The 55470-nt window shown below is 74.2% G+C and carries 54 protein-coding genes, 1 pseudogene and 1 riboswitch (2 of these 56 only partly in view); of the genes and pseudogenes, 24 read left to right on the top strand and 31 right to left on the bottom strand.

All coding sequences use genetic code 11. The annotated features are described in order from the left end of the window. The 13 genes and pseudogenes from cobJ to ACH4TG_RS03625 form a co-directional block, all read right to left on the bottom strand. On the bottom strand, positions 1 to 225 hold the 5' end (the start) of the coding sequence (cobJ, locus tag ACH4TG_RS03565) for a precorrin-3B C(17)-methyltransferase (protein WP_398240306.1). 1491 nt of this gene lie to the left of the window's left edge; only the first 225 of its 1716 coding nucleotides appear in the window; the start codon lies at positions 223 to 225; its stop codon lies beyond the left edge, outside the window. A gap of 521 nt (positions 226 to 746) precedes the next feature. Next, positions 747 to 1958, bottom strand: a pseudogene (cbiE, locus tag ACH4TG_RS03570) (precorrin-6y C5,15-methyltransferase (decarboxylating) subunit CbiE); the annotation flags it as partial. 4 nt (positions 1959 to 1962) lie between these two features. Further along, entirely contained in the window at positions 1963 to 2838 is an 876-nt protein-coding gene (cobM, locus tag ACH4TG_RS03575; protein WP_398240308.1) for a precorrin-4 C(11)-methyltransferase, read from the bottom strand. Next, positions 2835 to 3593 carry a precorrin-2 C(20)-methyltransferase gene (cobI, locus tag ACH4TG_RS03580; RefSeq protein WP_398240310.1) on the bottom strand — a complete coding sequence of 253 codons (759 nt, stop codon included), beginning with the start codon at positions 3591 to 3593 and terminating at the stop codon, positions 2835 to 2837. Before cobI ends, cobM begins: the two co-directional genes overlap by 4 nt. Continuing rightward, the gene (locus tag ACH4TG_RS03585) at positions 3578 to 5047 is read right to left on the bottom strand and encodes a cobyrinate a,c-diamide synthase (RefSeq protein ID WP_398240312.1); all 1470 of its coding nucleotides are present in this window, start codon (positions 5045 to 5047) and stop codon (positions 3578 to 3580) included. Before ACH4TG_RS03585 ends, cobI begins: the two co-directional genes overlap by 16 nt. Then, positions 5044 to 5640: a cob(I)yrinic acid a,c-diamide adenosyltransferase gene (gene cobO, locus ACH4TG_RS03590; RefSeq protein WP_398240314.1), complete on the bottom strand. Its 597-nt coding sequence runs from the start codon at positions 5638 to 5640 to the stop codon at positions 5044 to 5046. The genes ACH4TG_RS03585 and cobO overlap by 4 nt, the downstream gene beginning before the upstream one ends. Continuing rightward, complete coding sequence (locus tag ACH4TG_RS03595) at positions 5640 to 7673, bottom strand: putative cobaltochelatase (protein WP_398240315.1); 2034 nt, start codon at positions 7671 to 7673, stop codon at positions 5640 to 5642. The genes cobO and ACH4TG_RS03595 overlap by 1 nt, the downstream gene beginning before the upstream one ends. A 73-nt stretch (positions 7674 to 7746) precedes the next feature. Continuing rightward, the gene (gene cobN / locus ACH4TG_RS03600; RefSeq protein ID WP_398240317.1) at positions 7747 to 11445 is read right to left on the bottom strand and encodes a cobaltochelatase subunit CobN; all 3699 of its coding nucleotides are present in this window, start codon (positions 11443 to 11445) and stop codon (positions 7747 to 7749) included. Beyond that, entirely contained in the window at positions 11442 to 12968 is a 1527-nt protein-coding gene (locus tag ACH4TG_RS03605) for a cobyric acid synthase (protein ID WP_398240319.1), read from the bottom strand. Before ACH4TG_RS03605 ends, cobN begins: the two co-directional genes overlap by 4 nt. Continuing rightward, a complete protein-coding gene (locus tag ACH4TG_RS03610; protein WP_398240321.1) occupies positions 12965 to 13939 on the bottom strand; it encodes a cobalamin biosynthesis protein in 975 nt (324 codons plus the stop codon). The genes ACH4TG_RS03605 and ACH4TG_RS03610 overlap by 4 nt, the downstream gene beginning before the upstream one ends. A 174-nt stretch (positions 13940 to 14113) precedes the next feature. Beyond that, positions 14114 to 14311: riboswitch (cobalamin riboswitch) on the bottom strand. A gap of 123 nt (positions 14312 to 14434) precedes the next feature. Next, a complete protein-coding gene (locus ACH4TG_RS03615; RefSeq protein WP_398240323.1) occupies positions 14435 to 14644 on the bottom strand; it encodes a hypothetical protein in 210 nt (69 codons plus the stop codon). Positions 14645 to 14675: 31 nt separating this feature from the next. Continuing rightward, on the bottom strand, positions 14676 to 15875 hold the full coding sequence (locus tag ACH4TG_RS03620; RefSeq protein WP_398240324.1) for an anion permease: 1200 nt from the start codon (positions 15873 to 15875) through the stop codon (positions 14676 to 14678). A 125-nt stretch (positions 15876 to 16000) separates the two neighbouring features. After that, positions 16001 to 17392 carry an NAD(P)/FAD-dependent oxidoreductase gene (locus ACH4TG_RS03625; protein ID WP_398240326.1) on the bottom strand — a complete coding sequence of 464 codons (1392 nt, stop codon included), beginning with the start codon at positions 17390 to 17392 and terminating at the stop codon, positions 16001 to 16003. A 106-nt stretch (positions 17393 to 17498) separates the two neighbouring features. Between ACH4TG_RS03625 and ACH4TG_RS03630 the strand changes: the two genes are divergently transcribed. The 3 genes from ACH4TG_RS03630 to ACH4TG_RS03640 all read left to right on the top strand — a co-directional run bounded on the left by ACH4TG_RS03630 (position 17499) and on the right by ACH4TG_RS03640 (position 20817). Beyond that, positions 17499 to 18161: a class II aldolase/adducin family protein gene (locus tag ACH4TG_RS03630; protein ID WP_398240328.1), complete on the top strand. Its 663-nt coding sequence runs from the start codon at positions 17499 to 17501 to the stop codon at positions 18159 to 18161. Between the two features lie 104 nt (positions 18162 to 18265). Further along, entirely contained in the window at positions 18266 to 19381 is a 1116-nt protein-coding gene (locus tag ACH4TG_RS03635; RefSeq protein ID WP_398240330.1) for an alpha/beta hydrolase, read from the top strand. 65 nt (positions 19382 to 19446) lie between these two features. Further along, a complete protein-coding gene (locus tag ACH4TG_RS03640) occupies positions 19447 to 20817 on the top strand; it encodes a hypothetical protein (RefSeq protein WP_398240332.1) in 1371 nt (456 codons plus the stop codon). 121 nt (positions 20818 to 20938) lie between these two features. Here the strand turns inward: ACH4TG_RS03640 and ACH4TG_RS03645 are convergent, their stop codons facing one another. After that, entirely contained in the window at positions 20939 to 21349 is a 411-nt protein-coding gene (locus tag ACH4TG_RS03645; RefSeq protein WP_398240334.1) for a VOC family protein, read from the bottom strand. Between the two features lie 199 nt (positions 21350 to 21548). Between ACH4TG_RS03645 and ACH4TG_RS03650 the strand changes: the two genes are divergently transcribed. Continuing rightward, positions 21549 to 23147 (top strand): ABC-F family ATP-binding cassette domain-containing protein, encoded by a 1599-nt coding sequence (locus tag ACH4TG_RS03650; RefSeq protein WP_398240336.1) that lies wholly within the window; start codon positions 21549 to 21551, stop codon positions 23145 to 23147. 44 nt (positions 23148 to 23191) lie between these two features. Here ACH4TG_RS03650 and ACH4TG_RS03655 read toward each other — a convergent pair whose 3' ends face one another. Continuing rightward, positions 23192 to 23419 (bottom strand): hypothetical protein, encoded by a 228-nt coding sequence (locus tag ACH4TG_RS03655; protein ID WP_398240338.1) that lies wholly within the window; start codon positions 23417 to 23419, stop codon positions 23192 to 23194. 102 nt (positions 23420 to 23521) lie between these two features. Here ACH4TG_RS03655 and ACH4TG_RS03660 point away from each other — a divergent pair, with 102 nt between their 5' ends. Both ACH4TG_RS03660 and ACH4TG_RS03665 read left to right on the top strand, forming a co-directional pair. Further along, complete coding sequence (locus ACH4TG_RS03660; RefSeq protein ID WP_398240340.1) at positions 23522 to 23743, top strand: helix-turn-helix domain-containing protein; 222 nt, start codon at positions 23522 to 23524, stop codon at positions 23741 to 23743. A 73-nt stretch (positions 23744 to 23816) separates the two neighbouring features. Continuing rightward, positions 23817 to 24620: an enoyl-CoA hydratase/isomerase family protein gene (locus tag ACH4TG_RS03665; RefSeq protein WP_398240342.1), complete on the top strand. Its 804-nt coding sequence runs from the start codon at positions 23817 to 23819 to the stop codon at positions 24618 to 24620. A gap of 147 nt (positions 24621 to 24767) precedes the next feature. On the opposite strand, the gene ACH4TG_RS03670 is transcribed toward ACH4TG_RS03665, so the two are convergent. Continuing rightward, positions 24768 to 25790 carry a hypothetical protein gene (locus ACH4TG_RS03670; RefSeq protein ID WP_398240344.1) on the bottom strand — a complete coding sequence of 341 codons (1023 nt, stop codon included), beginning with the start codon at positions 25788 to 25790 and terminating at the stop codon, positions 24768 to 24770. Positions 25791 to 25840: 50 nt separating this feature from the next. On the opposite strand from ACH4TG_RS03670, the gene ACH4TG_RS03675 reads away from it, so the two are divergent. The 5 genes from ACH4TG_RS03675 (at position 25841) to amaP (ending at position 28273) form a co-directional block, all read left to right on the top strand. Further along, on the top strand, positions 25841 to 26344 hold the full coding sequence (locus ACH4TG_RS03675; RefSeq protein WP_398240346.1) for an Asp23/Gls24 family envelope stress response protein: 504 nt from the start codon (positions 25841 to 25843) through the stop codon (positions 26342 to 26344). 61 nt (positions 26345 to 26405) lie between these two features. Then, positions 26406 to 26600 carry a hypothetical protein gene (locus tag ACH4TG_RS03680; RefSeq protein ID WP_398240348.1) on the top strand — a complete coding sequence of 65 codons (195 nt, stop codon included), beginning with the start codon at positions 26406 to 26408 and terminating at the stop codon, positions 26598 to 26600. Next, positions 26600 to 26980, top strand: coding sequence for an Asp23/Gls24 family envelope stress response protein (locus tag ACH4TG_RS03685; protein ID WP_398240350.1), 381 nt, complete (start codon positions 26600 to 26602; stop codon positions 26978 to 26980). Before ACH4TG_RS03680 ends, ACH4TG_RS03685 begins: the two co-directional genes overlap by 1 nt. Further along, entirely contained in the window at positions 26977 to 27669 is a 693-nt protein-coding gene (locus ACH4TG_RS03690; RefSeq protein ID WP_398240352.1) for a DUF6286 domain-containing protein, read from the top strand. The genes ACH4TG_RS03685 and ACH4TG_RS03690 overlap by 4 nt, the downstream gene beginning before the upstream one ends. Before the next feature lie 7 nt (positions 27670 to 27676). Then, positions 27677 to 28273, top strand: coding sequence for an alkaline shock response membrane anchor protein AmaP (amaP, locus tag ACH4TG_RS03695; RefSeq protein WP_398240354.1), 597 nt, complete (start codon positions 27677 to 27679; stop codon positions 28271 to 28273). Positions 28274 to 28357: 84 nt separating this feature from the next. On the opposite strand, the gene ACH4TG_RS03700 is transcribed toward amaP, so the two are convergent. From ACH4TG_RS03700 to ACH4TG_RS03720, 5 genes are all read right to left on the bottom strand, one after another. Further along, complete coding sequence (locus ACH4TG_RS03700; protein WP_398240356.1) at positions 28358 to 29119, bottom strand: SDR family oxidoreductase; 762 nt, start codon at positions 29117 to 29119, stop codon at positions 28358 to 28360. A gap of 3 nt (positions 29120 to 29122) precedes the next feature. Further along, on the bottom strand, positions 29123 to 30916 hold the full coding sequence (locus ACH4TG_RS03705; protein ID WP_398240358.1) for a glycoside hydrolase family 15 protein: 1794 nt from the start codon (positions 30914 to 30916) through the stop codon (positions 29123 to 29125). A 57-nt stretch (positions 30917 to 30973) separates the two neighbouring features. Continuing rightward, the gene (locus ACH4TG_RS03710; RefSeq protein ID WP_398240360.1) at positions 30974 to 31852 is read right to left on the bottom strand and encodes an SURF1 family protein; all 879 of its coding nucleotides are present in this window, start codon (positions 31850 to 31852) and stop codon (positions 30974 to 30976) included. A gap of 200 nt (positions 31853 to 32052) precedes the next feature. Further along, positions 32053 to 32304 (bottom strand): hypothetical protein, encoded by a 252-nt coding sequence (locus ACH4TG_RS03715; protein WP_398240361.1) that lies wholly within the window; start codon positions 32302 to 32304, stop codon positions 32053 to 32055. A gap of 159 nt (positions 32305 to 32463) precedes the next feature. Continuing rightward, positions 32464 to 33498, bottom strand: a complete 1035-nt coding sequence (locus ACH4TG_RS03720) for a DEDDh family exonuclease (protein WP_398240363.1) — start codon at positions 33496 to 33498, stop codon at positions 32464 to 32466. A 108-nt stretch (positions 33499 to 33606) separates the two neighbouring features. On the opposite strand from ACH4TG_RS03720, the gene ACH4TG_RS03725 reads away from it, so the two are divergent. From ACH4TG_RS03725 to ACH4TG_RS03735, 3 genes are read left to right on the top strand one after another with little or no spacing between them, the layout of a single operon-like run. Further along, complete coding sequence (locus tag ACH4TG_RS03725) at positions 33607 to 34593, top strand: sterol desaturase family protein (RefSeq protein WP_398240365.1); 987 nt, start codon at positions 33607 to 33609, stop codon at positions 34591 to 34593. Further along, positions 34590 to 35285: a lysoplasmalogenase gene (locus tag ACH4TG_RS03730; RefSeq protein ID WP_398240367.1), complete on the top strand. Its 696-nt coding sequence runs from the start codon at positions 34590 to 34592 to the stop codon at positions 35283 to 35285. The genes ACH4TG_RS03725 and ACH4TG_RS03730 overlap by 4 nt, the downstream gene beginning before the upstream one ends. A gap of 17 nt (positions 35286 to 35302) precedes the next feature. Next, positions 35303 to 36358, top strand: a complete 1056-nt coding sequence (locus tag ACH4TG_RS03735; RefSeq protein WP_398240369.1) for a zinc-dependent alcohol dehydrogenase family protein — start codon at positions 35303 to 35305, stop codon at positions 36356 to 36358. Between the two features lie 106 nt (positions 36359 to 36464). On the opposite strand, the gene ACH4TG_RS03740 is transcribed toward ACH4TG_RS03735, so the two are convergent. Then, the gene (locus ACH4TG_RS03740) at positions 36465 to 36701 is read right to left on the bottom strand and encodes a hypothetical protein (RefSeq protein ID WP_398240371.1); all 237 of its coding nucleotides are present in this window, start codon (positions 36699 to 36701) and stop codon (positions 36465 to 36467) included. 258 nt (positions 36702 to 36959) lie between these two features. Between ACH4TG_RS03740 and moaA the strand changes: the two genes are divergently transcribed. Continuing rightward, positions 36960 to 37949 (top strand): GTP 3',8-cyclase MoaA, encoded by a 990-nt coding sequence (gene moaA / locus ACH4TG_RS03745; RefSeq protein ID WP_398240372.1) that lies wholly within the window; start codon positions 36960 to 36962, stop codon positions 37947 to 37949. Here the strand turns inward: moaA and ACH4TG_RS03750 are convergent. After that, entirely contained in the window at positions 37932 to 38255 is a 324-nt protein-coding gene (locus ACH4TG_RS03750) for a hypothetical protein (RefSeq protein WP_398240374.1), read from the bottom strand. The genes moaA and ACH4TG_RS03750 overlap by 18 nt on opposite strands. 188 nt (positions 38256 to 38443) lie before the next feature. Continuing rightward, positions 38444 to 38926 (bottom strand): DUF3099 domain-containing protein, encoded by a 483-nt coding sequence (locus tag ACH4TG_RS03755; RefSeq protein WP_398240376.1) that lies wholly within the window; start codon positions 38924 to 38926, stop codon positions 38444 to 38446. Between the two features lie 211 nt (positions 38927 to 39137). Between ACH4TG_RS03755 and ACH4TG_RS03760 the strand changes: the two genes are divergently transcribed. Continuing rightward, positions 39138 to 39422 carry a GlsB/YeaQ/YmgE family stress response membrane protein gene (locus tag ACH4TG_RS03760; protein ID WP_398240378.1) on the top strand — a complete coding sequence of 95 codons (285 nt, stop codon included), beginning with the start codon at positions 39138 to 39140 and terminating at the stop codon, positions 39420 to 39422. A 57-nt stretch (positions 39423 to 39479) separates the two neighbouring features. On the opposite strand, the gene ACH4TG_RS03765 is transcribed toward ACH4TG_RS03760, so the two are convergent. From ACH4TG_RS03765 to ACH4TG_RS03775, 3 genes are read right to left on the bottom strand one after another with little or no spacing between them, the layout of a single operon-like run. Next, a complete protein-coding gene (locus tag ACH4TG_RS03765) occupies positions 39480 to 40034 on the bottom strand; it encodes an RNA 2'-phosphotransferase (protein WP_398240379.1) in 555 nt (184 codons plus the stop codon). 43 nt (positions 40035 to 40077) lie between these two features. Further along, entirely contained in the window at positions 40078 to 41469 is a 1392-nt protein-coding gene (locus ACH4TG_RS03770; RefSeq protein WP_398240381.1) for a metallopeptidase TldD-related protein, read from the bottom strand. Further along, on the bottom strand, positions 41466 to 42989 hold the full coding sequence (locus ACH4TG_RS03775; RefSeq protein ID WP_398240383.1) for a TldD/PmbA family protein: 1524 nt from the start codon (positions 42987 to 42989) through the stop codon (positions 41466 to 41468). The genes ACH4TG_RS03770 and ACH4TG_RS03775 overlap by 4 nt, the downstream gene beginning before the upstream one ends. A gap of 252 nt (positions 42990 to 43241) precedes the next feature. Here ACH4TG_RS03775 and ACH4TG_RS03780 point away from each other — a divergent pair, with 252 nt between their 5' ends. The 3 genes from ACH4TG_RS03780 (at position 43242) to fabI (ending at position 45768) form a co-directional block, all read left to right on the top strand. Beyond that, a complete protein-coding gene (locus ACH4TG_RS03780; RefSeq protein WP_398240385.1) occupies positions 43242 to 44132 on the top strand; it encodes a lytic polysaccharide monooxygenase in 891 nt (296 codons plus the stop codon). Positions 44133 to 44254: 122 nt separating this feature from the next. Continuing rightward, entirely contained in the window at positions 44255 to 44974 is a 720-nt protein-coding gene (gene fabG / locus ACH4TG_RS03785; RefSeq protein ID WP_398240387.1) for a 3-oxoacyl-[acyl-carrier-protein] reductase, read from the top strand. Positions 44975 to 44979: 5 nt separating this feature from the next. Further along, positions 44980 to 45768: an enoyl-ACP reductase FabI gene (gene fabI / locus ACH4TG_RS03790; RefSeq protein ID WP_398240389.1), complete on the top strand. Its 789-nt coding sequence runs from the start codon at positions 44980 to 44982 to the stop codon at positions 45766 to 45768. Positions 45769 to 45821: 53 nt separating this feature from the next. Here the strand turns inward: fabI and ACH4TG_RS03795 are convergent, their stop codons facing one another. Next, a complete protein-coding gene (locus tag ACH4TG_RS03795) occupies positions 45822 to 46508 on the bottom strand; it encodes a FadR/GntR family transcriptional regulator (protein ID WP_398240391.1) in 687 nt (228 codons plus the stop codon). Positions 46509 to 46530: 22 nt separating this feature from the next. Here ACH4TG_RS03795 and ACH4TG_RS03800 point away from each other — a divergent pair, with 22 nt between their 5' ends. The 4 genes from ACH4TG_RS03800 (at position 46531) to ACH4TG_RS03815 (ending at position 49147) form a co-directional block, all read left to right on the top strand. Continuing rightward, entirely contained in the window at positions 46531 to 47937 is a 1407-nt protein-coding gene (locus ACH4TG_RS03800) for a CynX/NimT family MFS transporter (RefSeq protein ID WP_398240392.1), read from the top strand. A gap of 42 nt (positions 47938 to 47979) precedes the next feature. Beyond that, positions 47980 to 48102, top strand: coding sequence for an SGM_5486 family transporter-associated protein (locus ACH4TG_RS03805; RefSeq protein WP_262413603.1), 123 nt, complete (start codon positions 47980 to 47982; stop codon positions 48100 to 48102). A gap of 213 nt (positions 48103 to 48315) precedes the next feature. Continuing rightward, entirely contained in the window at positions 48316 to 48564 is a 249-nt protein-coding gene (locus ACH4TG_RS03810; protein ID WP_398240394.1) for a hypothetical protein, read from the top strand. A 64-nt stretch (positions 48565 to 48628) separates the two neighbouring features. Beyond that, positions 48629 to 49147 (top strand): SixA phosphatase family protein, encoded by a 519-nt coding sequence (locus ACH4TG_RS03815; RefSeq protein ID WP_398240395.1) that lies wholly within the window; start codon positions 48629 to 48631, stop codon positions 49145 to 49147. 45 nt (positions 49148 to 49192) lie between these two features. Here ACH4TG_RS03815 and serB read toward each other — a convergent pair whose 3' ends face one another. Further along, positions 49193 to 50458: a phosphoserine phosphatase SerB gene (gene serB, locus ACH4TG_RS03820; RefSeq protein WP_398240499.1), complete on the bottom strand. Its 1266-nt coding sequence runs from the start codon at positions 50456 to 50458 to the stop codon at positions 49193 to 49195. A 325-nt stretch (positions 50459 to 50783) separates the two neighbouring features. Here serB and ACH4TG_RS03825 point away from each other — a divergent pair, with 325 nt between their 5' ends. Then, the gene (locus ACH4TG_RS03825; protein ID WP_398240397.1) at positions 50784 to 53438 is read left to right on the top strand and encodes an FHA domain-containing protein; all 2655 of its coding nucleotides are present in this window, start codon (positions 50784 to 50786) and stop codon (positions 53436 to 53438) included. A gap of 127 nt (positions 53439 to 53565) precedes the next feature. On the opposite strand, the gene ACH4TG_RS03830 is transcribed toward ACH4TG_RS03825, so the two are convergent. Next, positions 53566 to 54411, bottom strand: a complete 846-nt coding sequence (locus ACH4TG_RS03830; protein WP_398240399.1) for a transglycosylase SLT domain-containing protein — start codon at positions 54409 to 54411, stop codon at positions 53566 to 53568. A gap of 332 nt (positions 54412 to 54743) precedes the next feature. Next, positions 54744 to 55470: the 3' portion of an S-adenosylmethionine:tRNA ribosyltransferase-isomerase gene (locus ACH4TG_RS03835; RefSeq protein WP_398240401.1), read on the bottom strand. Its footprint extends 413 nt past the window's final position; 727 of the gene's 1140 nt are visible here — the last part of the coding sequence; its start codon lies beyond the right edge, outside the window; the stop codon is at positions 54744 to 54746.

Here is a 55470-nt window from a genome sequence, read left to right on the forward strand (position 1 = left end):
CACCACGCCCGGGTCCGCGTCCTTGCCGCCGAGCAGCGGTGCGAGGAGGCGCACGGTGGCGCCGGTCGCCAGGAACACGACGAGGTGGTCGCAGCCGCGGAAGGCCTCGGTGAGGCTTTCGCGGACGGGGCCGTCGTAGACGCGGGCGCGCTCGGGCCCCCACGCGGCGGCGAGTCGCTCGCACCCGCGCCGTCCCGCGGCTGTCGCCGCCACCAGGCCGATCACGTCGTCACTTCCTTGTCTCCTCGTCGCGCTTTTCCGCTGCGCTGGGCTTCGGGGGTGGGGGCGGGGTTGCTCGCCCTCTCGTGCGGGGGCGCGTCGTGCCCCGCGGGGTGCGTTGTCCTGTGCGGGGCGTGGCTGGCTGGGCGTGCGGTTCCCCGCGCCTCTTCGGGGGTGGTGGTGTGGTGCTGGGGCGGGGTGCCGTCTGCGAGCCGATGGGTGGCTGGTCGCGCAGTTCCCCGCGCCCCTGGCGGCAACGGGGCTGCCCCTGGGGGTGTTTGGCCGTCTGCCGGGGCGTTGTTGTGGGGCGCGCAGTTCCCCGCGCCCCCGCGGGGGGCGTTGTGCCCCGCAGGGTGCTTTGCCGTGTGCGGGGCGTGGCTGGCTGGGTGTGCGGTTCCCCGCGCCCCTTCGGGGGTGGTGCTGTCTGGGAGGCCTCGCACCACTTCGGGGGTGGTGCCGTCTGGGAGGCCCCGCGCCCCCTCGGCGGTGGTGTGGTGATGGCGTGGGGCGGGGTGTTGCGGGTGCTCGGGGCGGGTGGTCCAGAGGATGAAGACGGGGTTGGTGGGGGAGAGGCGGGTGGTGGTGTCGGGGAGGGGGGTGAGGCGGGAGGAGTGGAGGAGGATGCCGTCGCAGGTGAAGCCGGCGGCCCGGAGGGCGGTGCGGACGGCGGGGACGCGGTCGAGGGCGGCGAGGGTGACGACGACGGTGCGGCGGGCGCGCAGGGCGCAGGCGGTGACGATCGCCGGGAGGCCGGCGCCGCCGCCGCCGACGAACACCGCGTCGGGGTCGGGGAGTTCGGCCAGGACTTCGGGTGCGGCGGCATGGACGGTCTGCACGTCCACACCGTGCGCCGCCGCGTTCGCCCGGATCCGCGCCACGCCGTCCGCGTCCCGCTCGACGGCCACCGCGGCGGCGCCGAACCGCGCGCACTCCACGGCCACCGAGCCGGACCCCGCGCCGATGTCCCAGACCAGCTCCCCGGTGCGCGGACCCAGCCGGGCCAGCACCACGGCCCGCACCTCGGACTTGGTGACCATCGAGTCGCGGTGCGCGAACTCCGCCTCGGGCAGCGCCCATCCGGCGGGTGCGGGCGCCGGCCCGGCCACCGTACGGGCGTCCGCCGCGGGCCGCCGGGCGCCCGGTGCCAGGCACAGCACCACGGACACGCCCGCGGACCAGTCGCGGCCGGCCGCCTCCTCGGGGCCGACCTCGACGACGGACTCCGCGGGTGTGCCGAGCGCGGCGCAGACCACCAGGGTGCGCGGCACCCCGGCGCGCGCCAACTCCGCGCCCAGCTCGGCCGGTCCGGCGCCCGGACCGGTGAGCACGGCCGTCTTCGGGTGCGCCCGGCACACGTTGACGGCGGTGCGCGGATCGCGGCCGTGGGCGCTCACCACGACCGCGTCGTCCCAGCCCAGCCCGAGCCGGGCGAACGCCACCGCGACCGACGGCGCCGACGGCCGCACGTCGAGCGCGCCCGCGCCGAACCGCGCGCCCAGCGCCCGCACGATCCCGAAGAAGCCGGGATCACCGGAGGCGAGCACGGTGACCGGCCGGCCCAGCGCCACGTACTCCGCGATGACGTCCAGCGCCGGTGCCAGCGGACCCAGCACCAACCGCCGGGCGCCACCGGGCAGTTCGGCCGCGTCGAGATGGCGTTCCGCGCCGACGACCAGCGCCGCGGCCGGGTCGACCGGGCCGGCCGCCACCCCGGTGCCCGTGCCCAGGACGGTGATCACGCCGTCAGCCACGAGAGGTCCGCAGGGCGCGCCGGGCGGCCGGGTCGGCCCGGCGGAAGCCGTGGAAGTGCCCCGGGTGGTACAGGTGCGAGCGGGTGCCGGACGCGGCCAGGGCCGGGCCCACCAGGAAGAGCGTGTGCTTCCACAACTTGTGGGCCTTCACGGTCTCTTCGAGCGTGCCCACCGTGCAGTGCAGCAGCAGTTCCTCGGGCCAGGTCACCTGGTGGGCGACCACCACGGGCGTGTCGGTGGGATAGCCGCCCTCCAGCAGCTCCGCGGCGAGCTGCCCGGAGCGTGCGGCCGACAGGAACACCGCCATCGTCGTGCCGTGGCGGGCGAACTCCCGCACCTCCTCGCCGGGCGGCATCGGCGTCTTCCCGCCGCCGAGCCGGGTCAGCACGACCGACTGGGCGACCTCGGGGATCGTCAACTCCCGCCCCGCCAGGGCGGCGACGGCCGAGAAGGAGGAGACGCCCGGCACGATCTCCACCTCGATGCCGAGGTCCGCGCAGCGGTCCACCTGCTCCTGGGTGCCACCCCACAGGGACGGGTCGCCGGAGTGGATCCGGGCCACCCGCAGGCCCTCGCGCGTCGCCCGCTCGTAGACGGCGACGACGTCCTCCAGCGACATGGCCGCGGAGTCCATGATCTCGGCGTCCTCGCGCGCGTGCCGCAGTACCTCGGCCTGCACCAGGCTCGCCGCCCAGATGACGACGTCGGCCTCGGCGATGGCCCGCGCCGCGCGGAACGTCAGCAGGTCGGCGGCGCCCGGACCCGCGCCCACGATCGTCACCCGGCCCGCGCCGGAGGAGCCCGTGCCCGCGCCGGAGGCTTCCCCGCCCGCGCCGGAGGATCCCGCGCCCTTGCCGTGCGTGCTCATCGCCCGCCACCTTCCGTTCCCAGGCCGAGCTTGGCGCCCCGGCCCCCGTCCCGCCGTGCGGGCGCGATCAGCGTCGACAGATAGGGCAGCGGGCCGTCCAGCAGCGCGGACGCCGGCCGGATCGACTCCCCGGGCAGGCCCAGCGCGCTGCCCCACACCGCGCCCTCGGTGCGGCCGGTCGCGTGCAGCGCCGCGGCCACCTCCTCCGCCAGCCGGCCGAACTTGTACGCCACGACGGTGCCCGGGCCGCGCAACGCCTCCTGGAGGACCGCGGATCCGGCCGTCACCGGGACGAGCGTCAGCGGCTCGGTGCCCTCGGTGAGCACCGCCCCGCCGCGCGCGGCCAGGTCCTGCATCGCCGTGATGCCCGGCACCGTGGCGACGGTCACCTCCGGCAGCAACGCGCCGACGGTGTGGGCGAGATACGTGAACGTCGAGTACACGTTGGGGTCGCCGATGGTCGCGAACGCCACCGTGCCGTGCTGCCGCAGCAGTGCGGCGACGCGCTCGCCCGCCGCGTCCCAGGCGGCCTCGCGCCGGGCCCGGTCGGTGCGCTCGTTGAGCGCGAACACCACGCGCACGATGCGCGCCGGATCGACGTAGGCCCGGACGGTGGCCTCGGCGCGGCCCATCTCGCCGGTGTCCATCACCGGCACCACCACGGCGGCGGCGGCCCGCAGCGCGTTCACGCCCTTCACGGTGACGAGTTCGGGGTCGCCGGGACCGACCCCGACTCCGGTCAGACGCATGCCCATGCGGCGCACCTTTCGACGAAGCGCCGCGCCAGCGAGGGTTCGGCGGACCAGTGCACGTGCAGGTAGGACGCGTGCACGCTGCCCACCACGAAGCCCTCGGTGTGGCGTTCGGGATGGGTGAACCCCCAGGCGGGGGCGGGGGACGACGGGCCGGGACGCACGATGGTGCGGTGGAACTCGTGGCCGCGCAGCCGGGTGCCCGCAACGGCCAGGACGCTGTCGCCGAGCGCGACCGCCTCGCGGTAGCCGAGGGTGAGGCGGTCGGTCATCGTCGCCGTGGCGTCCACGACGCCGCACATCTCGGCGCCGTCCAGGTCCCGTACGAGGTAGAGCAGCCCCGCGCACTCGGCGGCGACCGGCCCGGAGAAGGCCGCGATCCGCTTGCGCAGTGCGGTGTTGGCCGACAGCGCCGGCGCGTGGACCTCGGGGAAACCGCCGCCGACGACGATCCCCGCGGTGCCCTCGGGCAGCGCCTCGTCGGACAGCGGGTCGAACTGCGCGACCTCCGCGCCCGCGGCCTCCAGCAGTTCGGCGTTCTCCGGGTAGGCGAAGCTGAACGCGGGCCCGGCGGCCACGGCCACCACCGGACGGCCGCCGCGCACCGCGACACCGCCCCCGCCCTCGCCCGGCCGCCCGGCATGGCCGTCCCGCGGCCGCCCGCGCCCGTCCTCGCCCGGCTGCGCGCCCGCGCCGTCCCGCCCGTCCCGCGGCTGCGGAAGCACTGCCGTCCGCGGGTCCCAGGGTTCCGCGTCCAGCGGGGGCGCGGTGCGGGCCAGCGCCCACAGCGTGGCCAGGTCGCACGAGGCGCGCACCTGCTCGGCCGCCGCCTCGATCCAGGCGTCCGCCTCCGACCGCCGCTCGGCGGCCGGTACCAGGCCCAGGTGCCGGGACGGCACCCGCAGCGCGTCGTCGCGCCGCAGCGCGCCCAGCACCGGGACCCCCGCCTCGTCCAGCGCCTCGCGCAGCACCGTCTCGTGCCGGTCGGAGCCGACGCGGTTCAGCACGACGCCGCCGAGCCGCACCCCGGTGTCCCAGGAGGCGAAGCCGTGCACCAGCGCGGCCACCGACCGGGCCTGCGACGCCGCGTCGACCACCAGCACCACCGGGGCCCGCAGCAGCTTCGCGACCTGCGCCGTCGACCCCAGCTCGCCACGGCCGGAGGCGCCGTCGAACAGGCCCATCACGCCCTCGACGACGGCGAGTTCGCATCCCGCGGCGCCGTGCAGGAACAGCGGCGCGATCAGCTCCTCACCGCACAGGAACGGGTCGAGGTTGCGACCGGGGCGGCCGGTGGCCAGCGCGTGGTAGCCCGGGTCGATGTAGTCCGGGCCGACCTTGTGCGGCGACACGGACAGCCCGCGCGCCGCGAACGCCGCCATCAGCCCGGTGGCGACGGTGGTCTTGCCGCTGCCGGAGGCCGGCGCGGCCACGACCAGACGGGGAACGGACCTCACCACTCGATGCCCTTCTGGCCCTTCTGGCCCGCGTCCATGGGGTGCTTGACCTTCGTCATGTCGGTGACCAGGTCGGCGGCGTCCACCAGGGCAGCGGGGGCGTTGCGCCCGGTGATGACGACGTGCTGGGTGCCCGGCCGGTCCCGCAGCACCTCGACCACCTCGGCGGTGTCCACCCACCCCCAGTGCAGCGGGTACGCGAACTCGTCCAGCACGTACAGCCGGTAGGTCTGCGCGGCCAGGTCCCGCCTGACCTGCGCCCACCCCTCGCGCGCGGCCTCCTCGTTGGACTCCGGGGACCGCTGGACCCAGGACCAGCCCTCGCCCATCTTGTGCCAGGCGACCGTCCCGCCCTCGCCGGAGTCGCCGAGCACCCGCAGCGCCCGCTCCTCGCCGACCCGCCACTTCGCGGACTTGACGAACTGGAACACCCCGACCGGCCACCCCTGGTTCCAGGCGCGCAGCGCCAGCCCGAAGGCGGCCGTCGACTTCCCCTTGCCGGCGCCGGTGTGCACGATCGTCAGCGGCCGGTTGCGCCGCTGACGGGTCGTCAGCCCGTCGTCCGGCACCACGCTCGGCTTGCCCTGCGGCATCAGGCGGCCCTCCGTACGTCCTTGACGAGGGCGGTCACCGTGTCCGCCCGCAGCTCCTCCAGCGTCACCGCGACCGCCCCCAACTCCCGTGCCAGGGAACCGGCCAGGCCCAGCCGCACCGGGCCCGACTCGCAGTCCACGACCACCGAGGCGACCTGCGAGGCGGCCAGCAGCCGGGCCGCGCGGGCCGCGGTCGCCACCGGCTCCACGCCGCCGGTCGCCCGCCCGTCGGTGACCAGCACCAGCAGCGGCCGCCGCGACGGGTCGCGCAGCCGCTCCACCCGCAGCACCTCGTGCGCCCGGAGCAGGCCCGCGGCCAGCGGCGTGCGGCCGCCGGTCGGCAGGACCGCCAGCCGCGCCGCGCCGGCGTCCACCGACGACGTGGGCGGCAGCGCCAGGTCGGCGCCGGAGCCGCGGAAGGTCACCAACCCGACCTTGTCGCGCCGCTGGTAGGCGTCCAGCAGCAGCGACAGCACCGCGCCCTTGACCGCGCTCATCCGCTGCCGCGCCGCCATCGACCCCGAGGCGTCCACCACGAACAGCACGAGATTGCCCTCCCGGCCCTCGCGCACCGCCTGCCGCAGGTCGTCCCTGCGGACGACAAGACCGGGCCCGGTCCGGCCCCGCTCGCGCTGGTACGGCGCCGCCGCCATGACGGTCGCGGCCAGGTGCAGCCGGGTCAGCGGCCCCACCGGACGCCGCGCGCCGGTGGTGCGCCCGTGCGCGGTACGGGCCCGCGAACGGCGGCCCGCGGCGCCCTCGCCCAGGCCGGGCACGGCCAGCGGGCGGGTGCGGTACGGGTCCGCGGGTGCGGCCGGCGGCTGCTCCGCCGGGCCGCCGCCCGGGCCGCCCGCGCCCTCCTGGGGACCGCCCTGCTCCCCGCTGCCTGACGCGGCGTCCGGCCCGCCGGCCCCGTCGCCGGGCGCGTCCTGCGGCGGGCGGCCGCCGCCCGGCCCGTCCGGACCGGGACCGTCGGGGCCGGGGCCCTCAGGCTCCGGGTCGTCGGGGCCGCCGTCCCAGCCGCGCGCCTGCTCCAGCGTCTCGTCCAGCTTGTCCTCGTCCAGGCCCGGCGCGTCGAACGGGTTGCGGCGGCGCCGGTGGGGCAGGGCCAGCAGCGCCGCCTGCCGGACGTCCTCGGCCAGTACCACCGTGCGGTCCGCCCACGCGGCAAGTGCGGTCGCGGTCCTGGCCATCACGATGTCGGCGCGCATGCCGTCCACCTCGAACGCCGCGCAGGTCGCGGCTATCTGCCGCAGCGCGCCGTCCCCGAGCTCCACCCGGGGCAGCAGCCGCCGCGCGGCGGCGATCCGGGTGCGCAGCGCCTGCTCGTCGGCGGCCCAGCGCGCCGCGAAGCCGGCCGGGTCCGCGTCGTACGCCAGGCGGCGGCGCACCACCTCGACCCGCTCGTCGGTCTCGCGCGACGCGGCGACCTCGACGGTCAGGCCGAACCGGTCGAGCAACTGCGGCCGCAGCTCGCCCTCTTCCGGGTTCATGGTGCCGACCAGCAGGAAACGGGCGGCGTGCCGCACCGACACGCCCTCGCGCTCCACGTAACTCGCGCCCATGGCCGCCGCGTCGAGCAGCAGGTCCACCAAGTGGTCGTGCAGCAGGTTGACCTCGTCGACGTACAGCACACCGCGGTGCGCGTCGGCGAGCAGGCCCGGCTCGAACGCCTTCACGCCCTCGGCCAGGGCCCGTTCGATGTCCAGCGCGCCGACCAGGCGGTCCTCGGACGCTCCCACGGGCAGCTCGACCATGTGCGCGGGACGGGTGATGCCGTCGATCGAGGGGTCGTGCGGGCCGTCCGGGCACTTCAGGTCGGGATCCGCCGGGTCGCAGCCGAACCGGCAGCCGGGCACCACGTCCACGTCCGGCAGCAGCGCCGACAGCGCGCGCACCGCGGTGGACTTCGCGGTCCCCTTCTCGCCGCGGACCAGCACGCCGCCCACAGCGGGGGACACCGCGTTGATCAGCAGCGCCAGTCGCAGGTCCGACTGGCCCACCAGGGCACTGAACGGGTACGGGGTACTCACACCGACTCCTCGTGGTCGCGGTTGTGGCGGCAGGCGAACGGACCGCACGCAGGGCCGGTCAGGGCGCGGGCGGTCATGCGTCCCCTTCCCGGTCGCCCTCCAGGTCACCCTCCAGGGCGAGATAGGTCTCCCGCAGGCGCGCCAGCGTGTCCGGGTCGGGCTCCGCCCACAGGCCGCGGTCGGCGGCCTCCAGCAGGCGCTCGGTGATGCCGCGCAGCGCCCAGGGGTTGGACCGCGTCATGAACTCGCGGTTCTCGGCGTCGAAGACGTACTCGGCGCTGAGCTTCTCGTACATCCAGTCGTCGACCACGCCCGCCGTCGCGTCGTAGCCGAACAGGTAGTCCACGGTCGCGGCCATCTCGAACGCGCCCTTGTAGCCGTGCCGCCGCATCGCCGCCATCCAGCGGGGGTTGACCACCCGCGCGCGGAAGACGCGGTGCGTCTCCTCGCCGAGCGTGCGGGTCCTGACCTGGTCGGTGAGCGCGCTGTCGCCGACGTACGCCTGCGGCGAGGCGCCGGTGAGATGGCGGACCATCGCCACCATGCCGCCGTGGTACTGGAAGTAGTCGTCGGCGTCGACCAGGTCGTGCTCGCGGGTGTCGACGTTCTTCGCGGCCACCTGGATGCGGCGGAACGCCGCCTCCATGTCGCCGCGGGCCGCCCGGCCGTCCAGGCCGCGGCCGTAGGCGTAGCCGCCCCACACCGCGTAGACCTCGGCGAGGTCGGCGTCCGAGCGCCAGTTGCGGGCGTCGATCAGCGGCAGCAGCCCCGCGCCGTACGCGCCGGGCTTGGATCCGAAGACGCGGGCGGTCGCGCGGCGCCGGTCGCCGTGCGCCGCGGTGTCCTCGTCGGCGTGCGCGCGCACGAAGTTGGCGTCGGCGGGCTCATCGAGCTCGGCGACCGCCCGCACCGCGTCGTCCACCAGCGCCACCACGTGCGGGAAGGCGTCCCGGAAGAAGCCGGAGATGCGGACCGTGACGTCGATCCGCGGGCGGCCCAGCTCGGCGAGCGGCACCACCTCGAAGCCGGTGACGCGGCGCGAGGCGTCGTCCCACACTGGGCGGCAGCCGAGCAGCGCGAGGATCTCCGCGATGTCGTCGCCCTGGGTGCGCATGCAGGAGGTGCCCCACACCGTCAGGCCCACCGACGCCGGGTAGGCGCCGGTGTCGGCCAGGTGCCGGGCCAGCAGCGAGTCGGCGAGCGCGGTGCCGACGTCCCAGGCCAGCCGGGACGGGATGGCCTTGGGGTCGACGGAGTAGAAGTTGCGGCCGGTCGGCAGGACGTTGACCAGGCCGCGGGTCGGCGACCCGGAGGGCCCGGCCGGCACGTAGCCGCCGCGCAGCGCCCGCAGCACGTTCCCGATCTCGTCGCTGGTGCCCGCGAGCCGCGGCACCACCTCGCTTGCCGCGAACTCCAGCACCCGTGCGGCGTCCGGGACTTCGTGCCCGGCCAGCTCCCCACGCAGCAACGCGCCGGCCGTGCCGGGCGCCCAGCCGGCCGCCTCCATGGCCTCCACCAGCCGCCGCGCCAGCCCCTCCAGCAGGTCGATCGCGTCCGACGCGGTGCGGGCCGGGCCCGACGCGAGCGCGGTCAGCGCCGCGGGGACCTCGACGCGCGCGCCCGGCTCGGCCAGCAACTCCTTCTCCACCAGGCCGAACGACGCCGCGAGCGCGGCCCGCAGCCCCGGCAGGGCCGCGCCCACGCCGCCCCACACCTGCGCCGAACGCAGCACCGCCAGCACCAGGTTGACCCGCGGCTCGCCGACCGGGCCGGCGCCCAGGACGTGCAGGCCGTCCCGGATCTGGACGTCCTTGATCTCGCACAGCCAGCCGTCGACGTGCAGCACGAAGTCGTCGAAGGCGTCCTCGCCGGGCTGCTCGTCCACGTGCAGGTCGTGGTGGAGCTCCGCGGCCCGCACCAGGGTCCAGATCTGGCCGCGCACCGCCGGGGCCTTCGCCGGGTCGAGATCGCTGACCAGCGCGTACTCGTCGAGGAGTTGCTCCAGCTTGGCCAGGTCGCCGTAGGAGTCGGCGCGGGCCATCGGCGGCACCAGGTGGTCCACCACGGTCGCGTGGCCGCGGCGCTTGGCCTGGGTGCCCTCGCCCGGGTCGTTGACGATGAACGGGTAGACCAGCGGGAGTTCGCCGAGCACCGCGTCCGGGGCGCAGCCCCCGGACAGCCCGAGGCCCTTGCCGGGCAGCCACTCCAGGGTGCCGTGCTTGCCCAGGTGCACCACCGCGTCGGCGCCGAACGTGCGGTCCAGCCAGCGGTAGGCGGCCAGGTAGTGGTGGGACGGCGGCATGTCCGGGTCGTGGTAGATCGCGATCGGGTTCTCGCCGAAGCCGCGCGGCGGCTGGATCAGCACCACCACGTTGCCGAACTGCAGGGAGGCCAGCACGATCTCCGGCCCGCCGCCCTGGTCGTCGACGTACAGGCTGCCCGGCGGCTCTCCCCAGTGCTCGACCATCGCGGCCCGCAACCGCGGGTCCAGCGTGCCGAACCACTCCTGGTAGTCCTTCAGCGGCACCCGGGCGGGGGCGGTGGCCAGTTGCTCCTCGGTCAGCCACTCCACGTCGTGGCCGCCCGCCGCGATCAGCCGGTGGATCAGCTCGTCGCCCTCGTCCGGATGGTCGCCGGTGCGGTAGCCGGCCTCGCCGAGGGCCCGCAGCAGGCGCACCGCGGACGCGGGCGTGTCCAGGCCGACGGCGTTGCCGATGCGGGAGTGCTTGGTCGGATAGGCGGTGAACACCAGCGCCAGCCGCTTGTCGGCGTTCGGCTTGTGGCGCAGCGCCGCGTGGCGCACCGCGATGCCGGCGACCCGGGCGGCCCGCTCCGGGTCGGCCACGTACACCGGCACGTCGCCCTCGCCGGTCTCCTTGAAGGAGAACGGCACGGTGATCAGGCGCCCGTCGAACTCCGGGATGGCGACCTGCATCGCAGCGTCCATCGGGGTCAGCGCCGCGTCGGAGTCCTGCCACGCGGCGCGCGAGGACGTCAGGCACAGGCCCTGGAGCACGGGCACGTCCAGCGCCGCCAACGCGCCTACGTCCCAGGCCTCGTCGTCGCCGCCCGCGCTCGCCCCGGACGCCGTGGTGCCGCCCGCGGCCAGCACCGTCGCCACGATCGCGTCCGCCCGCCCCAGCACCTCGTACAGGCCCTCGTCGGCGCCGCGCAGCGAACCGCAGTACACCGGAAGGGCGTTGGCGTCCCGCGCCTCGATCGCGTCGCACAGGGTGTCCACGAACGCGGTGTTCCCGGACAGTTGGTGCGCGCGGTAGAAGAGCACCGCCACCGTCGGGCGGCCGGGGAGGTGCGGGCGGTCGCCGTGGACCCCGAACTCCGGCATGGCGCACGGCGCTTCGAAACCCTCGCCGCTCATCAGCACCGTGTCCGACAGGAAGCGGGTCAGCTGGGCGAGGTTGTCCGGGCCGCCCTCGACGAGGTAGCGCAGCGCCTCGGCGACGACGCCCGCGGGCACCGACGACAGCGCCATCAGCTCCGCGTCCGGCACGGACTCGCCGCCCAGCAGCACGGTGGGCACGCCGGAGGCGGCCAGCACCTCCAGGCCCCGCTCCCAGGCGCGGCGCCCGCCGAGCAGCCGGACGACGGCCAGGTCGGCGCCGTCCAGGAGCGCCGGCAGGTCCGCGTCCGGGTCGACCCGGGACGGGTTGGCGATGCGGAAGGCGGCGCCCGCGCCGCCGGCGGCACCGGTGGCGGCGCGCGCGGCGAGCAGGTCGGTGTCCGCGGTGGACAGCAGCAGAACGGTGGTCATGGTGCCCCCGGTGGCAGGAACGGGAGGCCGGCGGGAGCGCCGTCCTCGATGAGCCGCAGCAGCGCGGCGGTGTCCGTGTGCGCGTCGATCAGGTCGGCGAGGCGGTCCAGTTGCTCCTCGCGCAGCGCGGCGAAGGAGGTGCCGGGCGCGGGCACGAAGCGCCGGCCGGCCAGCCGGGCGACCAGCCGCAGGAACTCCCGGCGAAAGCCGTCGCTCTCCAGCGAGCCGTGCCAGTGCGTGCCCCACACCGCGCCGGCCCGGCAGCCGTCGAGGAACTCCTCGTCCCCGCCGAGGACTTCGGCCACCCCGTGGTGGATCTCGTAGCCGGTCACGGGCTGGCCGAGGGCGTGTCCCTCGGGCCGGGCCAGGGTCTTCTCCGCGGCGAACCGCACCCGCACCGGCAGCAGGCCCAGGCCCTCGACGGTGCCGGCGCGGGACTCCACGTCGTCCTCGATACGGGTCCCCAGCATCTGGAACCCCCCGCAGATCCCGAGCACCGGAAGGCCCTGCGCGGCCCGGCGGGCGACCGCGTCGGCCAGGCCCCGGGCGCGCAGCCACTCCAGCGCCCTGACGGTGCCGCGGGTGCCGGGTAGCACCACCAGGTCGGCGTCGGCGATCTCCTCGGGGCGGTCCACGAACCGCACCACGACGCCGGGTTCCGCGGCCAGCGCGTCGACGTCGGTGAAGTTGGACATCAGCGGCACGGCCGCGACCGCGACCCGCAGCACGTCCTCGCCGAGCGGCGGCGCGGCCGCCTTCGACTCCCGGGCCCGCAGGCCGTCCTCCTCGTCGATGCCCAGGCCGTGCGCGAAGGGCAGCACGCCCAGCGCCGGGCGCCCGGTGAGCTTCCGCAGCATGTCCAGGCCGGGCTGCAGCAGCGTCACGTCGCCGCGGAACTTGTTGACCAGGTAGCCGCAGACCAGTGCCTGGTCCTGCGGCGAGAGCAGCGCGGTGGTGCCGAAGAACGACGCGAAGACCCCGCCGCGGTCGATGTCGCCGACCACCAGCGTGGGCAGCGAAGCCCGGCGGGCCAGCGCCATGTTGACGATGTCGGTGCGCCGCAGGTTGATCTCCGCGGGGCTTCCCGCGCCCTCGCAGATCACCGCGTCGTGGGTGCGTCCCAGCTCCTCCAGGCAGCCGGCCACGGTGTCCAGCAGCTCGGCCTGGCGGCCGCCGTGGTAGCCGCGGGCGCTCAACTCGCCCACCGCGCGGCCCATCACGATCACCTGGCTGCTGCGGTCACCGCCCGGTTTGAGCAGCACCGGGTTCATCAGCGCCGACGGCTCGACCCGGGCCGCCTGCGCCTGCATCGCCTGGGCGCGGCCGATCTCCGCGCCGTCGCGGGTGACGAAGGAGTTCAGCGACATGTTCTGGCCCTTGAACGGGGCGACCCGCACGCCCTGCCGGACCAGCCACCGGCAGATCCCGGCGGTGACCACGCTCTTGCCGGCGTCGGAGTGCGTCCCCGCGACGAGCAGGCCCTTCACCCGCCGCGTGCCGGCCGTGCCCCGGGCCGCGTTCACCGCGCCCCCTTCGCCGGGCCGCCCGCGCCCGCGCGGCGGCGCGCGGCGGACAGCAGCAGCGACGCGCCGAGCGCCAGCCCGCCCACCCGCCGCGACAGCCTTATCGCGCGCGGGATGTCGGCGGGCCCGGGCGCGGGGAATTCCGCGCCCAGCACCGGCCGGTGCTCGACCCGCCCGCCGTAGGCGAGCGTGCCGCCCAGGCGCAGGCGCAGCGCGCCGGCGAACGCGGCTTCCACGGGACCGGCGTTGGGGCTCGGGTGGGACCGGGCGTCGCGGCGCCAGGTGCGCAGCGCGGCGCGCGGGTGCGGCCCGGCCAGCGCGGCCAGTGCCGCGGTCAGCCGGGCACCCGGATACCCCGCGGCGTCGTCCAGCCGGGCCGACGCCCAGCCGAACCGCAGGTAGCGCGGGGAGCGGTGGCCCACCATCGCGTCCAGGGTGTTGACGGCCCGGAAGCCGGCCAGCCCCGGCACCCCGAGCAGGCCGCCCCACACCAGCGCGCCCACCACGGCGTCCGAGGTGTTCTCGGCGACCGACTCCACCACCGCCCGCGCGATGCCGTCCGCGTCGAGGTGCTGCGGGTCGCGGCCGCACAGGTGCGGCAGCCGGGCGCGGGCGGCGGCCAGGTCGCCCGCCCGCAGCGCCTCGCCGATCGCCGTCGCCTCGCGGGCCAGCGAAGTGCCGCCCAGCACCGACCAGGTGGCGGCCGCGGTCAGCGCGACGGACAGCGCGGGGGAGGAGCGCACGGCCCGCCGGGCGAGCACCGCGGCACCCACCGCACCGCCGGCGCACAGCGCCGCATGGACCGTCCCGCTCAGCCGGTCGTCACGCCACAGCCGGCGTTCCAGTGACCCCGCGGCGCGCCCGAACCCCGCGACCGGATGGCCGCGACGCGGGTCGCCGATGGCGAGGTCGCAGAGGAAGCCGAGCGCGGCGCCGTACGCGTAGCCGTCTCCGGCACGTGTGGCTCGCATCGGCTCAGCCCGCCGTCACGCTCCGGCGGGGCGGGGCCTGGGGTGGACGGGGGGCCGGGGGCGGGACTGCGCTGGGGGCGGTGGGCAGGGCCGAACACGGCGGTGTGCCGGGGGTGTTCGCGCCCACTCGGGTGCCGGGCATGGCAGAGGTCCTCACTCAGGGTCCGCGCCCTGGTTCGACGTGACCGGCGGTGAGAGTCTCCTGGCTCCCGGATCAACGCACTCCCGGTCTTCCAGCCGGATGACCGGCCGTGACGTACGGGTTGGGAGTGCACTCCCCGGTGACAGTGGCGGGACCGCGCCGGATTCGCACCGGACTTCCTCTCCTGCCGCCGTATGGCTTCCGGCAGTTCACCACGTGCGCGATACCGGGTCAACTCCGCGTTGACCTGCGGGGATGGAGTGTGGCGAGGTCCACACCCCCGGCGCGCCCCCCGGCGAGCCCCGGCGGGGACGGTCGCCGTGGCCGTCACGTGCGGACGGCCACGGCGCAGGTCACTTCTGGACGATCAGTGTGATGCCCCATGCGACGGCCGCCGCGCAGGCGGCGAAGCACAGGTAGGCGCCGGTGCGGCTGAGCGCGGCCGTGCCGCCCCCGCGCCGGGTGAGCCCGACGATGCCGAGGGTGAAGACGCCGACCAGGCCGACGGTGGACAGCAGGGTGACGGCGAAGACCGAGAGCAGGGCGTGCCAGTCGATGGTCATGGGATGTCCTTCGCGGGGTGTGCTCGGGGCTTCAGGCGGCCGTGCCGGTGGCGGAGGCCGGCGGCGGCGGGGTGACCGCGGCGATCGCGGCGGTCACCGCACCCTGGGGCTCGCCGGCCGCGGACGGCTGCGGGTCGTTGACGTTGGCGTGGGTGATCGGCTTGCGGCGCGCGGCGGTGCGGATCGCGGCGCAGGCGGCGAGCGCGATCACCGCGACCGCGGCGACGCCCCAGCTGCCCTGCTCGGCCAGCAGCGCGGCGCCGGCCGCGACCAGGCCGGCCGCCGGCAGGGTCAGCACCCAGGCGGCGACCATCCGGCCGGCGGTGCTCCAGCGCACCACCGCGCCGCTGCGGCCCATGCCCGCGCCCATCACGGCACCGGAGCAGACCTGCGTGGTGGACAGCGCGAAGCCCAGGTGGGAGGAGGCGAGGATGGTGGCCGCCGCGCCGGTCTGCGCGGCGAAGCCCTGCTGCGGCTGGATGTCGGTCAGCCCGCGGCCCATGGTGCGGATGATCCGCCAGCCGCCGAGGTAGGTGCCCAGCGCCATCGCGGCGCCGGCGCAGACGATGACCCACAGCGGCGGGTCGGAGTTCGGCGCGAGGGCGTTGCCGGTGATCAGGGTGAGGGTGATCACACCCATCGTCTTCTGCCCGTCGCTGGTGCCGTGGGCGAGCGAGACCAGGCCCGCGGAGGCGATCTGGCCGGCCCGGTAGCCGCGCGACGTGGCCTCCGGGTCGGCGCCGCGGCCCAGCCGGTAGGTGACCCGGGTGGCGAGCGTGGACGCCAGGCCGGCCACGAACGGGGCGGCCGCGGCGGGGATCAGGACCTTCATCACCACGGCCTCGCCGTGGATGCCGTGGGTGCCGGCCGCGACCAGCACCGCGCCGATCAGGCCGCCGAACAGCGCGTGCGAGGAACTGGAGGGCAGCCCGGCGAGCCAGGTGATCAGGTTCCACAGGATGGCGCCGACCAGGCCGGCGAAGATCACTTCGGGCTTGATGCCGGCGGACTCGTCGATGATGCCGCCGGAGATGGTCTTGGCGACGGCCACCGACAGGAAGGCGCCGACGAGGTTGAGTACGGCGGACATGGCCACCGCCGTCTTGGGCTTGAGCGCGCCGGTCGAGATGGTGGTGGCCATCGCGTTGGCGGTGTCGTGGAAACCGTTCGTGAAGTCGAACACGAGCGCGGTCGCGATCACGATTCCGATCAGGAGCGTGATGTGTTCCATGGCCCCAGGTATTCGTTCGAGCGGGCAGTGGCGAGCCGACCGTACGAAGTGATGGTGAACGGAAGGTGAACTGGGAGCGGACTCGCGGTGCCATCGTTAAATCCGCGTGAATCCCCTTCGAATCGTCAGTGTCTCCCGGACAACCGGTCGGCGTAGCGGGCCACCACGTCGGTGCGGGCGCTGCGCCCGGCCCGCTCCCGCCCGTCGGCCGCCCGGTACGCCGCGTACATGCCGTGCACCCCCGCCCAGCGCAGCGGTTCCGGCTCCCATCGCCGCACCCGGTGGCCCACCCACGGCAGCTCCGTCAGCTCCGTCCGCTGCCCCTGCCCGGAGTCCAGTCGCACCAGGTCGCGCAGGGTGCGCGCCGCCAGGTTGGAGGTGGCCACGCCGCTGCCGACGTAGCCGCCGGCCCAGCCCAGGCCCGTGCTGCGGTCCAGCTGGACGGTCGCGCACCAGTCCCGCGGCACTCCCAGCACCCCCGACCACGCGTGGTCGATCGCCACCCCGGCGGTCGCCGGGAAGAAGCGGACCAGGATCTCCCGCAGCGCAGCCACGGTCGCCGGCGAGGTCCGCCCGTCGTTGTCGGTCCGGGAGCCGAAGCGGTACGGCGCGCCGCGCCCGCCCAGCGCGATCCGGCCGTCCGCGGTGCGCTGCGCGTACATGTAGGCGTGCGCCATGTCGCCGAGGGTCTCCGCGCCGTCCCAGCCGATCGTCGCCCACACCTCGGGCGGCAGCGGCTCGGTGGCGATCATCGAGGAGTTCATCGGCAGCCAGGTCCGCCGCTGCCCCCTCAGGGACGCGGTGAACCCCTCCGTGCAGCGCAGCACGTACGGGGCCCGGACGGTGCCGTACGGCGTCACCGCGTGCTTCGGCCGGATCTCGGTCACCGGGGTCGACTCGTGCACGGTGACCCCCAGCCGCTCGACGGCCGCCGCCAGGCCCTGCACCAGCTTGGCCGGATGCACCCGCGCGCCGTGCGGGGTCCAGGTGCCGCCGACCGTGCCCGCCACCCGCACCCGCCGCGCCGACTCGGCCGCGCCCAGCAGCACCCGGTCGGTCTCGCCGAACGCCAGCTCCGCTTCGTGGTACGCCTTCAGCCGGGCCAACTGGGCCGGGGTGTACGCCACTTCGAGCACGCCGCCCTGGTGGATGTCGGCGTCGATGCCCTCCTGCCCGGCGACCGCGACCACCTCGGCGACGGTGGCGTTCATCGCCCGCTGGAGCGCCACCGCCGCGTCGCGGCCGTGCAGCCTGGCGTACCGGTCGCGCCCGGCGATGCCGTTGTAGAGCCAGCCGCCGTTGCGCCCGGACGCGCCGTAGCCGCAGAACCGCGACTCCAGCACGGTGATCCGCAGGAACGGGGCCGCCCGCTTCAGGTAGTACGCGGTCCACAGCCCGGTGTAGCCGCCGCCGACGATCACCACGTCGGCGTCGGTGTCGCCGGGCAGCGGCTCGCGGGGCTCCGGGATGCCGGTGCCCGCGTACCAGAACGAGATCCCGCCGTTGACGGTGGTCATAATGCCCCTGCAATCCGTGTGCGCCGTGGTCGGTGTGCGGGACGCTAACCCGCCCCCGACCGGCACGGCAACGTACAACGTGTAAGCACCCAGCAAAGGACTCGACGTGCGTGACGCAGTGCAGAACGCCTGGTCGGAAGTGGTGGCCACGGCGCGCAGGACGGTGGCGGACGGCCTCGTCGTGGGCACCTCCGGCAACGTCTCGGCGCGGGTGGGGGACCTGGTCCTCGTCACACCCACCGGAGTGCCCTACGACCGGCTCGGCGAGGACGACGCCGTCGCGGTCGACCTGGCGAGCGGGGAGCAGGTCCGCGGCACTCTGCGGCCCACCAGCGAACTGCCCACCCATCTGGCGGTCTACCGCGCCACCCCGGCGCGCGCGATCGTCCACACCCACGCGCCGCACGCGACCGCGGCCTCGTCACTGGTGAGCAAGCTGCCCAACATCCACTACATGGCCGCGGCCCTCGGCGGCCAGATCCTCTGCGCCGGGTACGAGCTGTACGGCAGCGAGGAACTGGCCCGCGAGGTCCTCAAGGCGCTGCGCGACGGCCGTACCGCCTGCCTGATGCGCAACCACGGCACCCTCGCCCACGGCGACACCCTCGACGAGGCGTACGACCGCACCCAGCAGCTGGAGTGGATGTGCCGGGTCTGGCTGCTCGCCAGGTCCGTCACCGACGCCGCGCCGCACACCCTCTCCCGCGGGGACATGAGCCGGGTCGCGGAGAAGTACAAGGGCTACGGGCAGTACGTCCCGCCGGCCTGACCGCGGCCGCCGGGGCCGTCCGGCGGCCCTGCCGGCGGCCCCGGATCACCCGGCCGCGCCCGGTCCCGTGGCACGCACCGGGCAGGCCGCCCACACTGGTGCTGATGCGCCTTCGAAACCGGATGGTCCTCGCGGCCACCGCAGCGGTGGGTGCCGGAACGGCCGTACTGGCGGCCGGCCGGTACGGGTCCGCGTTCGCCCTGAAGCCCTCGGTCGCCGGGCCGGCCCCCGAGGGCCTGATCACCGTGCACGCCGTCGAGGACGGCCGGGTGGTGCTCACCCGCACCACCGCCTCGGCCCGCCCCGGCGTCTACGGACTGGCCGGCCACAGCCTGCACGCCACCGTCGGACCGGTCGCCGCCCAGGACGACTACTCCGTCACCCGCAGGCTGCTCGGCGTCGACCGGGGCACCCTCGGCCCCGGCGCCTTCGTGCGGATGACCCCGCAGGCGTACGAGGGAGACCCGCGCGGCGCCCGCGGACTGGACTACGCCGACGTGGAGATCGCCGGCGAGCTGGGCCCGATGCCGGCCTGGTTCCTGCCCGGCGTCCGCCGCACCTGGGTGATCTGCGTACACGGCGTCGGCGCCACCCGCGCGCAGACCCTGACGGTGCTGCCCGCCCTGCACCGCTTCCGCTTCCCCGTGCTGGTGCCGTCCTACCGCAACGACCCCGACGCGCCCCCGTCCCCGGACGGCATCGGGCACCTCGGCGACACGGAATGGAGCGACCTGGACGCCGCGATGCGCCACGCCGTCGCCGAGGGCGCCCAGCGGCTGGTGCTCTACGGCTGGTCCACCGGCGCGACCATGGCGCTGCGGGTGCTGTCGCAGTCCTCGGTGCGCGGCAGCATCGCCGGCCTGGTCCTGGACTCCCCGGTGCTGGACTGGCGGTCCACCGTGCGCGCCGCGGTCCGCACCCGCGGGCTGCCCGCCCTGCTGACCCCGCTGGCCGAGCGCGCCACCGAGGGCAGGACCGGGCTGCACGCCGCCCGCCACACCGAGGCCCTGGAACCCGACCGGCTCACCGTGCCCACGCTGATCGCGCACGGCCCCGACGACCACTTCGCCCCCTACGCCGCCTCGCGTCGGCTGGCCGAGCGCCGGCCGGACCTCGTCACCCTGCACACCGTGCCGGGAGCCCCGCACACGGCCATGTGGAACGCCGACCCGGCCGACTACGAGGAGACCCTGCGGCGCTTCTTGACCCCGCTCATGTGAGCGCCCACCCCTGTGCCAGGAGCCTCCGTTTGGGATTCTGGGCGCTCAGCGGAGAGACTGATGCGGTGACGTCCCGTAGCCCGCGAGACACGCCGCTCCGCCTTGTCCCCCGCCGGCCGCTGACCGCGGCCCGCAGGGCCGCCACGACGCGCAGGTCGCGACCTCCGCGCCCCCCTGAGGGCACGCCCTCGGTGCCCGAACTCGCCCACCTGGCACGGACCGAACTCGCCCTCGCCGCACGGCTCGCCCGCTGGGCCGGCGGCGGCCGCGGCACCGCTGCCCTGACCGGGATACTGCCCGACCCCACGGTCCACCGGGCCGCCGAGGACCTCGGCCTGAGCCCCGGTCAGATCCGCGCCTCCTGGGACCGCGCCAGGCTCACCGGCCTCATCGAACTGCACGGCGGCACCGCCCGCCCCGGCTGGCGGCTGCGCGCCTGGGACGACGACGACACCGCGGTGCTGCGCGGCTGGGTCGCCCTCTTCGACGCCTGGTCGCTCGCCCACCCCTTCCTGCCCGGCAGGGCCACCGGCCCCGACCCGGCACTGGTCGCCGAAGTCGTCGAGGCCGCACCGCAGTTGATGTCCCTGCTGCACCTGTCCAACGGACCGGTGCCGATCGACGTCCTGCTCGACCTGCTCCGCCAGCGCGTCGCCGAACTGCGCACCGAGCGGCACGAGCCGCCCGCCGAGGGCATGAGCGACCCGCTGCCCGCCCTGCTCGACTGGACCCTGGACGCCGCCGCGCGGGTCGGCGCGCTGCGCCCCCGCGACCCGCAGCGCCCCGACGAGGTTGCGCTGAGCGCGCTGGGCAGCTGGGCGGTGTGGGTCAAGCTGGAGCAGATCTGCGTCGCCGCCCAGGGCCCCGAAGGGCACATGGAGCAGTCCGCCGCGACCATGCTGCGCGCCTGCGCGGGCCTGTCGCCCGGCCCCGCCCGCGCCGAGTACCGCGCCTGGCTGGCGGCCCGCCCCGTCGGGCCCGCGGTCGCCGAACTGCTGGAGACCGCCCGCGGGGACGACGCGCTGCTGCGCGGGCTGGCCTTCGAGGCGCTGCGGGTGGTCGGCGACGCGGCCGAGCCCGCGGTCCGCGCGGTCGTCGACGAGCCGGGCCTGCGGCCCTACGCCGTGCTGTGGCTGGCCGAACTCGACGGCGGCGACCCGGACGCCGCGACCGAGCTGCTCACCCGCGAGGAGGCCACCTGGCTGTGGGTCGACACCGCCGCCGCGGTCGCCGACCACGGTGAGGGCCAGCTCCTGGTCAGCCATCTGGAGAGCGCCGTGCAGGGGTCGGTGCGCGGCCTGCTCGAGGAGGTCCGTGGCGTCGGTCACCCGCGCACCGTGCAGGTGCTCGTTGCGCTCGCCGCGGCCCACCCCGACCCGGCGCTGGCCAAGCAGATGCGCCGGGCGGCGTTCCAGGTGCACACCGGCGAGGCGTGACCCGTCGACGGACGGGGACGGCGGACGAGCGGGACCACGGGGACGGGGACCACGGGGACGGGGACCACGGGGACGAGCACGACGACGGGGTCGGGGAGACGGGGTCGCAGGTGTCCGGGGGTCAGCGCGCGGGCGCTTCGGGGACGTAGGTGCCGAAGGTCCACAGGTTCCCCTCGGGGTCGCGCACCGCGTACTCGCGTGAGCCGTAGTCTTGGTCGGTCAGCGGCATCAGCACCACCACGCCGTTCGCCACCGCCCGGTCGTGGTGCGCGTCCACGTCCTTGACCACCACGTACAGCGAGGCCGGCCCGAGTTGCGACCTGGCCCGGCCGTACGGGGTGTCGGGCTCCTCGCGCGTTGAGGCGAGCATCACCATGCCGTTGCCGTAGGCCAGTTCGGCGTGCGCGACGGTGCCGTCCTCGTTCTCGTACCGGGCCACCTCGGTGAAGCCGAACGCATCCTTCAGCAGCGAGACGGCGGCCCGCGCGTCGCGGTAGCGCAGCCCCGGGTAGACGGTGAGCGGCTCGGCCATGGACGGTCATCCTCTCGGCTGTCGGTGCCCCCGTCTGTCGAGTATGTGTGATCTGCCCCACATGTGCCCGTGCAGGCCGGGCAAACCGTTCGACCGCCCCCAGTAGACTGGCCGCATGGCAGTTTTCCTCCTCGATTAGCCGCGGCGTACGACCTCATCGCCCGCTGACCGTCGTCCGTACCGCCCTGGAGCTCTTCCCGTGATCACTGCCACCGGCCTCGAACTGCGCGCCGGCGCCCGCATCCTCATCGAGTCCACCTCGTTCCGCGTCGCCAAGGGCGACCGCATCGGCCTGGTCGGCCGCAACGGCGCCGGCAAGACCACCCTCACCAAGGTGCTGGCCGGCGAGGGCCAGCCCGCCTCCGGCGCCGTCACCAGTTCCGGCGAGGTCGGCTACCTCCCGCAGGACCCGCGCACCGGCGACCTCGACACCCTCGCCCGCGACCGGATCCTGTCCGCGCGCGACCTCGACACCGTGCTGCGCAAAATGCGGGAGAACGAGGAGCGGATGGCGAACGGAAAGGGCGCCACCCGCGACAACGCGATGAAGAAATACGCGCGCCTGGAAACGGAATTCCTCACCAAGGGCGGTTACGCCGCCGAGGCCGAGGCCGCCACCATCGCCGCCGCGCTCGGCCTGCCCGACCGCATCCTCGGCCAGCCGCTGCACACCCTCTCCGGCGGCCAGCGGCGCCGGGTGGAACTCGCGCGGATCCTGTTCTCCGACGCCGACACGCTGCTGCTCGACGAGCCGACCAACCACCTGGACGCCGACTCGATCATCTGGCTGCGCGACTACCTCAGGACCTACCGCGGCGGGTTCATCGTCATCTCCCACGACGTGAACCTGATCGAGACGGTCGTCAACAAGGTCTTCTACCTCGACGCCAACCGGTCCCAGATCGACGTCTACAACATGGGCTGGAAGCTGTACCAGCAGCAGCGCGAGGCCGACGAGAAGCGCCGCAAGCGCGAGCGCGCCAACGCCGAGAAGAAGGCCGCCGCGCTCAACACCCAGGCCGACAAGATGCGGGCCAAGGCGACCAAGACGGTCGCCGCGCAGAACATGGCCCGCCGCGCGGAGAAGCTGCTGGCCGGCCTGGAGGAGGTCCGGCAGTCCGACAAGGTGGCCAAGCTCCGCTTCCCGGATCCGGCGCCCTGCGGCAAGACCCCGCTGATGGCCGCCGGGCTGTCGAAGTCCTACGGCTCGCTGGAGATCTTCACCGACGTCGACCTGGCCATCGACCGCGGCTCGCGGGTGGTCATCCTCGGCCTCAACGGCGCCGGCAAGACCACGCTGCTGCGGCTGCTGGCGGGCGTGGAGACGCCCGACACCGGCGAGGTGACCCCGGGCCACGGCCTCAAGCTCGGCTACTACGCGCAGGAGCACGAGACGCTCGACCCGGACCGCACGGTCCTGGAGAACATGCGCTCCTCCGCGCCGGACACCGACCTGGCGGAGATCCGCAAGATCCTCGGCTCGTTCCTGTTCTCCGGCGACGACGTCGACAAGCCCGCCGGCGTGCTCTCAGGCGGCGAGAAGACCCGGCTCGCGCTCGCCTCGCTGGTGGTCTCCAGCGCCAACGTGCTGCTGCTCGACGAGCCCACCAACAACCTCGACCCGGCCAGCCGCGCGGAGATCCTCGGCGCCCTGCACACCTTCACCGGCGCGGTCGTGCTGGTGACCCACGACGAGGGCGCGGTGGAGGCGCTCCAGCCGGAGCGGATCATCCTGCTGCCGGACGGCGTCGAGGACCTGTGGGGCCAGGAGTACGCGGACCTGGTGGCGCTCGCCTGACCTCCCGGTGCCCGTCCGCCGGGCCGGTGATCATGTGGAGTGGATCATTCGGCCCATCGATGATCCTTCATCTGCGTGAGTCGGGCTCGTACCTGCGCCGCACCCGGCCCGTCGTGTGCCAGCGCGGTCGTGATCAGGGGCGTCACCTCGGCATACACCTGACCGACCGCTGCTGACCTGCCGGTATTCCCGCGCGGCTGTTCCGCGGCCGGAAAATGCGGCGCGGGAATTGCCCGTCCCGCGCGTTCTGCGGGCCCTATCTCGGCATTCACGTTGCGAATGTCCCGTGATGGACCTTGTCGAATGGGTGGCCAGGAGGGCGGTTAGGGGTGATCATGAGAGTTCCATAGCGCACTTCCCTGGAGGAGGCACGGGTGGCCGAGACTCTGAAGAAGGGCAGCCGGGTGACCGGCCCGGCGCGCGAGAAGCTCGCGGCAGACCTGAAGAAGAAGTACGACTCCGGTGCGAGCATTCGGGCACTGGCCGAGGAGACCGGCCGCTCGTACGGCTTCGTGCACCGCATGCTCAGCGAGTCCGGCGTGACCCTGCGCGGGCGCGGCGGAGCCACGCGGGGCAAGAAGGCCACGGCGGCCTGACCCGGGCCACGGGCGAGCCCCACGGGTGGTTACCCTTCGGTAATCATGTCCGTGGCGCGCTCGGAGGTGCCCGATGCCCGAAACCCACACCGAAATCCCCACTCTGCTCGAACGCGACGGCGTCCGGGTCACGCTGGATGACGCCGTCGCAACGGTGACCCTGTGCAATCCGGCCAAGCGCAACGCGCAGGGCCCCGCCCTGTGGCGGGCGCTGGCCGAGGCGGGCCGGCTGCTGCCGGGGCAGGTACGGGTCGTGGTGCTGCGCGGCGAGGGCGTGTCGTTCTCGGCCGGCCTCGACCGGCAGGCGTTCACGCCCGAGGGCTTCGACGGCGAGCCGTCGTTCCTCGACCTCGCGCGCGGTCCCGAGGCGGACCGCGACGCGACCATCGCCGAGTACCAGGAGGCGTTCACCTGGTGGCGGCGCACCGATCTGATCACGGTGGCCGCCGTCCAGGGCCATGCGATCGGCGCCGGCTTCCAGCTCGCCCTCGCGTGCGACCTGCGGGTGTGCGCGGACGACGTGCAGCTCGCCATGCGCGAGACGAGCCTGGGCCTGGTCCCCGACCTGACCGGCACCCAGCCGCTGGTCGGCCTCGTCGGCTACGCGCGCGCCCTGGAGATCTGCGTCACCGGCCGGTTCGTGCACGCCGCCGAGGCCGAGCGCACCGGTCTGGCCAACCTCGTGGTGCCCGCCGGCGAACTCGACGCGGCCGTCGCCGACCTGACCGCCGCGCTGCTGGCCCCGCCCCGCAACGCCGTCAACGAGACCAAGGCGCTGCTGCGTTCGGCCGCCACGCTGGACGCCACCGCCCAGTACGCCGCCGAACGCGCCGCGCAGGGCCGCCGCTTCCGCGACCTCGCGGGCCTCGACGACTGACCTCCCGCCTCCGGCCTCCGGCCACCCTGCCTTCCGCCGCCGCGCACGACCGGCGGGGGGACGCAGGGCGCCGGGGCGCGGGCAGGCCGTGCCAGGGCCCGGCGGCGGGAGTGCGGCCGCGGCACCTCGCGCGGGCGTCCGGCGGGCTCAGTCTCCGTGGACGTCGGTGACCACGACGGCGGTCGACACCGGGGCCGGTGCGCCCGGGGTCGCGGCCGCCGTCGCCGCGGCGGCCGCCGCCCGGGCGACGCCCACCGGCGGGTGGCCGGGGGCGACGGCGATCTGCACCTGGACGCGGCGGCTGCCGGGCAGCGCCTCGGGGTCGGCGACCCGCACGCCGGGCCCGGAGCCGGCCAGCCGCTGGGTCAGCGCCCGCACGCCGGGCACGGCCCGCACCGCGGCGGCCACCGATCCGGCCGGACCCTCGCCGATCGCCGGCTCCGGCTCGGCCGGGTCGCCGTCCTCGTGCGGTTCCGGGTCGTCCGGCGGCCCCTCCAGGATCCCGGTGATGCGCAGGTCGACGGCCTCGACGACCACCCCGAGCCGGTCCTGTGCCTGCGCCCACAGCGCGTCCCGCAGCCGCTCGGCCACCAGCGGCAGCGGCTCGTCGGCGGTGACCTCGACGTCGGCCTCGATCCGCAGCGGCCCGTGCGGCAGCGCGCCCAGCGGCGCGGCGTCCGGCACACCCCGGTCCCCGGCGGTCGCGCGGTCCGTCACCCGGCCGGTCACCCAGTCGGCCGTGCCGTCCGACGGATCGTCAGGCCGACGGTCCTGCGCTACGCCTGACGGCCGGTCGCCCGGCTCGTCCGGCAGGCGGTGCGGCACTACGCCGGACGGCCCGCCCGTGTCCCCGTCAGCGGGCTGAGAAAGCGGCCCCGCCGGCGGTTCTTCCCCGTGCGGGTCCAGCGACTCCGCGAGCCGGATGCGGACCCGCCCCAGGCGCGTCCCCTGCCGGGCACCCGCCTGGCGCAGCACCCGCACCGCCGCGCTCTCGGTGATCCACAACGGGTCGTCAGGGCCGCCCAGAGGGAGCAGCCTGCCCAGGGCGACCTGCGCGCGAACCGCGGTGCCGAACCGGTCCATGGCCACGTGCCGCCTTCCGTTGGCCGACCACTCGATCGGGGGGCCGGCGGTACCCTCTGGCCGCATCACCCGGGCAGACACGGGCATGCGCACTTAGTGTGGTGCACGGAGCAGCCCAGGAGAAGGGACGACTCGCGATGACCGACAGCGCACAGGGAAGGTCCGAGCCGGAGGGCTCCGGATACCCGGGCGAGGGCAGGACGCTGGAGAAGGGAAACGCCGGCAGCACCGCACGCAAGGCGCTGGGCGATCCGGCGACCCGCGGCCGGACCACCATCGCCGACGGCGTCGTGGAGAAGATCGCCGGTCTGGCCGCACGGGACGTGGTCGGCGTGCACGCCATGGGCACCGGCCTGTCCCGCACCTTCGGCGCGGTCCGCGACCGCGTGCCCGGCGGCGGACGCTCCGTCAGCCGCGGCGTCAAGGCCGAGGTGGGCGAGGTGCAGACCGCGCTCGACCTGGACATCGTCGTGGACTACGGCGTGTCGATCGTGGACGTGGCCCGCGCGGTGCGGGAGAACGTGATCGCCGCGGTGGAGCGGATGACCGGCCTTGAGGTCGTCGAGGTCAACGTCGCCGTCGGCGACGTGAAGCTGCCCGACGAAGAGGACGAGGACGAGCGCGAACAGAGGGTGCAGTAAGGGTGCGCGGTCCGGGACACTGCAGACGCTGCCGGTGGACTGAGGGGACGGAGAGCGCGGGATGAGCATGGCGGTGATCGGCCTGGCCGCGGGCATGGCACTCGGATTCGCCGGATACTTCGGCGGGTTCGGGGCCTTTCTGCTGGTCGCGGCGCTCGGCGTGGTCGGGTTCGTGGTGGGCAAGTTCCTCGACGGGGACATCGAGCCGGGAGACTTCTTCCGGACGCGCGACCGTGACCGCGACCGGCGGCGTTGATGGGGGCGCTCGTCCCCGCCCAGCTGCCGGCCGCCGATCGCGGCAGCCTGCGGATCGCCGACCGGGTGATCGCGAAGATCGCCGCGCACGCGGCCGGTGAAGTGCTGTCCGGCGCCCCCGGCGCCGAACTGGTGCCCAAGGAGGCCGAGCCGCACGCCTCGGTGTCCGTACGCAAGGGCCCGAGGAACGCGGCGCGGCTGCGCCTCACCCTGGAGCTCGGCTACCCCGCGGACATCGGCTCGGTGTGCGGCCTGGTGCGCCGTCATGTCACCAGCAGGGTCGAGGCCCTGACGGGCATGGAGGTGCCCGAGGTGGCCGTCGAGGTCGAGCGGCTGCACTCGGCCGCGGCCCGGCGCAAGGGGGAGGGGAGGGTGCAGTGAGCGACGGCACGCCCGGCGCCGGCCCGGCCCCCGAGGAGCCCGAGCCGACCCTCCGGCTGCCCGCCGGCGTCGCCACCGGAACGGCCGAACCGGTGCACGGCGCCGTGCGCCACATTCCCGAGCCGGGCGAGCCGGGCGCCGTCAAGGCCCGGCGCTTCTGGTCCTCGCGGCGCATCCCGTCCGCGCTGACCGCGGCCGCCGTGTTCGCCCTCAGCGGCCTGTTCCTGTACGACGTCGCCACGGTGCGGGCCGGCCGCAAGGCCATGTACTGGCGGAAGAAACTCGCCGACGAACTGGCCACCCGGCACCTGGACAACGTCTGGATCATCCTCGGCGCGAGCGTGTCGGCGGCCCTGGGACTGTGGCTGATCGTGCTCGCGCTCACGCCCGGCGAGCGCTCGGTGCTGCCGATGGCCCGGCGCACCCCGGACTCGGTGCGGGCCGGGCTCGACCGGCACGCGGCCGAACTCGTGCTGCGGGACCGGGCGATGGAGGTCTCCGGCATCCGCTGGGCCCGCGCGGTGGTCGGCCGGCGGCGTATCAGGGTCCGCGCCACCGCGCACTTCCGCGACCTCGAGGAGGTCCGCACGGATCTGACCGGGGCCGTGGAGGAGGCGGTGCGGCAGCTCGGCCTGGCCCGCCCGCCGCGTCTGACGGTGCATCTGCAGCGAGCCGAGAAGGGGGCGTGAGGCGGCGATGCGCACCAAGGTCAACCGGATCCTGCTGGGCCTGATCGGCCTGGTGCTGCTGGCCCTCGGCGTCGCCGTGCTGATCGGCAGCCTCGACCTGCAGCGCCACTGGAACTTCACCATGCCCTCCAGCTGGCCCTTCAAGGGCCCCAAGGACGTGCTGCTCAGCGAGCACGACCGCACCAAGTACCGGTCCCACGGCTGGTGGTGGCCGACGGTGATCGCCGTTCTGGGCGTGCTGTTCCTGGGGGGCCTGTGGTGGCTGCTCGCCCAGGCCCGCACCCGCCGGCTGCGGCAGCTGCGGATCGGCAGCGGCGACGGCCGGAGCGTGCAGATCCGCGGCCGGGCGCTGGAGAACGTGCTGGCCGCCGAGAGCGAGGCCTACGAGGGCGTGGAGTGGGCCGGCACCGCGCTCCTGCGCCGCCGCGGCGCACCACGGGCCCGGCTGGTCCTCGGGCTCGCCCCGCACGCCACCCCGGTCGACGTCCTGACCGGCCTGGACACCTCGGTGCTGGCCAACGCCCGCACCTCGACGGGCCTGGAGGCGCTGCCCGCGGAGGCCCGGCTGCGCGCCGTCCGGCACCGCGCCAGCCGCGTCAGCTGACCCCGTTCCCGGGCGGGCGCACCTGCGCCCCGCGGGAACGGGCTCACCGGACTCCCGTGTGCCGTCAGCCGCGGCGAGCGCGGCTCACAGGCTGCGGCGCGACCCGCCGTCGACCGGCAGCATCAGCCCGGTCAGATAGGACGCGGCCGGGGACATCAGGAACGCCGCGGCCCGGCCGAACTCCTCCGGGGAGCCGTACCGGCGCAGCGGGATCGACGCCTCGTGCCGCGCCCGGACGGACTGCGGGTCGCCGCCGAGCGCGTCGAGCTCCCGCACCCGGTCGGTGTCGATGCGCGCCGGCAGCAGGCCCACGACGCGGATGCCGCGCGGCCCCAGCTCGTCGGCCAGGGTCTTGGCGAACCCGGCCAGCCCGGGCCGCAGCCCGTTGGACACCGCGAGCCCGGGGATCGGCTCGTACACCGACCCTGACAGCACGAAGCCGATCACGCCGCCCTCGCCCAGCGCCCCGGCGGCGGCCCGGGCGAGCCGCACCGCCCCGAGGAACACCGTCTCGAACGCGGACTGCCACTGCTCGTCGGTGATGCTCCCCGCCGGGCCCGCGGGCGGGCCGCCCACGCTGATCAGCACGCCGTCGAGCCGGCCGTACGCCTCCTGGGCGGCGGTCAGCAGCCGGCCGGCGGTGCCGGGGTCGGCGTTGTCCGCGGCCAGGCCCAACGCCCGCTCGGAGCCGCCGAGTTCGGCGGCCACCTTGTCGAGTCCCGCCTGGTCGCGGGCGGACAGCACCACCCGCGCGCCCTCGTCGACGAGCGTGCGGGCCGCGGCGAGCCCCAGCCCGCGGCCCGCGCCCGTCACCACGTACACCCGGTCCCGAAGTCCGAGGTCCATCGCTCAGCCCCTTCCCTGCTGCCGGCCCGACAGCGTCAGTGCGGTGTTGACCAGGCCGATGTGGCTGAAGGCCTGGGGAAAGTTCCCCAACTGCCGGCCGGCCGCCGGGTCCCATTCCTCGGAGAGCAGCCCCACGTCGTTGCGCAGGCCCAGCAGTTTCTCGAACAGCTCGCCCGCCTCGTCCTGCAGGCCGATCCCGTGCAGGGCGTCGGCGAGCCAGAACGAGCAGGCCAGGAAGGCCCCTTCACTGCCCGGCAGCCCGTCGACACCACCGGTGTCGGGGCTGTAGCGCCGCACGAATCCGCCGTTGTCCAGCTCCCGCCGCACCGCCTCCACCGTGCCGCGCACCCGGCGGTCGGTCAGCGGCAGGAAGCCGACCTGGGGGATGAGCAGCGTCGCGGCGTCCAGCTCGGCTGAACCGTAGTACTGGGTGAAGGTGTTGCGGGTGGCGTCGTAGCCCTTCTCGCAGACCTCCGCGTGCACCTGCGCCCGCATCGAGCGCCAGCGGGCGAGGTCGCCGCGCAGGTGCGGTACCGCCTCCAGCGTGCGCACCGCGCGGTCCGCCGCGACCCAGGCCATCACCTTGGAGTGGACGAAGTGCCGGCGCGGGCCGCGCACCTCCCACAAACCCTCGTCGGGTTCACGCCACTTGGTCTCCAGGAAGTCCATCAGGGCGCGTTGCAGGTTCCAGGCGTGCGGCTCGTCCTTCAGCCCGCGGTCGCGGGCCAGGAACAGCGAGTCGAGCACCTCGCCGTACACGTCGAGTTGCAGCTGCCCGGCCGCGGCGTTGCCGACGCGGACCGGGGCCGAGCCCTCGTAGCCGCGCAGCCACGGCACCTCGTACTCGGGCAGCCGGCGCTCCCCGGCGATGCCGTACATGATCTGCAGGTCCGCGGGGTCGCCGGCCACCGCGCGCAGCAGCCAGTCCCGCCAGGCGTGCGCCTCGTCGAGGAAGCCGCAGGAGATCAGCGCGTTGAGGGTCAGCGCGGCGTCCCGCAGCCAGCAGTAGCGGTAGTCCCAGTTGCGGACGCCGCCGATCTCCTCGGGCAGCGAGGTCGTCGCGGCCGCCGCGATACCGCCGCTGGGCGCGTACGTGAGGGCCTTGAGGGTGATCAGCGACCGCAGCACCGCGTCCCGCCACGGGCCGTCGTAGCTGAACCGCCCCGACCACTCCTGCCAGTCGGCCAGGCTCTGCTCCAGCGCCTCGTACGGGTCGACGCGCCGCGGCAGCTTCTCGTGCGAGGGGTGCCAGGTGAGCACGAACGCGATCCGCTCTCCGGCGCCGACCGTGACGTCGGTGTAGGTGCGCATGTCGCGCCCGTACATCGGCACCGGCGGCTCGCTGCGCAGCCACACCGAGTCGGGCCCGGCGATCGCCACCCGGTGGTGGTCGGTGCGCCGCACCCACGGCACCACGCTGCCGTAGTCGAACCGCAGCGCCAGCTCGCTGCGCATCGCGACCTCGCCCGACAGGCCCTCGACGACGCGGATCACGTCCGGCAACCGGTCGCGCTGCGGCATGAAGTCGGTGACCTTGACGCTGCCGGACGGGGTCTCCCAGACGGTGTCGAGGACGAGGGTGTCGCCGCGGTAGGCGCGGCTCGCGCACTCCGTCACGTCCTTCCCCGCGGGGGCCAGCCGCCACCTGCCGTTGCCGCGGTCGCCGAGCAGGGCGGCGAAGACCGACGCGGAGTCGAACCGCGGCAGGCACAGCCAGTCGATGCTGCCGTCCTTGCCGACCAGCGCGGCGGTCTGCAGATCGCCGATCAGCGCGTAGTCCTCGATACGTCCTGGCACGTTCCGCCTCGCCGCCTCTCGTGTCGCCTGAACCCGCGGGTGCGGGTGATCCCGGGGTCAGACCGCGACCGTAGCGCTTCCCCCGGCCGGGCGTCCCCCGCCGTCCCCCGCGTCGCCGTCCGGGCCGCGCCCGGACGCCTCCTCCGCGGCCTTCGTCCGCCTGCCGAGGACCTCCGCGCGCTCGCGCCGCAGCAGCACCACCCAGCCGACCGGCACCATCGCCGCGAACAGCCACCACTGGATCGCGTAGGCCATGTGCGGGCCGATGCTGCTGTGGTCGGGCTCGGGGACGAGCGCGGGCTGGGCGTGCCCGGCCGCCGGCGCGACCGAGACCATCTCCAGGTAGCCGCCGACCAGTTGCTCGGGCACGGCGCCGGCGACCTTCGTGCTGCTGATCAGCATGATCTGACGGCGCGGCAGGCCGTGGGTGTCGCGGATCCCGGTGGCCGAGGTGGTCTCGTCGGGGCGCAGCCGGCCCTGGACGGTCACGTCGCCGGCCGGCGGGGCCGGGATCGACGGGAACGCCGTCGGGTCGTCTCCGCCGGCGATCCAGCCGCGGTTGACCAGCACCGCGCTGCCGTCGTCCAGGACGAACGGGGTGATGACGTGGTAGCCGATCTGCTGGCCGCCGGCCCGCTCGCCGCCGCCGTTGCCCGCGGTGCGGTGCCGGGCCACGACCTCGTGCGCGGTGTCGAAGCGGCCGTGCGCGGTGACCGCCTTGTACAGGTCCTCGTGCGGGACCGTGAAGCCGGGACGGGTCGCCGCCTCCAGCGGAACCGGCGCGGCCTTCAGCGCGGCCGCGATGATCTTGTTGTTCGCCACCCGTTGCTCATGGCGGTGCAGCTGCCAGAATCCCAGCCTGATCATCGCGGGGATCATCACCAGGCCGAGGAGGGTGAGGATCGCCCACTGGCGGGACAACAGGAAGCGGTACACCCCACGACCGTACAACTCGGCCACGGGACGGCGGCCGGTAGGGGCGCCCGGCGTGCCCGGCGACACGCCCGTCGACACGCCCGTCGACGCGCCCGCCGCCACGCCCGCCGCCACGCTCGCCGACCGGCCGCTGACCGGCCTGCTGACCGGTTGTTGACCGGCCCCCGGACCGGTCAGGACGGTACGGGGGCCGGTGGCCGTCAGGCGCCGGCAGCCGAGCCGACGCGGTCGACGATCCCGCCGCGGCCCTCGGCCTTGGAGCAGTGGCCGCTGCAGTACCAGTGCCCGTCGACGTCCACGCCGTGCCCGACGATCTGCACCCGGCAGTGCTCGCAGATCGGCGCCATCCGGTGGATCGCGCACTCGAAGCAGTCGAAGACGTGCACCGCGCCCTGGGCGTGCACCTCGAAGCTCATCGCATAGTCGTTTCCGCAAACCTCGCATCGCGCCATGAGGCACAGGCTGCGATCCGCGGCGGCGCCGGGCAACGCGTGCCGTGGCGCGTCGCCCGTGGTCCACCCGAATAGCCGGTCCGCGGGGCCCGGCGACGGCCGTGCCCCCGGTGCGCGACCGGCCGTGCGGCGGCCGCGGCCGTGCACCGCGGCGGCGCCTCAGCCGTGTACGCCGGTCGCGGGCTGGACGGCCTTGAGCAGTTCGGCGAACTCCCGCTCGTCTATCACCGGGGTGCCGACCTGGCGGGCCTTCACCGCCTTGGTGGTGGACGACTGCGGGTCGTTCGTCACCAGCAGGCTGGTCAGCCGGCTCACCGAGGACGCCACGTGCAGGCCGGCCTCCGTCGCGCGGTCCTCCAGCAGTTCGCGGTCGGTGCCGGTGTCCCCGGTGAACGCCACCCGCATGCCCTGCACCAGCGGCCCGCCGGGCGCGAGCCGGCCCGGGTTGGGGTACGGGCACACCGGGCGCTTGCGGGCCGGGCGCCAGCCCGAGGCGTAGCCGGAGCCGGCCAGCCGCCCGTAGCGCGGGCCGGGCAGCGGCGCCGGGCCGTCCACCCACTCGGTGAGCGGGCGGCACACGTGCAGCGGCAGCGGGAGTTCGGCGGCGGCGGCCATGTGCAGGCTGGGCCGGAACGCCTCGGCCAGCACCCGGGCGTCGTCCAGGGCGTGGTGCGCCCTGCGCTGCACCACGCCGTAGTGCGCGGCCAGCGACTCCAGCTTGTGGTTGGCCAGCGGGAGCCGCAGCTCCTTGGACAGCACGATGGTGCACAGCCGGTGCTCCACCGGCGCCGCGGACCGGGCGCGGGCGTACTCGCGGGCCAGCATCGACCAGTCGAAGACCGCGTTGTGCGCCACCAGCACGCGGCCCGCGAGGCGTTCGGCCAGCGCGTCGGCGATCTCCGGGAACAGCGGGGCGTCGGCGAGCATCGCGCTCGTCAGCCCGTGGATCCACACCGGGCCCGGGTCGCGCTCCGGGTTCACCGGCGAGTACCAGTGGTCCTGGACGGCGCCCTGCGCGTCGAGCCGGTAGACCGCGGCCGAGACGATCCGGTCGTCCCGGGCGAGCCCGGTGGTCTCCACGTCGACCACCGCGTAGCCCTCGGGGTACCCGGCCGGCCACGGGGCGGGCGCGGTGTCGGTCCTCGGGGTCCCGCCGCTCAAGGCGGGGGGAGGCTCGGTCTGTTCGTCCAGCATGGTCATCGAGGATAGGGGCCGCTGCCGACAGCCGATCATCGACTCCTCGGAATACCAGTGGGTAACAACGTCTAGCGGGCGCCCCGTAGCTGCGCCTATGGTGCGCTCATGCCGCAACTGCCCGATGTCGTGCTGTGGTCGATACCCGCATTCGTGCTGCTCACCGTCGTGGAGATGGTGAGCTACCGCCTTCACCCCGACGAGGACGCCGCGGGGTACACCGGCAGGGACACGGCGACCAGCCTGTCGATGGGGTTCGGCAGCCTGTTCACCGACGCCCTGTGGAAGGTCCCCGTCGTGGCGATCTACTCCGGGCTGTACGCGCTGACGCCGCTGCGCGTCCCGGTGCACTGGTGGACGATCCTGCTGATGCTGCTCGCGCAGGACTTCTTCTACTACTGGTCGCACCGCGGCCACCATGTGATCCGGGTCCTGTGGGCCTGCCACGTGGTGCACCACTCCAGCCGCAACTTCAACCTGTCGACGGCGCTGCGGCAGCCGTGGACGAGCCTGACCTCGTGGCCCTTCTACCTGCCGCTGATCGCGCTCGGCGTGCACCCGGCGGCGCTGGCCTTCTGCTCCTCGGTCAGCCTCGTCTACCAGTTCTGGATCCACACCGAACGCGTCGACAAGCTGTCCCGCCCGCTGGAGTTCGTGCTCAACACGCCCTCCCACCACCGGGTGCACCACGCCTCCCAGGGCAGCTACCTGGACCGCAACTTCGGCGGGATCCTGATCGTCTGGGACCGCCTGTTCGGCTCGTTCACCGCCGAGACCGAGCGGCCCGTCTACGGCCTGACCAAGAACATCTCCACGTACAACCCGCTGCGGGTGGCCACCCACGAGTACGCGGCCATCGCGCACGACGTGGCCGCCGCGGACGCCTGGCGGGACAAGATGCGCCACCTGCTGCTCGGGCCCGGCTGGCGCCCCGAGACCGCGGCTGCCGCGGCCGCGGGCGGTACGGCCGCCGCCGGGGACGCGCCGACTGCCGCGGACGGTACGGCAGTTGCCGCCGAGGGCGGTACGGCTGCCCTCGGCCAGGACGGCGCCGCGCGCTCCGGCGGGTCCGTGGCCCGGGAGTCCGCCGCGTGATCCGCACGCGCGCCGGCGCGGCGCTCGGGGCGTTCCTGGCCCTCGTCCTGCTGCACCTGGTGGCCGTCGGGGCGGGTGCCGACGTGCTGCGGCTGGCCACCAAGCCGCTGCTCATGCCCGCGCTCGCCGCCTGCGCCGCCGCCCGCGGCGGGCCGCGGCTGCTGGTCGGGGCGCTGGCCTGCGGCTGGGCCGGCGACGTGCTGCTGGAGATCGGCGGGACGGCGGCGTTCCTGCTCGGCATGGGCTGCTTCGCCGCCGGACACGTCTGCTACCTGCGGCTGTTCGCCTTCCGCGGCGCCTTCCGTGGCGCCCGCGTCCGCCTGCGGTGCGCCGGCTACGCGGTGGTCTGGGCGGCCCTCGTCGCCGCGCTGTGGTCCGGCCTCGACGCGGGGATGCGGGTGCCGGTGGCCTGCTACAGCCTGCTGCTCGCCGCCATGGCCGCGGGGGCCTTCGGGCTGGGCAGGACCGGAGCGGCCGGCGGGCTGCTGTTCCTGCTCTCCGACGGGCTCATCGCGGCAGGACTGGCGGACTGGCCGCGGCCGCCCGGCCACGATCTGTGGATCATGCTCACCTACGCGGCGGCGCAGTTCTGCCTGGTCCGCGCCGTGCAGGCGGTACCGGGACGCGCGGCGCCGCCGGCCGGCGCGTACGGTGGGAAGGCGCGGCCGATCGGCCGCGCACCCACCCTCTGACCACGGAGTAACCCCCCATGCGCGCCACCGTCATCCAGGCCCCGCACGACATCCGCGTGGAGGAGGTGCCGGACCCGGCGGTCAGGCAGCCGGGCGACGCTGTGGTGCGGGTGGTCAGGGCCTGCATCTGCGGCAGCGACCTGTGGGCGTACCGCGGGGAGTCGGCGCGCAAGCCGGGCCAGCGGATCGGCCACGAGTTCCTGGGCGTCGTGGAGGAGACCGGCGCGGAGGTGACCGGGCTGCGGCCCGGCGACCTGGTCGTCGCCCCCTTCGTCTGGTCCGACGGCACGTGCGCCTACTGCGCCGACGGCCTGACCACCTCCTGCGTCAACGGCGGCTTCTGGGGCTCGATCGGGGACCAGGGGCAGTCCGACGGCGGCCAGGGCGAGGCGGTGCGCGTGCCGTACGCGGACGCCACGCTGGTCAGGCTGCCCGCCGAGGCGCTCTCCGACGACCACCTGCTGACCGGACTGCTCGCGCTGTCGGACGTGTTCGGCACCGGCCACCACGCGGCGATCGGCGCCGGGGTGCGGCCCGGCAGCACGGTGGCCGTCGTCGGCGACGGCGCGGTGGGCCTGTGCGGGGTGCTGGCCGCCCGCCGCCTCGGCGCCGAGCGGATCATCGCGCTGGGCCGCCACCGTGCGCGCACCGACATCGCCAGGACGTTCGGCGCGACCGACGTGGTCGCCGCCCGCGGCGAGGAAGCGGTGGCCGCGGTCCGCGAACTGACCGGCGGTCAGGGCGCGCACGCCGTCATCGAGGCGGTCGGCACCGAGCAGTCGATGCGCACGGCCGTCGGCATCACCCGCGACGGCGGCGCGATCGGCTACGTCGGCGTGCCGCACGGCAGCGGCACCGGGCTGGACCTCGGCGACATGTTCGACCGCAACATCGCGCTGCGCGGCGGCGTCGCGCCGGTCCGCTCCTACATCGAGGAACTGCTGCCCGGCGTGCTCGACGGCAGCACCGACCCGGCCCCGGTGTTCGACCTGGCGGTCGGCCTGGACGGGGTGCCGGACGGCTACCGCGCGATGGACGAGCGCACCGCGCTCAAGGTGCTGGTCAAGCCCTGAGACGGCGGGCGGTCCGGGGGCTTCCGGTCCGGCGGTCCCGCGGCGGGGGCGCTTTTCCTGTGGGACGGGAGCAGGTTGAACGTGATCCGGTGGGACGGGAGCCTGTTCAGCGGTCCCGGCGGGCGGCGCGCAGCGCGGAGACGCTGAGCAGCGGCAGCACCACCCTGCCGTCGGTCCACCGCGCCGGCCGCGCCACCCGTGCCGCCGGCGGACGCGGCGGCGGGGGCGCCGCCACGGCGTGCGGCAGGGCCACGCTCCCGAACGGCCTGCGGTCCGGCCTGCGCGGCGGCTCGGACGGCGGGGGAGCGGCGGGCGGCGGGGGCGGAGGCGGCGTGGCGGTCACGATGGGACCTCGATCGGGCGGGCGCGGGCAGGGTGCCCGGTTCAACGACCGGCCGCGCATGGAGGCACCCTCGGTGAGCCGTATGGGAAGGCCTCGACCGGCGTCCTGCTTCAACAAACTGTTGCAGAACGGCCCCCATCGCGTACGCTGCGGCGAGCGCCCGGCGCCCCCGGGCGGCCGGAATGACGGTGCCCGGTCTTACGCTGGGGGCAGGGGAGAGTTGAGCGGCGCGACCAGCGCCCGGAGGGAGGCGGGACCGTGCTCATCGACACCTACGGCCGTGTGGCGACCGACCTGCGGGTCTCCCTGACCGACCGGTGCAATCTGCGCTGCACCTACTGCATGCCGGAAGAGGGCCTGCAGTGGCTGGCCAAGCCCGATCTGCTCACCGACGACGAGATCGTCCGCATGGTGCGGATCGCCGTCACCGACCTGGGCGTCAAGGACGTGCGGTTCACCGGCGGGGAGCCGCTGCTGCGGCCCGGGCTGGTCGGCATCGTCGAGCGGTGCGCGGCCCTGGAGCCGCGGCCCAAGATCTCCCTCACCACCAACGGCATCGCGCTGCGCAGGACCGCCGAGGCCCTGGGCAAGGCGGGCCTGGACCGGGTCAACGTCTCCCTGGACACCCTGCGGCCGGAGGTCTTCCACACCCTGACCCGCCGCAACCGGCACCACGACGTGATCGCCGGCCTGGAGGCGGCCCGCGCCGCCGGGCTCGACCCGATCAAGGTCAACACCGTGCTGATGCGCGGGATCAACGACGACGAGGCACCCGACCTCCTCCAGTGGGCCCTGGACCACTCCTACGAGCTCCGGTTCATCGAGCAGATGCCGCTGGACGCCCAGCACGGCTGGGAGCGCAGCGACATGGTCACCGCGGAGGAGATCCTCACCGCCCTGCAGCCGCGCTTCGACCTGCAGCCCGAGGGCCGGTCGGCGCGCGGGTCCGCACCCGCCGAACGCTGGGTGGTCGACGGCGGCCCGGCAAGGGTCGGGGTGATCGGCTCGGTCACCCGGCCGTTCTGCCGCGCCTGCGACCGGACCCGGCTCACCGCCGACGGTCAGGTGCGCAACTGCCTGTTCGCCCGCGAGGAGTCCGACCTGCGCGGGCCGCTGCGCTCGGGCGCGGACGACGCGGAGATCGCCGAGCTGTGGAAGGCGGCGATGTGGGGGAAGAAGGCCGGTTCCGGGCTGGACGACCCGGCCTTCCTGCAGCCCGAGCGGCCGATGTCAGCGATCGGCGGCTGACCCGTCCTCGCCCGAGGGGGCGTCCTGACCCGCGGACGCGTCCCGGCCGCCCGCGGTGTCCCGCCCTGCCGACTCCTGCCACTGCTCCAGCGTCACCACGTCCTTGAGGAAACCGCGCATTCCCAGGAAGGACGACAGGTGCTCACGGTGCTCGTCGCATGCGAGCCAGGTCTTGCGCCGGTCCGGCGTGTGCAGCTTCGGGTTGTTCCAGGCCAGCACCCAGACCGCGGCGGCGCGGCAGTTCTTGGCCGAGCAGATCGGCGTCTCGTCGTTCACGACGCCCAGTAAACAACGCCCGGCAGACATGGCGACGCCGGGCAGCCACGGGGGGAGCCGCCCGGCGTCGGTCCGTCGCTCCGACGGGGGATGCGGAGCGCGATACGCAGTATGTCACGCGCTCAGCCTGCCGTGGAGAGGTATCTCCATGATTGATCTGAGCTTTTCTTGAGGTTCCCGTCCGCCGCCAGAGGTCCAGTCCAGGGGTGATCGAGCGGTCACGCAGAGCGTTCGGCCTCGGGGTGTTCCGCCGACCGTCGTTCCGCTTCGGGGGCCCCGGTCCCCGCCCACCCCGCGTCCGACGGAGCGGTCTCCGCCCAGCCGGCGTCCGTCATTCCGGACTCCGCCGCGTCGTTCCGTGCCTCGTCGGCGCCGGCGCGCTCGGACGACGTCTCCACCCGGGAGGCTTCGAGTGCCGCGCGCACCGGCGGCGGGATCACCACGGTCGGCATCGCCGGCGGCTGGTTCTCACGTCCGGCGTTGGCGTAGACCACCGCCACATAGGGCAGCAGCAGCCCCAGGACGAGCGTCGCCCAGGCGAGCGGCCGTTCGACGTTCCACAGGACCACGGTCAGGATGACCGAGACGGTCCTGATCGACATGGAGATGATGTAGCGGCGCTGCCGTGCCTTGACGTCCTCGGTGAGGCCGGTACGTGCGCCGGTGATCCTGAAGACCTCCGGTCCGTCCTGCTTGTGCATCCCGCCCACCGCCTGCTCGAATCGCCGGACCCTGCTGATCGCCGGTCACAGCATCCGGCCCGGCACTTCTTACGTTACGCCGCGCCGCGCCCGCGCAGCAGGGTGGGGGCCGCCATCCGGCCACCTCCGGAGTGCGGGGTAGCCCGGACGGCCGCAGACTGGCGGGACCATCGCCGGGCCCCGGCCGCCCGGCCCGGAGGAGGCGAGCGACATGGGGTGGTTGTGGGCGATCGTCGTCGGCCTGGTCCTCGGCCTGATCGCGAAGGCGATCCTGCCCGGCAAGCAGGCACTCCCGCTGTGGCTCACGGTGCTGGCCGGCATGGGCGGCAGCGCGCTCGGCAACGGCGTGTCCGGCTGGCTCGGCGTCCGCGACACCAGGGGCTTCGACTGGACCCGGCACGTCCTGCAACTGATCGGCGCGATCGTGCTGGTCGCCCTGGGCGACGCTGTCTGGCGGGCCTACAAGAGCAGGAGGCGGCCGGCGACGCGGGCGTGAACTGCCCTGAACTGCCCTGAACTGCCCTGAACTGCCCTGAACTGCCCTGGGCCCGACCTACCGCGGCGGCAGCACCCGCAGCCGCTCGGGCGGCACGCGATCGGTCAGCCACACCCCGTTGGCGCTCACCCGGAAGGTGTGGCCCGCGGCGGCCAGGCCCGCCGCGTCCACCTCCAGCACCACCGGACGGCCGTGCCGCGCCCCCACCCGCACGGCCGTCTCCCGGTCCGCCGACAGGTGCACGTCCTGCCGGTCCATGGGGCGCAGCCCCTCGCGCAGGATCGCCGCCAGGGTGCCCGAGGCCGTGCCGTGGTACAGCACGTCGGGCGGCGCGGCGGGGGTCAGGCCCAGGTCCACCTCGACCGAGTGGCCCTGGCTGGCCCTGATCCGCCGGCCGTCGGAGGAGTAGGCGAACCGCCGCTTGTTGTTGGTCGCCACCACGTGGTCCAGGTCCGCCCGCGAGAAGCGGCGGCCGGCGGCGGCGCACGCGGCGATCAGCACGTCCACGTCCACCCAGCCGCCCTCGTCGAGCGTGATGCCGACCGCCTCCGGCCGGTGCCGCAGCACCATCGACAGGAACCGCGAGATCCGCACCGTGGCCTTCTCGTCCACCCTCTCCCCACCCCCAGGTTCCGGGGCCCGCGGGCCCCGGCGGTCAGACGCCCTTGCTGACCGAACTCATGTTGAAGTCCGGGACGCGCAGCGCGGGGGCCGCGGCCCGGGTGAACCAGTCGCTCCATTCGCGCGGCAGCGTCCGCTCGGTACGGCCGGCCTCCACCGCCCGGCCCAGCACGTCCACCGGCGACTCGTTGAACCGGAAGTTGTTCACCGCACCGGTCACCTCGCCGTTCTCCACCAGGTAGACGCCGTCCCGGGTCAGGCCGGTGAGCAGCAGCGTCGCCGGATCGACCTCGCGGATGTACCACAGGCAGGTCAGCAGCAGGCCGCGCTCGGTGTCGGTGACCATCTCCGCCAGCGACCGCTCGCCGCCGCCGTCCAGGATCAGGTTGTCGCCCGCCGGGGCGACCGGCACGCCGGTCAGGCCCGAGGTGTACCGGCTGGTGATCAGCTGCTGCAGCGTGCCCTCGCGGATCCAGTCCACCGGGCCGACGGGCAGGCCGTTGTCGAACACCGAGGAGTCGTCGCCGGAGGCGTGCGCGATCACGAACGGCGCGCACTCCAGGCCGGGTTCGGCCGGGTTGCTGCGCAGGTTCAGCGGCAGCGGCGCGAGCTTCTCGCCGATCCGGGTGCCGCCGCCGGGCTTGCTGAACACGGTGCGGCCCTCCGCCGCGTCCCGCGCTCCGGCCGACCACAGCTGGTAGATCAGCAGGTCCGCCACCGCGGTCGGCGGCAGCAGCGTCTCGTAGCGGCCGGCCGGCAGCTCCACCCGGCGCTCCGCCCAGCCCAGCTGCCGGGCCAGGTTGGCGTCCATGGTCAGCGGGTCGACGTCGGTGAAGTCCCGGGTGGACGCGCCCGCCCAGGCGGACCGGGTGCGGTCGGTGGACTTGGCGTTCAGCTCCAGGGTCCCGGTCGGCTGGTCGTGGCGCAGCCGCAGCCCGGCGGAGGTGCCGAGGTAGGTGGACGTCACCGCGTGGTAGGCGAAGCCGTACAGCTCGCGGCCGCCGGCCCGGGCGGTGGCGAACGCCTCGCCCAGCGCGGGCGCGAACGCGCCGAACACCTCGGACGAGGTCTCGGCGGGCGCCTCGGTGAACGACGCCGACTGCGGCACGCCGCTCACCAGCGGCTGGGCGTCCTCGGCCGGGCCTGCGTCGCGGGCCGCCGCCTCGGCCGCGCGGACCAGCGGCTCCAGGTCGCCGGCGGTCACCGCGCTGCGGGTCACCACACCGGAGGCGGTGCCCTCGGCGCCGTCGACGGTGGCGATCACGGTGAGGGTGCGGCCGCGGGTCACGGCGTTGGTGGTCAGGGCGTTGCCCGCCCAGCGCAGGTTCGCGCTGGACTGCTCCTCGGCCAGGACCACGCAGCCGTCCGCACGGGAGAGCTCCAGGGCCCGCTCGACGATCTCGTGCGGCTTCGTCCGGCTCGTCATCGTCCCGCCTCCTGCGTGGTGTTGAGAATGCTGACGCCCCGGAACAGGGCCGAGGGGCAGCCGTGGCTGACGGCCGCGACCTGCCCGGGCTGGGCCTTGCCGCAGTTGAAGGCGCCGCCCAGGACGTAGGTCTGCGGGCCGCCGACGGCCTCCATGGAGCCCCAGAAGTCGGTGGTGGTCGCCTGGTAGGCGAAGTCCTTGACCTGGCCCGCGAGGCGGCCGTCGCGGATCAGGTACGCCCGCTGGCCGGTGAACTGGAAGTTGTAGCGCTGCATGTCGATCGACCAGGAGCGGTCGCCGACCACGTACAGGCCGCGCTCCACACCGGAGATCAGGCCCTCGGTGGTCGGCCCCGACGGGTCGGGCCGGAGGGAGACGTTCGCCATCCGCTGCACCGGGACGTGGCCGGGGGAGTCGGCGAACGCGCAGCCGTTGGACCGCTCGAAGCCGGTCAGCCGGGCGATCCGCCGGTCCAGCTGGTAGCCGACCAGCACGCCGTCCTTGACCAGGTCCCAGGACTGGGCGGCCACGCCCTCGTCGTCGAACCCGATGGTGGACAGGCCGTGTTCAGCGGTGCGGTCGCCGGTGACGTTCATCAGCGGGGAGCCGTACTTCAGCGTGCCCAGCTGGTCGAACGTCGCGAACGAGGTGCCGGCGTAGGCCGCCTCGTAGCCCAGCGCGCGGTCCAGCTCGGTGGCGTGGCCGATCGACTCGTGGATGGTCAGCCACAGGTTGGACGGGTCGACGACCAGGTCGTAGGAGCCCGCCTCCACCGAGGGCGCGCGCATCTTCTCGGCCAGCAGCTCGGGGATCTCGGCCAGTTCGGCGTCCCAGTCCCAGCCGGTGCCGGTCAGGTACTCCCAGCCGCGGCCCACCGGCGGGGCCAGGGTGCGCATCGAGTCGAACTCGCCGGACGAGGGGTCGACGGCGACCGCGGTGAGCGTGGGGTGCAGGCGGACCCGCTGCTGGGTGGTCGTGGTGCCGGCGGTGTCGGCGTAGAACTTGTTCTCCTGGACGGTGAGCAGCGAGGCGTCCGCGTGCGAGACACCCTCCGCGGCGAGCAGCCGGCCGCTCCACTCGGCCAGCAGCGCGGTCTTGTCCGCGTCCGGCACCTCGAACGGGTTGATCTCGTAGGAGGAGATCCAGGTGCGGTCGGTGTGCACCGGCTCCTCGGCCAGCTCCACCCGCTCCTGCGACCCGGCGGCGGCGATCACCCGGGCGCTGAGCTTGGCCATGGCCACCGCCTGAGCGGCGACCTTGGCCGCGGCGTCCATCGTCAGGTCCACGCCGGAGGCGAAGCCCCACGCGCCGCCGTGCACCACACGCACCGCGAAGCCGAGGTCGGTGGTGTCCGCACTCCCGGCCAGGCGCCCGTCCCGCAGCCGCCAGTCCGCGCTGCGCACGCGCTCCAGCCGGAAGTCCGCGTGGTCGGCGCCCAGCGCGCGAGCGCGGGCGAGCGCGGCATCGGCGAGTGCCTGAAGCGGCAACGCCAGGAATGACTGATCGACCTCATGAGGCACGACGGGCTCCCCTTCGCTCTGCGTCCTCGCAGTGAATCATGTTCCGGCCTGCGCAGGCGCGAGGATTCCGGTTGCCCTGTGGACAACCCGCGGAGCCCCGGTACGGCGGGCCGCGGCCCCGACACGCGGCCGGACAGCGGCCCTTGATGAGGCATCACCTCTTGAGCTTGGTCCAGACCAATCTCTATGCTCGGTTCGCCGCCCTCTCTTGTCCGCAGAGCACCACCTCCCGCACGACAAGGAGCCCCCCACATGTCCGCACGTCGCACCACCGCCGCGTTCGGCGCCGTCGCCGCAGCGGCACTGGCCGTCACCGGCCTCACGCCCGGCTCGGCGAGCGCCCACGGCGCGCTCAGCTCCCCGGTGAGCAGGATCGCCGCCTGCTACGCCGAAGGCCCCGAGCACCCTCAGTCGCAGGTCTGCAAGGACCTCGTGGCCGACAGCGGCACCCAGCCGCTGTACGACTGGAACGAGGTCAACATCGCCGACGCCAACGGCCAGAGCCGGCAGATCATCCCCGACGGCCACCTGTGCTCGGCCAACCGCGACAAGTACCGCGCGCTGGACTGGGCCAGGACCGACTGGCCGGCCACGCCCGTGACCGCGGGCCAGACCAGCGTCAGCTTCCGCGTCACCGCCCCGCACCGCGGCACCATGACGCTCTACATCACCAAGCAGGGCTACGACCCGACGCAGCCGCTGAAGTGGTCCGACCTGGACGACACCCCGATCGCGGTGTACGACACCGTCGCCTCGGCGCCCAGCGGCTCCTACACGTTCACCGCCGACCTGCCCGCCAGGACCGGCCGCCAGCTGATCTACCAGGTGTGGCAGCGCAACGACAGCCCGGAGGCGTTCTACGGCTGCGCGGATGTGGTCTTCGGCCAGTCCGGTGCTGCCGCGCAGGCCGCCGCCCCCCAGGCGCCCACCGAGGCGCAGATCCTGGCGGGCGAGTCGAGGTCCACCGTGAGCCACCACGGCCACGGCGGCACCGAGACGATCGCGACCAGCGACGTCGCCGACAGCCGCTCGGCCGGCGCGACCCTCGAGACCGCGCTGTCGGGCAGCGCGGTGCTGGCCGCCGGCGCCCTCGGGCTGCTGTTCTGGAGCCGCCGCCGGGCCGCGGCGCGCGCCGGGGAGTGAGGCGCCGGCTGTAGGAAACCCACAGGGACCCGCAGGGTCAGCCTGTCGAGGCCGATTCCCCGTAAAGGTGTCGGGACCGATAGTTTTCCTATCGTCCAGACGTCTAGAGGGAGGGTGAACCGTTGAGCCGCTCGGTTCTGGTCACCGGAGGAAACCGGGGCATCGGCCTCGCCATCGCCCAGGCATTCGCCGACGGGGGCGACAAGGTCGCCATCACCTACCGGTCAGGCGAGCCCCCGGCCGAACTCGTCACGCGCGGCGTCCTGGCCGTGCGCTGCGACATCACCGACGCCGAGCAGGTCGAGCAGGCGTACAAGGAGATCGAAGCGGCGCACGGCACCGTCGAGGTGCTCGTGGCCAACGCCGGGATCACCCGCGACCAGCTGCTGCTGCGGATGTCCGAGGAGGACTTCACGTCCGTCCTGGAGACCAACCTCACCGGCACCTTCCGGGTCGTCAAGCGCGCCAACCGCGGCATGCTGCGGGCCAAGAAGGGCCGCGTCGTGCTGATCTCGTCGGTGGTCGGGCTGCTCGGCTCCGCCGGCCAGGCCAACTACGCCGCCTCCAAGGCCGGCCTGGTGGGCTTCGCCCGCTCCCTCGCCCGCGAACTGGGCTCGCGCAACATCACTTTCAACGTCGTCGCCCCCGGTTTCGTGGACACCGACATGACCCGTGTCCTCTCCGAAGAGCAGCGCGCGGGCATCGTGGCCCAGGTGCCGCTCGGCCGCTACGCGCGGCCGGAGGAGATCGCCGCCACCGTGCGCTTCCTCGCCTCCGACGACGCTTCGTACATCACTGGTGCCGTCATCCCCGTTGACGGCGGATTGGGCATGGGTCACTGATCACCATGAGCGGAATCCTCGACGGCAAGCGCGTCCTGATCACGGGCGTGCTGATGGAGTCCTCCATCGCCTTCCACACCGCCAAGCTGGCCCAGGAGCAGGGTGCCGAGATCATCCTGACCGCCTTCCCGCGGCCCACCCTGACCGAGCGCATCGCAAGGAAGCTGCCCAAGTCGGTCAAGGTCGTCGAACTCGACGTCACCAACACCGAGCACCTGGACCGCCTCGGCGACATCGTCCGCGAGGAGCTGGGCGGCCTGGACGGCGTGGTGCACTCCATCGGGTTCGCCCCCCAGGACGCGCTCGGCGGCAACTTCCTGAACACGCCGTTCGAGTCGGTGGCCACCGCGATGCACGTCTCGGCGTACTCGCTGAAGTCCCTGACCATGGCGTGCCTGCCGCTGATGACGACGCCCGACGCCACCGGCGGGAGCGGCGGCTCCGTCGTCGGCCTGACCTTCGACGCGCAGTTCGCCTGGCCGCAGTACGACTGGATGGGTCCGGCCAAGGCCGCGCTCGAGGCCACCTCCCGCTACCTGGCCCGCGACCTGGGCAAGCAGAACATCCGCTGCAACCTGGTCTCGGCCGGCCCGATCGGCTCGATGGCCGCCAAGTCCATCCCGGGCTTCACCGAGCTGGCCGACGTGTGGAACCACCGCTCCCCGCTGGAGTGGGACCTGGCCGACCCCGAGCCGGCCGGCCGCGGCGTGGTCGCCCTGCTCTCGGACTGGTTCCCCAAGACCACCGGCGAGATCGTGCACGTGGACGGCGGCCTGCACGCGGTCGGCGCCTGACCGCCCACCCGCCCGCACCGCGGTAAGGGGCGTCCCACCCGGTGGGGCGCCCCTTACGCGTTACTGAAGCTGCCGAAGCGGCAGTGGAAGGCGTGCTCGCGCGCCTCGGTGGCGGCTCCGTCGGCGTCGCCCGCGTGGATCGCGGCGACCAGGCGGGCGTGGTCGAGGTGGTCCTCCGGCAGCAGGTCGGTACCGACGTCGGCCCGCAGGTAGTCGCGCAGCACCTCGCCCAGGTCCGCGTACAGGGCGGTGAGCACGCTGTTGTGCGAGGCGGCCACCACCGCCAGGTGCAGGGTCGCGTCCGCCTGGACGAACGTCTCGGCGTCGCCGGACTCCCAGGCGTGCTCCCGCCGCTCCAGCAGGGTGTCCAGTTGCTGGAGGTCCGCCTCGGTGCGGCGCTGCGCGGCCAGTGAGGCGGCCGTCGCCTCCAGCGCGCCGCGCAGTTCCGCGATGTGCAGCGGCTCGGCGTCCGCGAACCGCCGCTGCATCACCCCGGCGAGCTCGCTGGTCGCCACCACATAAGTGCCCGACCCCTGCCGGATGTCCAGCAGGCCGTTGTGCGCCAGCGCCCGGACCGCCTCGCGCACGGTGTTGCGGGCCACGCCGAGCCGCTCGACCAGCTCGGGCTCGGTGGGGATGCGGGTGCCGATCGGCCAGGTGCCCGAGGTGATCTCGGCGCGCAGGCGCGCGATCACCTGGTCGGCGAGGGCCGCGGGCCGGGGCAGTGGTTCGAGATTCATCCCATCATTCTATGATGGGTCCATGCGTGACGACGAAGCCCTCACCCTCGATCCGGGATCCGCTCCGCCGGCGACCACCACATCCGCCCCTGACCTGGGCACTTCCGCTGCCCCCGTCGGGGGCGCCCCGAGCTCCCCGGACGCCGGGGCCCTCAGCGCGGCCGGGCCGGCGCCCTGGGTGCGGCGCCTCGTCGTCGTCGGCCTGATCCTGGCGGCCGTCAACCTGCGGCCGGCCATCACCAGCCTCGGCGCGCTGCTGAAGGAGGTCCGCGACGGCCTCGGCATGAGCGGCACGATGGCCGGGCTGCTCACCTCCGTGCCCGCGGCCTGCTTCGCCCTCTTCGGCTTCGCCGCCCCGCGGCTCGCCCGCCGCTACGGCCCCGGCACCGTGGTGCTCGCCGGCATGGTCGCGATCACCGGCGGCCTGCTGCTGCGCCCGCTCGCCGGCGGCACCCCCGCCTTCCTGGCCGCCAGCGCCCTGGCCCTGGCCGGCATCGCCGTCTCCAACGTGCTGATGCCGGTGATCGTCAAGCGCTACTTCCCCGACCGGGTCGGCACCGTCACCGGCGTCTACTCCATGGCCCTGTCCCTGGGCACCGCCGTGGCCGCCGCCGCGACCGTGCCGCTGACCGACGCCATGGGCGGCAGCTGGCGCCTGGGCCTGGGCGTCTGGGCGCTCCTCTCGGTGGCCGCGATCATCCCCTGGGTGCCGCTGGCCCGCGACCGCGCCGCGGCGCCGCCCCGCCGCGTCACCTTCGTCAAGGCCGGCAGCACCGAAGCCGCCGGCCGCGAGCAGGCGGCCCCGGGGCAGGCCGGACCGGCCGCGGCCGCGCAGGCCGGCGGCGAGCACGGCAGCATCGTCCGCAGCCGCACCGCCTGGATGCTCGCCTGCTTCTTCGGACTCCAGGGCACCGCCGCCTACGTGACCATGGGCTGGATGCCGCAGATCTTCCGGGACGCCGGGATCTCGGCGGGCGAGGCCGGCCTGCTGCTCGCCGTCACCATGGTGATGGGCGTGCCGCTGTCCTTCGTGCTGCCGCCGCTCGCCGCCCGGATGCGCTCGCAGGGCCCCATCGTCGTGGTGCTCGGCGTGTTCCAGGTGGCCGGGTTCGCCGGGCTGTGGGCCGCCCCGGCCGCCGCCCCCTTCGTGTGGGCGCTGCTGCTCGGCGTCGCCAACTGCGCGTTCCCGCTGGTGCTGACGATGATCGGGATGCGGTCGCGGACCGGCGGCGGCGTGGTCCGGCTGTCGGCGTTCGCGCAGAGCACCGGCTACCTGCTCTCCATTCCCGGACCGATCCTGGTCGGCACGCTCAACCAGGCCAGCGGCGGTTGGGGGGTGCCCATCGCGCTGATGATCGCGCTCGTGGTGCCGCAGGTGGCGTGCGGTGTACTGGCCGGGCGGAACCGGCACATCGAGGACGAACTGTGACCCGGGTGCGGGGCGCCGGGTCACCGGTGCGACACTGAGCGCATGCCCGTACTCGAACCGAACCCCCCGCAGCCGCAGCGGCGCCTGCTCATCATCTTCGGCCTGATGATGGGCGTGCCCGCCATCGTCGCGGTGGTCGCCACCATCGCCGCGCGGATGGGCTGACGCCCCGCCAGATCGCCGCGCCCGCCGCCGGACCCCGCCGCCCTCGCGGTGCCCGACCCCGAGGAGGGGGTGGGGACAACCCCACCTTCCCTAGGGGGTCAGGGTCAGGGTCAAGTAGGTGGACGACCGGATGGGACCGGACGCACCGCGCCCGTAACGTCGAAGTGCACTCAGAGATACGGCACTTCGAGGTCCCCCACAGAGGCGGTCACCGTGACCACGCAGTCCCCGCACCTGTACACCCGGCAGCGGCCGGCCGCGGAACACCCCGAGCGGCAGACCGGCGTCCAGACCCGGCTGCCGTGGTGGGCCGTGGCGCTGCCCGCGGTGGCCTTCGCCGCCCTGCTGGGGCTGCTCGCCTCCGGTCCCGCGTCCGCGGACGCCTCCGGCGCGGCGCACGGCGCCGACACCCTCGGCCGGATCGCGGCCGTGCTCGGCGGCCTCGTCCACCACCTGCTGTGACCGTTGTCCACAGCCCTTCGGCCATCTCGCGCCTGACCGCCGGTTTTCTGGAAAGCTGAAGGGCATGACCGTCGATTCACCCCGCACCGTCATCCTGCTCCGGCACGCCAAGGCCGACTGGCCACAGGTCCCCGACCACGAGCGACCGCTGGCCGACCGCGGCCGGCTGGACGCGCCCTCCGCCGGCCGGCGTTTCGCCGACGACGGCATCAGCCCCGACCTCGCCCTGTGCTCCACCGCCGCCCGCACCCGGGAGACCTGGAAACTCGTCGCCCACGAGCTGCCCCACCGGCCCAAGACGGTCTACGAGGAGCGGCTGTACGACGCGTCGCTCGGCGATCTGCTCGCGCTGCTCGGCGAGACCCCCGACGACGTGTCCTCGCTGCTGCTGGTCGGCCACAACCCTGGGATGCACGCGCTGGCCGACGCTCTGGCCGGCTCCGCCGAGGGCGACACGCTCGCCCGGATGACCCGGGGCTTCCCCACGGCGGCCTTCGCCGTGATCACCTTCGACGGCTCGTGGAAGTCCGTCGAGCACGGCGTCGGCAAGCTCACCGCGTTCTGGGCGCCGCACGAATCCTGAGGCCCGGCCGGGAGCGGCCGCCGGACGGCGGTGGCCGGCCCGGGGTCAGGGGGTGGTCGGCACGCCGTCCAGCGCGTCGGCCGCCTCGACCTCCTCGCGGGTGATCCCCAGCAGGTAGAGGACGGTGTCCAGGAAGGGCACGTTCACCGCGGTGTCCGCCGCCTGGCGGACCAGCGGCTTGGCGTTGAAGGCCACCCCGAGCCCGGCGGCGTTCAGCATGTCCAGGTCGTTCGCGCCGTCGCCGACCGCGACCGTCTGGCTCAGCGGCACCCCCGCCTGCGCGGCGAACTCGCGCAGCAGCCGGGCCTTGCCCGCCCGGTCCACGATCGGCCCGGTCACCCGCCCGGTCAGCCGCCCGTCCACCACCTCCAGGGTGTTGGCGGCGGCGAAGTCCAGCCCCAGCCGCTCCTTGAGGTCGTCCGTCACCTGGGTGAAGCCGCCGGAGACGACGCCGACCTGGTAGCCGAGCCGCTTGAGGGTGCGGATCAGGGTGCGGGCCCCGGGCGTCAGCCGTACCTCGGTGCGGACCTTGTCCACCACCGAGGCGTCCAGCCCGGCCAGCAGGGCGACCCGGGCGTGCAGCGACTGCTCGAAGTCCAGCTCGCCGCGCATCGCCGCCGCCGTCACCCCGGCGACCTCGGCCTCGCAGCCGGCATGGGCGGCGAACAGCTCGATGACCTCGTCCTGGATCACGGTGGAGTCGACATCCATCACGACCAGCCGCTGCGCCCTGCGCTGCAGCCCGGCCGGCACGACCGCCACGTCCACGCCGCGGGCCGCGGCCTGCGGGGCCAGGGCGGAGCGCAGCACCGCAGGCTCCGCGCCCGACACCGCGAACTCCACCGCGGTCACCGGGTACTTGGCGAGCCGGAAGATCCGGTCGATGTTGCCGCCTGCGCCGGTGATCAAAGCCGCTATGGCCGCCGTCGACTCCGCGGTGAGCGGCTGGCCGAGCACCGTCACATGGGAACGGCCCTCGCCGCGCGGGCGGTTGTCGCCGATGCCGGAGATGATCTCGGCCTGCAGCCGCATGCTCTCCGCCCAGCCGTGCACGGTGGCCCGCAGATCGCCCTCCGCGCCACGGGCCGGCGCGGTCACCAGGGCGCAGAGCACGATCCTGCCCCGGGTGACGACCTGCTCGATGTCGACGACGTCCACGCCGTACGCGGCGAGGGTGTCGAACAGCCCGGCGGTGATCCCGGGCCGGTCCTTGCCGAAGATCTTGACCAGAAGGGTGGGAACGTCGGCCGGCGGTACGGCTCCGGGCTCGTCACCGGGGCGGGGGGGCCGGCTCTGCGAGGCGTCGTCCATGTCCATGGTCCCCCCACGTTAACCGGCCCGCGGCCCTCGGCGGCCACCCGTCCCGCGTGCCGGACACCGCAGGTCGCGGCGGCCGCGGCGGGCCGTTCCCCGGCCCGGGGGCGACGTGCGGGGCGGCATGGGGAGCGTCGGCGGTCAATTCCCGTGCGCCCGGCGGGCGTCGGTACTCCCGCCGCTGTGACGCCGGCGTCGTGGAGCCGCCACGGAACCCGCACATGAGGGCGCTTTCTGTTACGAGACCGGGGCCTGCAATAGTTCCTCCCGATGTTCGCTATCCCTAGACTCCCCTCATGGGGGACTACTCGGGGGACAACCAATGGGGCTTGGGGTGCCTGAACTCGTACTCGAATTGAACGGAAAGACCTGGACGCTCGACGCGTCACGGTCGTACAGCCTGGGGCGCGATCCGCAGGGCGACCTCGTCCTCGAGGACGCGCGGGTGTCGTGGCGGCACGCCACCATCCGCCGTGGTGAACGCAGTTGGGTCATCGAGGACCTCGGCAGCACCAACGGCACCTTCGTGCAGGGACAGCGGATCCAGCAGACCGAGGTCGGACCGGGCACCGCCGTCCACCTCGGCAATGCCACGGACGGACCGCGGCTCCAGTTCTCCGCGGCGCAGGCCGCGGCGGCCGCGCCGCCGGCCCAGGCACCGCAGCAGCAGTACCCGCAGCAGGCCGCGTACCCGCCCGCGCAGCAGCCGGCCTACGCGCCCGCCCAGGCCCAGCAGCCGCAGGCGTACGCCGCGCCGCCGGCCCAGGCGCCGCAGCAGCCTGCGGCAGGCGGCTGGGGTGCGCCGCCGGCGCAGGTCCCGCCGCAGCAGCAGCCCGCGTGGGGCGGGGCGCAGCCGCCGCAGGCCCAGCCGGGCATGCCCCACGTCCCGCCGCAGCAGCCGATGCAGCAGCCCGCGCAGCAGCAGGCCCCGCAGCGGCCGGCCGGCGGCGCCCCGGGCTACGGCGACCGCAGCCCGACGACCTTCCACCAGCTCGCCCTGGGCCGCGTGATGAAGATCGGCCGTGCCCTGGAGAACGAGCTGGTCGTCTCCGACCTGCAGGTCTCCCGCTACCACGCCGAGTTCCGCGCGCACCCCGACGGTCGCTACGAGATCGTCGACCTCGGCAGCCACAACGGCACGTACGTCAACGGCCAGGCGATCCAGCGCCACCTGCTGGGCCCCAACGACATCGTCGGCGTCGGCCACTCCACGTTCCGGCTGGTCGGTGACCGGCTCGAGGAGTTCGTCGACACCGGTGACGTCTCCTTCTCGGCCCGCCGCCTGTCGGTGACGGTGCCGCACGGCAAGACGACCAAGACGATCCTCAAGGACGTCTCCTTCGGCGTGCCGGAGAAGTCGCTGATCGGCGTCATCGGCCCGTCCGGCTCCGGCAAGTCCACGCTGCTGCGCGCGCTGACCGGCTACCGGCCGGCCGACCAGGGCGAGGTGCTCTACGACAACCGGAACCTGTACAAGCAGTTCGCCGAGCTGCGGCAGCGCATCGGCCTGGTCCCGCAGGACGACATCCTGCACAAGGAGCTGCAGGTCAGGACCGCGCTGCGGTACGCCGCCAAGCTCCGCTTCCCCGGCGACACCGCGCCCGCCGAGCGTGAGGCCCGGATCAACGAGGTGCTGCGCGAGCTCAAGCTCGACATCCACGCCGACAAGCGGATCACCTCGCTGTCCGGCGGCCAGCGCAAGCGCGTCTCGGTGGCGCTGGAGCTGCTCACCAAGCCGTCGCTGATCTTCCTGGACGAGCCGACCTCCGGCCTCGACCCGGGCATGGACCGCGACGTGATGAAGCTGCTGCGCGGCCTGGCCGACGACGGCAGGACCGTCCTGGTCGTCACCCACTCGGTGGCCGAACTGGCGCTGTGCGACAAGCTGCTGGTGATGGCGCCCGGCGGCTCGGTGGCCTACTTCGGCCCGCCGGACGAGGCGCTGGCGTTCTTCGGCTACGAGACCTGGGCCGACGTCTTCTCGGCGTTCGAGAACTACCGCGACTACGACTGGTCGGGCCGCTGGCGTGGCTCGCAGCACTACCAGACGTATGCGGCAGAGCTGGACTCGGCCGCCCCGCAGCAGGCGCACTACATCCCGCAGCAGGCGGCCCGGCCGGTCAAGGCGCAGAGCTGGGGCTCGCAGCTGTGGACCCTGGTCCGCCGCTACCTGTCGGTGATCATCTCCGACAAGGGCTTCATCGGGCTGATGGTGATCCTGCCGGCGGTGCTGGGCGTGGTCAGCGTGCTGATCCCGGCCGACAGCGGTCTCGGCCCCGGCCCGGTGCGCGCCCACCTCCAGAACAAGGACGCGGGCACCATCCTGATGATCCTCGCGGTGGGCGCCTGCTTCGCGGGCGCGGCCAACTCGGTCCGCGAGCTGATCAAGGAACGGGTGATCTACGAGCGCGAACGCGCGGTCGGCCTGTCCCGCTCCGCGTACCTGATGTCCAAGATCATAGTGCTGGGCCTGATCACGGCCCTGCAGGGCGCCATCATCTGCGGCATCGGCTTCGCGCCGCGCAAGATGCCCGCGGAGGGCGTGGTCCTCACGTCCCACCCGGGCATCGAGATGGCGCTGGTGATCATGACGTTCGGCTTCACCTCGATGATGGTCGGCCTGATCATCTCCTCGCTGGTGAAGACCTCGGAGAAGACCATGCCGCTGCTGGTCATGTTCGCCATCGTGCAGATCGTCTTCACCGGCGTGCTCTTCCAGCTGTTCGGCAAGCCCGGGGTGGAGCAGCTGTCGTGGCTGATGCCGGCCCGCTGGGCGGTCGCCGGCGCGGGTGCCACCGCGAACCTCAACGTCCTGCTGCCGTGGGATCCCACGCACCAGTCGGTCGACCCGCTGTGGAAGCACACGGCCGGCACCTGGACGCTGGACGTCGGCGTCCTGCTGCTGATCGGCGTGCTGTGCGCCTTCGTCGTCGCGCGGCTGCTGCGCCGGCACGAGCCCGAGGTCATGCGCAAGTAGCCCGGTACGCACCGCCGTAGGCGGTCGCGTGCCGCGCGACCGCCGGAACGCGCGCCGCGGAATACGTGAAGGGCGGGGGGACGTCGACGTCCCTCCGCCCTTTCACGTGCCGTGAATTCAGCGCCTGTCAGTAGGCCGAGAACACGTTGTCGATGGTGCCGTAGCGGTGGTACGCGTAGTTGCACGCGGCGGTGATGTTCGCGACCGGGTCGTAGATGTTCCACGAGGTGCCGGAGACGTGGTACGTCTGGAACGTCGGGTCGATCACCTGCAGCAGGCCCTTGGACGGAATGCCCTTGGCCGCGTTGGAGTCCCACAGGTTGATGGCGCTCGGGTTGCCGCTCGACTCGCGGATGATGTTGCGGTAGATGCCGTTGTAGCTGCCCGGGATGCCCTTGGCGGCCATCACGTCGAGCGAGTGGCGGATCCAGCCGTCGAGGTTGTTGGTGTAGGTCTTCGGGGCGGGCGTGGTCGCGGCCACCGGGACGGCCTTGAGGATGGTGCGCTGCTGGGAGCGGTTGGCGACGGCCTTCTCGGCGGCACGCTTGACCGCGGCCTGCTGCGCGGCCTTCTTCGCGGCGGCCTGGACGGCGGCCTTCCTGGCAGCGGCCTTCTCGGCGGCGGCCTTCTTGGCGGCGGCAGCGGAGGCCGCCTTCTTCGCCGCGGCCTCGTCGGCGGCCTTCTTCGCGGCGGCGTCGGCGTCGGCCTTCTTCTGCGCGGCGGCCTTGTCGGCCAGCGCCTTCTGGGCGGCCGAGTCGGTCTTCGGGTCGGTCTTGGGGGCGGGCGTCGTGGCCTGGTCACCGGTGGAGACCTGGTAGCCGGTCGGATCGCCCACAGCGGCAGCGGAGCCCCCGCTGGTCGCCTGGAGACCGGTCACCGTCAGAACGACAGCGGTCGCGGCGGCGGCACCGGCCGCCGTGATCTTGTGCTTCTTGGACAGTTGGCCGATCTTCGGGATCGTCGGGAGCTGCATCTCGGGTTACCTCTTCCGGGTCGGGACCCGAGAATTTTTAGATGTTCGCAAAACGGGGGTCAACGAGCATTCCTACGACCCGAAATCGTAGACAGCAGGGGAATGGGGACGTGATTTTCCCTGTTATCGCCGTGACGGCATGCGTCGCTATTCCACTAAGCCGCTTAGTATGTGACCCACGTCCTATAGGTGACGTCACACGGCGACACCCCCCGCGTCGCGCATGGTGACGAGGGGGGTGCCTTATGTGACGCTTATTCAGAAGCTTTTGAGAATGGGATAGTAGACCAAATCGGGCATACTGGGCACATCGCCCGAAGGTGTCGAAACCCTTAGGGGAGCAGCAGGTTGACGTCCCCGAACTCGTGCCACAGGTACCGCTCCCGCAGGGCCTCGGCGTAGACGCGTTGCAGCAGGTCGTCCCCGCAGATCGCGCGCAGCATCAGCAGGTGCGAGGCCTCCGGTTCGTGGAGCCCGGTCAGCAGCCCGTCCACCACCCTTACCCCGCGCTCCGGGGTGACCACCAGCTCGGTCCACCCGTGCGCCGGGTGCACCACGCCGCGCGGGTCGGCCGCCGACTCCAGGGCGCGCACCGCCGTGGTGCCCACCGCCACCACCCGGCCGCCGGCCGCCCGGGCCGCGTTGACCTGCCACGCGGTGCTCGCCGGCACGGCGTACGGCTCCGCGTACGGCGGCTCGTGCGCCTCGGCGGACGCCACCCCGGTGTGCAGCACGATCGGCGCGACCTGCACGCCCCTGCTGACCAGCTCCGTCACCAGCGAGGAGGTGAAGGGGCGCCCCGCGCTCGGCATCTCCGCGGAGCCCGCGCCGTCCGGCGAGGTCGTGGAGAACACCGTCTGGTAGGCCGACAGCGGCTGGTCCCGCTCGGTGTACGTGTAGCGGATGGGCCGCCCGAACCTGTGGAGATAGTGGTGCATATCGGGCGTACTGGGTTCTGCCACCCACAGCCGGTCGCCAGAGGCGTCGAGCGGGGTCACCAGCCGCAGCCGCGCGCCGCCGCGCAGCCGGACCACCGCCCCGGCCGGGCCGCCGGCCCGG

The sequence above is a fragment of the Streptomyces sp. NPDC020917 genome (genome assembly GCF_044333795.1).
Classification (GTDB): Bacteria; Actinomycetota; Actinomycetes; order Streptomycetales; family Streptomycetaceae; genus Actinacidiphila.

Excerpts from the sequence above, each read along its gene's own strand:
- ACH4TG_RS03725 (WP_398240365.1), top strand. The coding sequence starts at position 33,607 with ATGCCGCAACTGCCCGATGTCGTGCTGTGGTCGATACCCGCATTCGTG.
- ACH4TG_RS03770 (WP_398240381.1), bottom strand. The coding sequence starts at position 41,469 with ATGACGAGCCGGACGAAGCCGCACGAGATCGTCGAGCGGGCCCTGGAG.
- ACH4TG_RS03670 (WP_398240344.1), bottom strand. The coding sequence starts at position 25,790 with ATGCCCGTGTCTGCCCGGGTGATGCGGCCAGAGGGTACCGCCGGCCCC.
- amaP (WP_398240354.1), top strand. The coding sequence starts at position 27,677 with ATGCGCACCAAGGTCAACCGGATCCTGCTGGGCCTGATCGGCCTGGTG.
- fabI (WP_398240389.1), top strand. The coding sequence starts at position 44,980 with ATGAGCGGAATCCTCGACGGCAAGCGCGTCCTGATCACGGGCGTGCTG.
- ACH4TG_RS03750 (WP_398240374.1), bottom strand. The coding sequence starts at position 38,255 with ATGTCTGCCGGGCGTTGTTTACTGGGCGTCGTGAACGACGAGACGCCG.
- ACH4TG_RS03760 (WP_398240378.1), top strand. The coding sequence starts at position 39,138 with ATGGGGTGGTTGTGGGCGATCGTCGTCGGCCTGGTCCTCGGCCTGATC.
- cobN (WP_398240317.1), bottom strand. The coding sequence starts at position 11,445 with ATGACCACCGTTCTGCTGCTGTCCACCGCGGACACCGACCTGCTCGCC.
- ACH4TG_RS03800 (WP_398240392.1), top strand. The coding sequence starts at position 46,531 with ATGCGTGACGACGAAGCCCTCACCCTCGATCCGGGATCCGCTCCGCCG.
- ACH4TG_RS03700 (WP_398240356.1), bottom strand. The coding sequence starts at position 29,119 with ATGGACCTCGGACTTCGGGACCGGGTGTACGTGGTGACGGGCGCGGGC.
- ACH4TG_RS03815 (WP_398240395.1), top strand. The coding sequence starts at position 48,629 with ATGACCGTCGATTCACCCCGCACCGTCATCCTGCTCCGGCACGCCAAG.
- ACH4TG_RS03720 (WP_398240363.1), bottom strand. The coding sequence starts at position 33,498 with ATGCTGGACGAACAGACCGAGCCTCCCCCCGCCTTGAGCGGCGGGACC.
- ACH4TG_RS03735 (WP_398240369.1), top strand. The coding sequence starts at position 35,303 with ATGCGCGCCACCGTCATCCAGGCCCCGCACGACATCCGCGTGGAGGAG.
- ACH4TG_RS03635 (WP_398240330.1), top strand. The coding sequence starts at position 18,266 with ATGCGCCTTCGAAACCGGATGGTCCTCGCGGCCACCGCAGCGGTGGGT.
- ACH4TG_RS03715 (WP_398240361.1), bottom strand. The coding sequence starts at position 32,304 with ATGGCGCGATGCGAGGTTTGCGGAAACGACTATGCGATGAGCTTCGAG.
- ACH4TG_RS03675 (WP_398240346.1), top strand. The coding sequence starts at position 25,841 with ATGACCGACAGCGCACAGGGAAGGTCCGAGCCGGAGGGCTCCGGATAC.
- cobO (WP_398240314.1), bottom strand. The coding sequence starts at position 5,640 with ATGCCGCAGGGCAAGCCGAGCGTGGTGCCGGACGACGGGCTGACGACC.
- cobI (WP_398240310.1), bottom strand. The coding sequence starts at position 3,593 with ATGGGCATGCGTCTGACCGGAGTCGGGGTCGGTCCCGGCGACCCCGAA.
- cobM (WP_398240308.1), bottom strand. The coding sequence starts at position 2,838 with ATGAGCACGCACGGCAAGGGCGCGGGATCCTCCGGCGCGGGCGGGGAA.
- ACH4TG_RS03610 (WP_398240321.1), bottom strand. The coding sequence starts at position 13,939 with ATGCGAGCCACACGTGCCGGAGACGGCTACGCGTACGGCGCCGCGCTC.
- ACH4TG_RS03680 (WP_398240348.1), top strand. The coding sequence starts at position 26,406 with ATGAGCATGGCGGTGATCGGCCTGGCCGCGGGCATGGCACTCGGATTC.
- ACH4TG_RS03755 (WP_398240376.1), bottom strand. The coding sequence starts at position 38,926 with ATGCACAAGCAGGACGGACCGGAGGTCTTCAGGATCACCGGCGCACGT.
- serB (WP_398240499.1), bottom strand. The coding sequence starts at position 50,458 with ATGGACGACGCCTCGCAGAGCCGGCCCCCCCGCCCCGGTGACGAGCCC.
- ACH4TG_RS03620 (WP_398240324.1), bottom strand. The coding sequence starts at position 15,875 with ATGGAACACATCACGCTCCTGATCGGAATCGTGATCGCGACCGCGCTC.
- ACH4TG_RS03665 (WP_398240342.1), top strand. The coding sequence starts at position 23,817 with ATGCCCGAAACCCACACCGAAATCCCCACTCTGCTCGAACGCGACGGC.
- ACH4TG_RS03830 (WP_398240399.1), bottom strand. The coding sequence starts at position 54,411 with ATGCAGCTCCCGACGATCCCGAAGATCGGCCAACTGTCCAAGAAGCAC.
- ACH4TG_RS03615 (WP_398240323.1), bottom strand. The coding sequence starts at position 14,644 with ATGACCATCGACTGGCACGCCCTGCTCTCGGTCTTCGCCGTCACCCTG.
- ACH4TG_RS03685 (WP_398240350.1), top strand. The coding sequence starts at position 26,600 with ATGGGGGCGCTCGTCCCCGCCCAGCTGCCGGCCGCCGATCGCGGCAGC.
- ACH4TG_RS03825 (WP_398240397.1), top strand. The coding sequence starts at position 50,784 with ATGGGGCTTGGGGTGCCTGAACTCGTACTCGAATTGAACGGAAAGACC.
- ACH4TG_RS03625 (WP_398240326.1), bottom strand. The coding sequence starts at position 17,392 with ATGACCACCGTCAACGGCGGGATCTCGTTCTGGTACGCGGGCACCGGC.
- ACH4TG_RS03795 (WP_398240391.1), bottom strand. The coding sequence starts at position 46,508 with ATGAATCTCGAACCACTGCCCCGGCCCGCGGCCCTCGCCGACCAGGTG.
- ACH4TG_RS03780 (WP_398240385.1), top strand. The coding sequence starts at position 43,242 with ATGTCCGCACGTCGCACCACCGCCGCGTTCGGCGCCGTCGCCGCAGCG.
- ACH4TG_RS03805 (WP_262413603.1), top strand. The coding sequence starts at position 47,980 with ATGCCCGTACTCGAACCGAACCCCCCGCAGCCGCAGCGGCGCCTGCTC.
- ACH4TG_RS03645 (WP_398240334.1), bottom strand. The coding sequence starts at position 21,349 with ATGGCCGAGCCGCTCACCGTCTACCCGGGGCTGCGCTACCGCGACGCG.